Raw genomic sequence first — 55043 nt, 5'->3', positions numbered from 1 at the left:
TGCGCAACGGTAAAAACACCCGTCGAAGAGATGCAGGCCGCCAGCGTCATGTTCCATTTGGCTGGTGTGGATAAGACCAAGTTTATGGAGGGCGTCCGCAGTAATCCGCAGACCTATAAAGACTGGTCCTCGGGCGAGTGGGAAGTTGAAACGGACGGCAAAGAAGACACGATGTTTTCCCCGTTTCTGGGCAAGCCGTTTGAGCAGGCGATCCGCGACGGTGTGATCCCTGCGCATTTGAACACAATTGGTGGCACGTGGGGCGCGGTGCACGACAGTGGTGAGATGACCTACATGAACCTTATTCATCTGGCGGGCTGCGATGGCACGGACCCCGACAGCATGACACAGTTCGAAATCGAAGGCCGCAAACAGGCGATGCACGCGATTGACGCGCTTCGCCTGTATACGCCCGGCTGTGATGGCGTGCGGCTGCGGAACTTTGGAATGTCGATCGGCATCCGCGACACGCGCAAAATTGATGCGGTGTATAATATGACCGAACAAGATGTGCGCGGAGAGGCTAGATTTGAGGACAGTATCGGCATCTATCCAGAGTTCATCGATGGTTATGGCATTTTGATTTTGCCGACGACGGGGCGGTACATGCATATCCCCTATCGTTCGATGCTGCCAAAGGGCGTGAAGAACCTGATTTTGGCAGGACGGGCCACAGGCGGAGATCGTATTTCCCACGCGGCGACCCGAAACATGGCGTGCTGCGCGGTGCAGGGCCAGGGGGCGGGTGTTGCGGCTGCGTGGTCTGTGAAGAACAAAGTTGCTTTTGAGGATGTTGATATCCAAGCCATCCAGAAGGTGATTGAAGGGCAAGGGGTGCGCATCCATTGATCTGGTGTGCTTGGTTGGTTTCGATGGCTGGAAAGCTGTAAATGGCCGTTAGTGAAAATCGCGTGATTTGGGGATGACACACGCGTCACGTGGATGACCATGTGGCGGGCTAGGTAGCGCTTTTTTGATCTCGTCAGCGTGGGCAAGTGTCGTAACGATTGTGTCATCAGACAAGCGGTCTAGTGCATCGCTTCGATCTTCTAAGTGGTGGGCGACCAAGTGGATTACGCCATCTGCGCGTTGCACGATACCAGTCACATCAATCACGCGCGCGTTCATGATTACTTTGCGGAATGCCTCCATCATCTTTGGCCAAATCACTAAATTAGCGACCCCAAGTTCGTCTTCTACGGTTATGAAGCACACTCCTTTTGCACTACCCGGGCGTTGACGGATCAGAACAATGCCAGCCAGCTTTACTCGTTGGCCGTTTCGCATGTGGTCAAGTGATTTGGTCGTTGTGTACCCTTGCTTGGTCATGCTTTTGCGTAAGAAGGCCATTGGGTGCGCCTTCAGGGACAATCGGGTGGTCTGGTAATCTGCAACGACATGCTCGCAAAGGGGCATTTGAGGTAGAGTAAACTGTACTTCACCACCTTCGTCTGGCTTGTCTTGAAATAGTGGTAAATCGGGTGCGTCTTGAAGGGCGCGAGCGTCCCAGAGAGCTTGCCGCCTATCTAGTTGCATTGAGCGCAGAGCATCCGCTGCCGCTAATTTACGGATTGTCCCTGCATCAAGGTGGGCGCGTTTTTTGATATCAAGCAAATCTGTGAAAGGCATATGGCGTGCCTGCATAATTCGGTGGGCCATGTCCTGCCGCATTCCGTCAATTTGGCGTAGGCCAAGGCGCACGGCAAAAGTGCTTTTGCTTTTCCCTATGCTTAGGGGCTCTAGAGTATTGTCCCAATCGCTGTAATTTACATCGGGCGGGTGGACCGTAACGCCATGCTCGCGGGCGTCTCGGACAATCTGAGCGGGTGCATAAAAGCCCATAGGTTGTGAGTTTAGTAGAGCGGTGCAAAAAACGTCTGGATAATGACATTTGATCCAACTCGAAACATAAACAAGATGAGCAAAGCTTGCGGCGTGACTTTCTGGAAATCCGTAATCGCCGAACCCTTTGATCTGATGAAAACAGCGGTTTGCAAAGTCTGGATCATAACCGCGCCTGATCATGCGTCCGACCATTTTTTCTTCTAGTGCACCAATCGTGCCGCGTGATCTAAACGTAGCCATTGCCTTGCGTAGCTGATTTGCCTCATCTGGCGAGAATTCAGCTGCCACCATGGCCACTTTCATAGCTTGCTCCTGAAAGATCGGCACGCCTTTAGTTCGATGCAGAACTTTTTTCAGTTCATCTGGGTCATGGGGCGCGGCAGGGGACGGGTATTCCTCGGGCTCTTTGCCGCTACGCCTGCGTAAATATGGATGCACCATGTCGCCTTGGATTGGGCCAGGTCGGACAATCGCAACTTGAATGACTAGGTCGTAAAACTCGCGCGGCTTGAGCCTCGGCAGCATGTTCATTTGCGCCCTGCTTTCAACCTGAAATACTCCAAGGCTGTCGCCTTTGCACAGCATATCATAGACTGCTTCGTCGTCTTGTTTGACTGTAGCAAGGGTAACTTCGCGCCCATGATATACTTTGATCAGATCAAAGGCCTTTCGAATGCAGGTCAGCATTCCAAGCGCTAGCACATCTACCTTAAGGATGCGTAACTCCTCTATGTCGTCTTTGTCCCACTCAATAAAACTTCGGTCTGGCATTGCACCATTTCCGATGGGCACTGTGTGGCTTAGCGGGCTTTCGGTTAGAATGAAGCCGCCCACGTGCTGGCCGAGGTGGCGGGGCATTCCAATCATTTGATCTGCAATTTTAATTGTACGTGCGAGCAAAGGATCACTTAAATCAAGCCCGGCTTGTTTTGCTTCACGGGCACCCACTTCACGCCCCCATGATCCCCAAATTGTTTTGGAAAGCGCGGATGTGATGTCTTCGGACAGTCCCATGATCTTCCCCACTTCGCGCACGGCTATGCGGGGGCGGTAGTGAATTACAGTAGCACACAGGGCTGCGCGATTGCGGCCATAGGTGTCATAGATATGCTGAATGACTTCTTCGCGCCGTTCGTGCTCAAAATCTACGTCGATGTCTGGGGGCTCTTTACGCTCTTCGCTTATGAACCGTTCAAACAGCATATCATTGGTTGCCGGATCAACTGCCGTTATACCAAGGACGTAACATACCGCAGAGTTGGCGGCAGACCCACGCCCTTGGCACAAGATGGGCGGTTTGCATTTATACCGTGCGAAATTCACAATATTTTGGATGGTCAGGAAATACTGCGCAATATCCAGCTTGGCGATGAGCGCCAACTCTTTGTGTAGAGTGGCAGTAACAGTCGTGGGAACGCCTTCGGGGTAGCGCCAGCGAGCGCCGTCCCATGTCTGTTTCTCAAGGTGTTCTTGGGCTGTACGTCCGTGTGGCACAGTTTCTTTTGGGTATTCATAGGATAATTCCCGCAGATCGAAGTGGCACGCATCTGCAACCTCACGCGTGGCTCGCAATGCATGAGGCCACTGCGCAAAAAGCGTTTCCATTTGCGCAGGTGATTTCAAATGACGTTCTGCATTCGCCTGCAATAGAAAACCCACTCTATGAATGGTTGTCTTGTGTAAAATGCAGGTCATGACATCTTGCAGCGGACGTCGCTCGGGGGCGTGGTACTGAACATCGTTGGTGGCCAGAATAGATAACCCGTTGGCGCGGGCAATTTGATCAAGATGGTTGATCCGCGCGCGGTCATTACCGCGGTAAAGATAGCTGGCTGCGATATATTTCATACTTGGTAGGGCGCGTTGCAAGCGAGGCAGTCCGGCGCTGAAATGATCAATGTTTTCGTTTGGAATTACGATCAGTTGTACGTCTTGGCTGTGGCTGGCCAAATCGTCCAAAGTGATATCGCATGCGCCTTTGGCTTGCCATGCGCCGTCTGTCATTTGCATTTTGCCTTTGGAGAGTAGCGCGCACAGCCTGCCATACGCGGCACGATTGCGTGGGTAGGCGAGGAATGTTTCGCCTGTGACCAATTGTAAACGGCACCCGATGACAGGCGTGACTTGAGCTTTGCGAGCCTCCGCATGTAACCGCACAACACCAGCCATTGTATTAAGGTCTGCGCAGCCAAGTTTGTCATAACCTAATGCATTAGCGGTCACCGCAAGATCAACTGCATCCGAAGCGCCGCGTAAAAACGAAAAACAGGTGCTTATCCCAAGCTCTACAAAAGGGCTGGGAGGGTTTTTAATAAAGCCTTCTTCATCTTCAATTGTGCGCTTCTCATGCTGATGATCATTTTGGGGCATTAGGCAAACATCCCATGGATGAACCAGCGCGGATCACCGCCGCGCCCATCTTCATGCAGGCCCTCACGATAGAGCCAGATGCGGCGCCCTGTTTGATCCTCAATCTTGAAGTAATCGCGCAAACGTGTACCGGGTCGGTCCTTCCACCACTCTGGAGCAATGCGTTCAGGCCCAGCATAACGTGTGACGCGGTGGTTTTTTCTGCGCCATATAAATTGTGCGGGGGGCCCTTCGGGTACAGCGTAAAGGACATGCACTTCTTCGGGTATATCCAACAGCCTGATCGGGCGTTCTTTTATCAATTCAGCAGTTTGGGGCGGCGGAGCGCCGAAATTGCTTATACGTCGCTGAGCACGCTCGGGGACATGACTTTCATACACCACCGGATACGACACTGATCGCGGACCAAATTTGGCGGTAAGCCGGTCCAAAAGTTGTGTCAGCTGTAGATCACTGTGTGCTTCACCTCCTAATTGGGTTTGCACTATTTGGATCGCTTCAACGCCACCTGCTGTAAGTGTGATCAGGTCAAAGCCAAACCCCGGGTTTATGCGCTCAAGCTTGTCTCGAAACAGGCTGTGTAAATGGACCGGATCACGGGTACTGGCTGCGGTGGCGACATCTATGTGGCTGACATCGCCATCGGTTCTGTAAACTGTCAAATTTAGATAGCGACACCCCATTCCTGCGTTCTGCAGTGCGTCACAGAGATTGTCGCACAGTTGTGGTAAATAGGGCGCGGGGTCGAATATTGGTTCTGGGAGCCGGCTTTGTGCGGAAAAACGCGGTTTTGCTTCAACGCTTGCTACTGGTTCTGCAAGCTTACCCAAGGCCTGATCCAAGCGCACTAGTGGGTTAGCGGTTAGGGCTGCTTTGACAAATCTGCGCGCCAAAGAGAGGCGAGGCACATTCATAAGTGCCCCGATTGTTTTGAGCCCAAGACGTTGCAGAAGCAGTACTGTTTCTGCACTCAGCCGAAGACCACTTACGGACAAAGGGCTAAGTCTTTGTGCGATTTCACCTTCTGTACATATGCTGCGCACGGTGCCAAAGCGCGCCAATGCCCACGCGGCCCCTTGGGTTGGTGCAATTGCGAGACGTGATGTTAACCCAAGTAGTGAGAACTGCGTTTCCATTTCGATCAACATCGCATCTTCGTCGCCGAAAAGATGTGCGGATCCCGTTGTATCCAAGATCAGCCCATCTGCGCCATCGCTCGCGGTCCACGGACACCAACGCCGCGCCCAGAGTACAAGCCGTTCTAGGGCAGCTTTGTCCCCTTCTCGGTCGGCGTATTCTGTTTGTAACTCAGGGCAAATTGCCCTCATGTCGACGACGCGTGCACCGATTTGAACGCCCATGGTTCGTGCGGTGCGATTAGTAGCATGAATCACAGGGCCATGGGTTCCCTCAACGATTAGGGTCAATGGTATGTCATCAGCCGGTGAGTTGCCTTGCCGTTCCATCACGCGCTCCCACCTCTCTATTGCGAGGTAGGGGAAGTGGATCGACACAATCCGTCGTCCGGTCATAAGTGACCGTCCATTTGGCAGGCCGTGCGTGATGCGCGCGAAACAAGTCGAGAGACCAGCGCGGCATACCTGGTGCCTGTTGATCGTGAGGATGAAGCGCAGAGGGGGCCGAGCCAATGCGCCAGCGCGCGCGTGCAGCACTCAGGTTCGGGGTTGCTGCATGGCGGATCAGCCAGCACGGCACATTTGATGCCTCTGAGCGGAGCGCGAGCCGTTTTGTAGCCGTGAAATCTACTGCGTTTGGGTCGCCCCAAAGCTCTCCGATGACCGCTGCGAGTGTGTGGCATCGCAAGCTGTTTTCTAGGGTCCACAACACATCGACGGGGCGGGATAGATTGATGGTAATGATGGCTCGCCCCGCACCAATACCTGCAAGATAGGGCCGTCCCGTTTCGCGTGCTGACAGGTGATCTTGCACCCATAGGATAGGAGCATGGGTGCGCGGCAAACATGAAAGGACATACGCCAGCGCCGCGGCGTCTGTGGCCGTTTCTGGGAAAACTTCCGATAAAGTATGACGGACTGGCCCGGCTTGCTGCGGGTGAGAAAACTTTTTCTTTTGAAGAAATATCGGCTCCATACACGGCACTTTGATTCCCAAATGTTCTTACTTTGTTCTACACTTCAGAAAGGCATGGGTCAAATGCCCCGATGCGCAAAGTTGGGCCGGTTGAGTGTCGAGGATATGATGATTTGGCTGAACTGGTTTCAGCAAGCAAGCGGCGCCGCCGTTGGGAGTATCAAGGGGCGCTTGGCCCCCTGATTTGTTTTATTAGCCTACAACGTTGAATTCGGGGCCGTAGGGGTAGCCGGTGATGTTTTCGTTGCCGTCTTCTGTGATGACCAGGATGTCATGCTCGCGGTAACCTCCAGCACCGGGTGTGCCTTCGGGGATGGTCAGCATTGGCTCCATTGAAATCACCATTCCGGGCTCAAGCACCGTGTCGATGTCCTCACGCAGCTCTAATCCTGCTTCGCGCCCGTAGTAGTGGGACAGCACGCCGAAGGAATGCCCGTAACCGAACGTACGATATTGCAGCAAATCGCGCTCAGCGAAGAAGTCGTTGATCTGCTCGGTGACCTGCGCGCAACTCATTCCGGGTTTCAGCAGGCTCATGCCCAGCTCATGTGCCGCGACGTTTGCTTCCCAAATCTTTAAGCTGGCGGGGTCTACATTTTCAACAAATAACGTCCGCTCAAGTGCTGTGTAATAAGCGCTGATCATTGGGAAAGTGTTCAGGCTCAAGATATCACCCGATTGCAGAGCGCGGCTTGTTACGGGGTTATGTGCGCCGTCAGTGTTGATGCCCGATTGAAACCACACCCACGTATCGCGGTATTCCGCATCGGGGAACCGCTTGGCGATTTCTAACTCCATTGCATCGCGACCTGCCATTGCCACATCAATCTCACGAGTGCCCGCTTTGATCGCATCTTTTATGGCGTAGCCGCCCACATCGGCAACTTGCGCGCAGGCGCGGATAAGTTCAATTTCAGCCGCGGATTTATGCATTCGTTGGCGCATCGTGACAGGTGCCATATCAACTTTTGCTTTGGGCGATAAGAACGCATCCATCAGCTCGGACTGGCTCAACGTCAGGTGATCGGCCTCATATCCGATGGTCTTGCCCGCCCCAGTGACAGACAAAATTGCGCGCCAATAGTTGTTTCGCTGCCAGTCGGTGTAGGTGATGTTGTCGCCGCTACTTCTGCGCCAAGGTTGTGCTGCATCGATGCCCGCACTGATCGTGACATCTTCGGTTTGGGTCACGACAATCGCGTAGGGGCGGCCGAAGGCGCAGTAAAGAAACCCCGAGTAGTAGGCCACGTTATGCATTGATGTGAACACGCACGCGTCCACCCCGTTGGCCTGCATATCTGCTCGCAGGCGTTTTAGGCGGTTGGCATATTCAGAAGCATCAAAAGGCAGGGATTTTTCACCCTGATGAAAGCGGTAAAATTCTGGACGTTCCATGACAATGGTTCCTTCACAAACGTGCCGGAATGCCAATCAAGGAAGCCGATCTCCCTCAACCGCATCACGGCAAAGAAAATCCCGGCGTTCAGGAAATGGGGATAATGGGCGTGCAATACATGCTGGCGACGCCATCGCCTGCCCACTCCGCAAGATGGCCTGAGTCTGCTTTTGAAAGCAAGCAAATTTCAAATTGGTACAAGAAGTTTGGGGCTAAAGCCACCACGCGTTTTGCGCAAGGATTTGACAAGCATCACAACACATTGGCGTATTGTGTCAGTACCCAAAAAGGAAAACACCATGGATACGTTTGATGAAGATTTGTTTCTCAAAGGGCTTGAGCAGCGCAAGGCGACACTTGGTGCAGAGTACGTTGAGAAAAACCTTGCTGCGGCGGATGATTTCACCCGTCCGTTTCAAGAGGCCATGACCGCTTGGTGTTGGGGGTTTGGCTGGGGGGATGATGTTATTGACGCCAAGACGCGCTCTATGATGAACCTGTCGATGATTGGTGCGCTTGGTAAGATGTCTGAATGGGAAACCCATTGTCGTGGTGCGCTCAAGAACGGTGTTAGCCAAGACGAAATTCGCGCTATCATTCACGTCATCGCAATTTACTGCGGCGTACCCCAGGGGCTTGAGTGTTTCCGCGTGGCGCGCAAAGTGTTGAACGAACAGAGCGTTGAGTAATGGCGCCTGCTACTCGTGGATGGCTTCAATTGACACATGTGTCGAGGTAGAGCTGACGTGCGGCAGTGACGAGATTTTCTCACCCAAAACGCGGCGGTAGTCGTCTGTGCTGACGGTGCGCACTTTCAACAAATAGTCAAACGCCCCCGCGATCATGTGGCACATCTCAACTTCGGGGATTTTGCGCACCGCTTCGTTGAAGGCGCGCAGGGCGGTCTCGCGGGTGTCGGCCATCTTCACCTCAACAAAAGCTACGTTGCTGCGGCCCAATTTGCGTTGGTCGATGTTGGCGCGAAACCCCGTGATATAGCCAAGCTGTTGTAATTTCTTGAGCCGGATTTGGCAGGGCGTCTTAGATAGGCCCACGCGCTCAGCGATACTGCTGACGGAAGCACGGCCATCAACAGCCAGCACATCTAATATTGCGTAATCTATCCGGTCAATCGAACTATACATGTAATTCTCAATGTTTGATCTGGCTAAAATATTCCTAAAAATAGGTTTGATAAAACTACTTTGGATTAATTTATAGTCAATCTGACTTTTGCGTTGGTTGTAAGTTGCTCTCAGTCTTTTTGGGAGGGGCGTTTGGCCATGGATTACTCAGCAAAGCGTGCCGCTATTCGCGCACAGCACACCGCAGACGAAGCGCTGCTTATTTCGCAGCTAACTACACAGGCAGCGTTTACGCCCGAATTCCATAACGCTGCGCATCACCGCGCTGTTGGATTGGTCAACGCCATTCGCAACGACAAAAAGCCAAGCCTCATGGAGGTGTTTTTGGCAGAATATGGGTTGTCGACCGAGGAAGGTGTTTCGCTAATGTGTTTAGCCGAAGCATTGTTGCGGGTGCCAGATGCGACCACCATTGATGCGCTGATCGAAGACAAGATCGCGCCATCTGAATGGGCAAAGCACTTGGGTAATTCCAGCTCGCCTTTGGTGAACGCGTCTACTTGGGGCCTGATGCTGACGGGCAAAGTACTGACCGATGGGCAGGGCGTTGCGTCCGTGTTGCGCGGTGCGGTGCGCCGTCTGGGGGAACCTGTTATTCGCAAAGCGGTAGCCCGCGCGATGAAAGAGCTGGGCGCGCAATTCGTACTGGGTCAAACGATTGAAGCGGCCGTCAAACGCGGGCTGGCCCAAACCAAGCGCGGTTACACTTACTCATATGACATGCTGGGCGAGGCCGCGATGACCGCGGATGATGCACAGGCGTTTTATGATGCATATGCCGATGCGATTGAGCGCCTTGCGGCGTCATGCACGCAGGCAGATATTCGTGACAATCCTGGCATCTCAATCAAGCTTTCTGCCTTGCACCCAAGATACGAGTTTGGCCAAGCTGATCGTGTGATGCGTGAGTTGGTGCCGCTGACCCTTGGCCTTGCGCAGCAAGCGAAGGCTGCGGGGATGGGGCTTAATATTGACGCAGAGGAGGCGGACCGCCTTGATCTGTCACTTGATGTGATTGAGGCCGTGTTATCTGATCCGTCTTTGGCGGGATGGGACGGCTTTGGTGTGGTTGTGCAGGCATACGGCAAACGTGCTGCCGCCTCTATTGATTGGCTCTATGCGCTGGCCCAGAAACTTGACCGCAAAATCATGATCCGCTTAGTGAAAGGGGCCTATTGGGATACCGAGATTAAGCGCGCCCAAGTTGAAGGCCTGAACGACTATCCTGTCTTCACTAAAAAGCGGGCCACGGATGTGTCATATCTGTGCTGTGCGCAAAAATTGCTTGGCTACACGGATAGGATTTACCCGCAATTTGCGACGCACAACGCCCACTCTGTTGCTGCTATTCTTGAGATGGGCGCTGAGCGTGACGCGTATGAATTTCAACGGCTCCATGGCATGGGCGAGGCGCTGCATGATGTGGTGGTGCAAAGTGAAAATATCCGCTGCCGCATTTACGCGCCCGTGGGCACCCACGAAGATTTGCTGGCCTATCTGGTGCGCCGCCTTTTGGAGAACGGGGCGAATAGCTCGTTTGTAAATCAAATTGTTGATAAGGCGGTTCCTGCCGAGGTGGTCGCCGCCAGCCCGTTTAAAGATGCGTTGGCGAGTGGCGCTGTGTTACCCAAACCGGCGGATATTTATGCGCCCGAACGGCTGAACTCGCGTGGTTGGGATTTGCACAATACCCACGACGTGGATCAGTTAGAGGCTGCGCGTCTGCCGTATCAAAACCACGTTTGGGATTTACGCAGTAAGGGCGGTGAGCAGGTAGATGTATTTGACCCTGCCGCGCCACAGGTTTTGGTGGGCAAACTGACCTACATGACCGAGGCACAAACGCATGAGGCAATCGCACGTGCGGTGTCGTGGAACGTATCAGCGGCGGAACGTGGGGATGTGTTGCGCAAAGCGGCCAATCTCTATGAGGCGCATTTCGGTGAGTTGTTTGCATTACTTGCCCGCGAGGCCGGCAAAACCGCGATGGATGCAGTGGGCGAATTGCGTGAGGCTGTTGATTTTCTGCGGTACTACGCGGCCCGTAGCGTTGAACTCTCTGCGCCTGCGCGTGGTATCTTTACGTGCATTTCGCCGTGGAATTTTCCGCTGGCGATTTTCACGGGCCAAATTGCGGGGGCGCTTGCCGCTGGTAATGGCGTTTTAGCCAAACCCGCTGAGGCAACAACCTTGATCTCATTGCGGTCGACAGAACTTTTGCATGAGGCGGGTGTTCCCGCCGATGTGTTGCAGCTTTTGCCTGGCCGTGGGGATGTGGTTGGAAAAGCCTTGAGCAGTGATGCGCGGATTGATGGTATTTGCTTTACCGGCTCAACCGCAACTGCGCAGTCGATCAACCGCGCGATGGCTGCCAATGTTGCCCCCCATGCGCCACTTATTGCAGAGACAGGTGGGCTGAACGCGATGATTGTCGACAGCACCGCGCTGCCCGAACAGGCGGTGCGGGATATTGTGGCATCTGCTTTTCAGTCTGCGGGGCAACGGTGCTCGGCGCTTCGGGTGCTTTATGTGCAACAAGACGTCGCGGATAAAATGCTGACGATGCTCTACGGGGCGATGGATGAGTTGCGTGTAGGCGCACCGTGGGATTTGGCAACGGATATAGGCCCTGCAATTGATGCGGCTGCGAAAGCCAAGATTGATGCACATATCAAGATAGCGCAGCATGAAGGGCGATTGCTGCATCAGGTTTCAGTGCCAAGCGAAGGTCATTTTGTGGCGCCAAGCGTGATCCGTGTGAACGGCATTTCTGATCTGCGCGAGGAAATCTTTGGCCCTGTCTTGCACGTAGCCACTTTTGCAGCGTCGGATTTGATGCGCGTAATGGCCGACATTAATGCCACGGGTTACGGGCTAACTTTTGGGATGCACAGCCGAATTGATGATCGGATCGCGTTGGCGTCGCGCACCGTGAACGCGGGCAACATCTATATTAACCGCAATCAGATCGGTGCCGTGGTGGGGTCTCAACCGTTTGGGGGCGAGGGGATGTCGGGCACTGGGCCGAAGGCAGGTGGTCCAAATTATGTTGCGCGGTTCACCAAGCCCGAAGCCCGCGTGATTGCGCATACTGAGCAGCGCAGCGTTGCGACCGATCGGGTTCAGGCTGTAATTGATGCGGCGCAACTGTCAGGTGCGGCTTTGGACAGCCAGGTTTTTCCGGGACCAACGGGTGAATCGAACCGCATGACAACCCACGGGCGCGGAACGGTCTTGTGCCTTGGGCCGGGACCGCAAGCGGCAGCACAGCAAGCTGAGGCAGCAGAACAGGCGGGGTGTTATCCGATTATGGCAACGTCAGGCTTGCTGTTAGATGGCGCAATAAACGGTGAGGTGACAGCAGAAGCGCTGAGTACGTTGCAGGGTTTTGCGGCAGTTGTGAGTTTTGCCGCCCCCGAGCAGTTGCGTGACTACCGTGTGGCTTTGGCCGCAAGAGACGGCGCGTTGATCCCATTGTTGAGTGAGGGGGATTTTGCGCGCTGGCTTACCCATGAGCGGCACGTTTGTGTTGATACAACGGCTGCGGGCGGCAATGCGCAACTGCTTAATGCAGGCAGCTAAGCTTGGATCAAAACGCAGGCGCCGCTGTTATAGTGTGAAGCGGTGCCTGCGATGTTCTGTATGGGCTAGGCCCACTTATAATTGAAGCTAACGCTGATCCGGTCTTCTTCGGACATGTTCATGGGCACTTCGTGGCGCAGCCAGCTTTCCCAAAGCAAAACATCTCCGACGGCAGGTTTGGCGTACACGAATGTTTTTAGCTCTTCCCGTGCGTTCGCGGTGCGGGGTGGTGCCGCCATCATCATTTGTGAACGTGGGTCTTCAAGTTTCAGCGCCGAGGTGTCTTCGGGCATGGCTACATAGGTGGTTCCAGAAATAACCGAATGGGGGTGGATGTGGGATGTGTGGATGCCACCTTCTGGCAGGATGTTTATCCAGATGTCTTCCAACACCAATTCACGGTCCCCCAAGTCAAAACACAGGTCCTTGGCAAATTCAGCTACGTGTTTATCGAGCGCATCCACCACATCCTTGAAGATCGGAAAGCGCCACGGCAAATCCGTAAGGGACGCATAGCTGGTGTAGCCTGCATAGCCGTTTTGCTCGCACCACTCTTGGCCAGCCTCATCATCTTCTGCGATGACATAGCAGGATTGCTCCAGCTCGGTTGGGTCAATTTTGCCGTGCTGTGACAGAGCGGCTGAATAAAGGCGGGTTGCGAAGAGCGATTTAATCTGTGTCATGGCGCAGTCGATACCTGATCGCCTTGCGTCAAGCCAGTGTCATTGACCGTCCCGACGATGATGCGGGGTGGTTCTTCCCTTTTGGCCCATACTGCGGGCGATAAAAACAAAGGGGTTGCGTGGTTTCACTATCCCCCCTATACGGCCAGCTTCTACACCCACTCCACCAGAATCGGGGTGACCCTCGGGGGCCCGCTGGTGATGTTGAAAAAGGAATAGTCCAATGGACGCTAAAGAACTCCGCGATAAGTCGCCGGATCAGCTTCGCGAAGACCTCGCATCGCTCAAAAAAGAAAGCTTTAACCTGCGGTTTCAGCAGGCGACTGGCCAACTTGAGAACACAGCACGTATGCGCCAAGTCCGTCGTGACGCGGCACGTGTAAAAACAATTCTGAACGAAAAAGCAGCATCTGCTGCAGCGGAGGCTTAACCTATGCCCAAGCGTATCCTGCAAGGTGTTGTCACAAGCAACCAAAACGAGCAAACCGTCACTGTATCGGTTGAGCGTCGCTTCACACACCCCGTTCTGAAAAAGACCATCCGTAAGTCCAAGAAGTACCGGGCGCACGATGAGAAGAATTCTTTTAATGTTGGTGACCTCGTTCGTATCATCGAATGTGCGCCGCGTTCTAAGACAAAGCGTTGGGAAGTTCTGACAGACTAAGTCAGGCTTCACAGCTTAATCGAAACCCTGGGGATAGGGCACGCATCGCCCCCCAAAGGTCGGGAGAAACCAAATGATCCAGATGCAGACCAACCTGGATGTTGCTGACAACAGCGGCGCTCGCCGTGTTCAGTGCATTAAGGTGTTGGGTGGCTCTAAGCGTAAGTACGCTTCCGTAGGTGACATCATTGTCGTCTCGGTTAAAGAAGCCATCCCACGTGGCCGTGTGAAAAAAGGCGACGTCCGTAAGGCCGTAGTTGTTCGCACCGCTAAAGAAGTTCGTCGCGAAGACGGCACAGCAATTCGCTTTGACCGTAACGCAGCAGTTATCCTGAACACCAACGGTGAGCCAATCGGCACACGTATCTTCGGGCCAGTTGTTCGCGAATTGCGCGCCAAAAACTTCATGAAAATCATCTCGCTCGCGCCGGAGGTGCTGTGATATGGCTGCTAAGTTGAAAAAAGGTGACACTGTCATCGTGATCGCTGGCAAAGACAAAGGCAAAACAGGCACAATTCAGTCTGTTGACCCGTCCGCTGGCAAGGCTGTTGTCGAAGGCGTTAACATCGCCATCCGCCACACACGCCAATCGCAGACAAGCCAAGGTGGCCGCATTCCAAAAGCAATGCCCATCGAGCTGTCGAACCTCGCGTTTGCCGACAAGAACGGCAAAGCAACACGCGTCGGCTTCAAAATGGAAGGCGACAAGAAAGTTCGCTTCGCCAAAACCACGGGAGACGTGATTGATGCTTGATACAGCAAACTACACCCCCCGTCTGAAGTCTCTTTACAACGACACCATTCGTGCGTCGATGAAAGAAGAGTTCGGCTACAAGAACGACATGCAGATCCCGCGTTTGGACAAAATTGTTCTGAACATCGGTGCGGGCGCTGAAAGCGTTAAAGACAGCAAGAAGGTGAAAGCGGCTCAGGAAGATCTGACTGCAATCGCTGGTCAAAAAGCTGTTGTTACAATGGCCAAGAAATCAATCGCGGGCTTCCGGGTTCGTGAAGATATGCCTCTTGGTACCAAAGTAACATTGCGCGGCGAGCGTATGTACGAATTCCTTGATCGCTTTATCACCATCGCAATGCCTCGTATCCGCGACTTCCGCGGCATCTCGGGTAAGTCATTCGATGGCCGTGGCAACTACGCCATGGGTATGAAAGAGCACATCGTGTTCCCTGAAATCGACTTTGATAAAGTCGACGAAGTCTGGGGCATGGACATCATCATCTGCACTACCGCGCCAACGGATGCGGAAGCCAAGGCACTGTTGAAAGCTTTCAACATGCCCTTCAATTCGTAAGCGCGGAGAGGACTGAGATATGGCTAAAAAATCTATGATCGAACGCGAGAAAAAGCGTCAGCGCCTGGTGGAGAAATTTGCCGCTAAGCGTGTTGAGCTTAAGTCAATCGCGCGTGACGAAAGCAAGCCCATGGAAGAGCGGTTCAAAGCACAGCTTGAGCTGGCAAAATTGCCCCGCAACTCTTCGGCTACACGCCTTCACAACCGTTGCCAACTTACAGGCCGTCCCCACGCTTACTACCGTAAGCTTAAGGTCAGCCGTATTGCTCTTCGTGAGCTTGGCAGCCAGGGTCAAATCCCTGGTATGGTCAAGTCAAGCTGGTAAGGGAGGTTTAACAAATGAACGATCCTATCGGTGATATGTTGACACGCATCCGCAATGGTCAGATGCGCGGCAAATCCACGGTTGAAACCCCTGCGTCCAAGCTCCGTGCTTGGGTTCTGGATGTACTTGCCGACGAAGGCTACATCCGCGGTTATGAAGGCAAGACTGGCATTGATGGCCACCCTGCTTTCGAAATCAGCCTGAAATACTACGAAGGCACTCCTGTTATTCGCGAAGTGAAGCGGGTTTCTACACCTGGCCGCCGCGTTTACATGGGCGCTAATGATATTCCCACCGTCCGTCAGGGCTTGGGTGTGTCGATTGTCAGCACGTCTCGTGGCGTGATGTCGGATGCAAACGCACGCGCAGCCAACGTCGGCGGCGAAGTGCTCTGCACAGTCTTCTAAGGAGGAACAGATGTCTCGTATTGGTAAAAAACCAGTTGCTCTGCCCTCCGGTGTAGAAGCGAAAATCGACGGTCAGACCGTTGAAGTGAAAGGCCCTAAGGGTGTCCGTTCCTTCACCGCGACTGACGATGTCACACTCGCCGTTGAAGATGGTGCTTTGTCTGTGACGCCACGCGGCAAGTCCAAGCGTGCACGTCAACAGTGGGGCATGACCCGGACAATGGTTGCCAACCTGGTGACTGGTGTGACTGACGGCTTCAAAAAAGAGCTAGAGATCAACGGCGTTGGTTATCGTGCTGCCATGGAAGGCAAGAACATCAAACTGTCATTGGGTCTGTCCCATGACGTTGTGTTCCAAGTTCCAGATGGCGTTACAGTAACTGCCCCGAAGAACACACAGCTCATTGTGGAAGGTATCGACGAACAACAGGTCGGTCAGGTTGCGGCAAACATCCGCGCTTGGCGTAAGCCCGAGCCTTATAAAGGCAAGGGGATCAAGTATGTCGACGAATATATCTTCCGCAAAGAAGGTAAGAAGAAGTAAGGAACCGCAGCTATGGCTAACAGTAAAAGAACTCTGTTCCTTAAGCGCCGCCTGCGCGTTCGGAACAAACTTCGCAAGGTGAATGCAGGACGTATGCGTTTGTCCGTTCACCGTTCAAACAAAAACATCAGCGTACAGCTGATCGACGATGTAGCTGGTAAAACAGTTGCCTCAGCTTCCTCTATGGAGAAAGACTTGGGTGTCGTAGGTCAGAACAACATCGCAGCAGCAACGAAAGTTGGTGCAGTGATCGCGGAACGTGCGAAAAAAGCCGGTGTCGAAGAAGCATACTTCGATCGTGGCGGTTTCCTCTTTCACGGGAAAGTAAAGGCTTTGGCCGATGCTGCTCGTGAAGGTGGTCTGAAGATCTAAGGAGACGGAAAATGGCAGAACGTGAAAACCGTCGGGGTAAAGGTCGCGATCGCGAAGAGACCCCTGAATTCGCCGACCGTCTGGTGGCGATCAACCGTGTGTCGAAAACTGTAAAGGGTGGTAAGCGCTTTGGCTTCGCCGCACTCGTAGTTGTCGGCGATCAGAAAGGCCGTGTTGGCTTCGGTAAAGGTAAAGCGAAAGAGGTCCCCGAGGCCATTCGCAAAGCCACTGAGCAAGCAAAGCGTCAGATGATCCGTGTGCCTCTTCGCGAAGGCCGCACATTGCACCACGATATGGCTGGCCGTCACGGCGCAGGCAAAGTTGTAATGCGTACCGCCCCAACGGGTACTGGTATCATTGCTGGTGGTCCAATGCGTGCTGTGTTCGAGATGTTGGGTGTTCAGGACGTGGTTGCTAAGTCAATCGGTTCGCAGAACCCTTACAACATGATCCGCGCTACGTTGGATGGCCTCACCAAGGAAAGCAGCCCCCGTCAGGTGGCACAGCGCCGTGGTAAGAAAGTGGCTGACATCCTGCCCAAAACTGACGCTCCAGCGCCTGCCGCTGAAGCCGAAGCTTAAGGAGACTGACCAATGGCTAAAACCATCGTTGTTAAGCAAATCGGTTCACCCATTCGCCGCCCTGAAAAGCAGCGTAAGACTTTGATCGGTCTGGGCTTGAACAAAATGCACAAAACCCGTGAGCTAGAAGACACACCATCCGTTCGTGGCATGGTTAATTCTATCTCTCACATGGTTGAGATCATCGAAGAAAAAGGCTGAGCTTCGGCTTAGTTGACAGATTTGCGCCTCGCATCCGTGCGGGGCGCTTTTCGTTTGGCGTAATTGATGCGTGGAGCACCTTGATCCAAAGGCGTTGCGGGTCTATACGCCGCCAGTGGGCATCCGTTGGGCGCCCCGAATCATTTTAACGCCGTGTCCCTCCCGTTCGCTTCGGGGAGACCGTCCGGCAAAGGAGAAGCGATATGAAACTCAACGAACTACACGACAATCCCGGTGCAACCAAAAAACGCAAGCGCGTTGGTCGTGGTCCGGGTTCTGGCACTGGTAAGACTGGTGGCCGTGGTATCAAGGGTCAAAAGTCCCGTTCAGGTGTTGCGATTAAAGGTTTTGAAGGCGGGCAGATGCCCCTCTACCAACGCCTTCCAAAGCGTGGCTTCAATAAGCCGAACCGCAAGAAATTTGCAGTCATCAATCTTGGTTTGATCCAGAAGTTCATCGACGCAGGTGTTCTGGAAGCTGGCAAAATCACCGAAGATACACTGGTATCTACAGGTGTTGTGCGCCGCAAGCTTGACGGTATTCGCATTCTCGCCAAAGGCGAAGTAACAGCGAAAATTACTGCTGAAGTAACTGGCGCATCAGCTGGCGCGATCGCCGCTGTTGAAAAAGCCGGCGGTAAATTGACCGTTACTGGCCCAGCAAAAGAAGCGGCCGCTGAATAAGAGGTTGTTAGGGGCGCTTACGCCCCTTACATAACGCTTTAAGTTTTCCAAGCGCCGCCAACGGGAAGCCGTCTGGCGGCGCATTTGATTAAAAGAGACGATTGATATGGCATCAGCTGCGGAACAAATGGCCTCCAACATGTCGTGGGGGGCTTTCGGCAAAGCGACCGAATTGCGCCAGCGCATTTTATTTACGATTGGTTTGTTAATCGTCTATCGGATCGGGACCTATATCCCTGTACCCGGCATCGATGCAGACAGTCTGCGTACGTTTATGGATCAAGCGGCCAGCGGTATTGCAGGCGTCTTGGGCATGTTTACGGGTGGTGCGCTGTCGCGGATGGGTATCTTTGCCCTCGGCATTATGCCTTACATCTCAGCTTCGATTATCATTCAGCTTTTGACAGCGATGGTTCCCTATTTCGAGCAGCTGAAAAAAGAAGGCGAGCCTGGCCGTAAGAAAATCAACCAGTTCACGCGTTACGGCACAGTGGTGCTGGCGACGTTCCAAGCGTATGGGTTGGCTGTTTCGCTTGAGGCTGGCGATCTTGTGACTGATCCCGGTTGGTTCTTCCGCATTTCGTGTGTTGTGACCCTTGTGGGTGGCACGATGTTCCTGATGTGGCTTGGTGAGCAGATTACAGCACGCGGCATCGGTAATGGGATATCTCTGATTATCTTCGTTGGTATTATTGCAGAATTGCCGTTGGCCTTTGCTCAGTTCTTTAGCCAAGGCCGTTCTGGTGCACTGAACTCTGCTACGATCGTTGGTGTTCTCTTTATGATTGGGGCGACGCTTACATTTGTCGTCTTCATGGAGCGCGCTTTACGGAAAATCACCATCCAGTATCCGCGCCGCCAAGTCGGTATGAAGGTGTATGATGGCGGTTCAAGCCATTTGCCCGTCAAAGTGAACCCGGCTGGCGTTATCCCGGCGATTTTTGCATCGTCTCTGTTACTGTTGCCAACCACCCTCGCAACATTTAGCGGGAATCAAACAAGTCCGTTCATGTCGACTGTTCTTGCCTATTTCGGACCGGGTCAGCCACTTTACCTCGTGTTCTTTGCGGCAATGATCATTTTCTTCACGTTCTTTTACACTTTCAACGTCGCCTTTAAGACCGAAGAAGTTGCGGACAACCTGAAGAACCAGAACGGTTTTGTTCCCGGCATTCGCCCCGGCAAGAAAACAGCTGAGTATCTTGATTATGTCGTAACGCGTCTACTGGTGCTTGGTGCTGGCTATCTTGCGCTGGTGTGTTTGCTGCCTGAGATGATCCGCTCAAACTTGCAAATTACGGCGTATTTTGGCGGCACATCTATTCTGATTATCGTCAGCGTCGGTATGGATACGGTTCAACAAATCCAGTCGCATTTGCTCGCTCACCAGTACGAGGGCTTGATTGAAAAGTCCCAGCTAAGTGGCAAAGGCAAGGGTCGCCGGAAAAAACGCAGCCCAGTTCGCCGTTAAGATTTGATAAATTACTAAGCGCCTCTGCAAATTTATAGGGGCGTTTTGGTATCCAATAGTATACAAGCTCGGTGAATCGCCAAGAAAGACCTAAAAATATGACGAACATCATTCTCCTCGGACCTCCTGGTGCTGGTAAAGGCACCCAAGCACGCAAGCTCGTTGAGCAACGCTATATGATCCAACTCTCAACCGGTGACATGCTTCGCGAAGCAAAGACATCCGGAACCGAGATGGGCAAAAAAGTCGCGGCAGTGATGGATGCGGGGAACTTGGTGACCGATGAGATCGTTATTGGTTTGATCGAAGAAAAGCTGACCGGTGATGCAAAGGGCGGTTTCATCTTTGATGGCTTCCCGCGCACGTTGCCTCAGGCGGATGCTCTGACAAAGTTAATGGATAAGATCGGAGCATCACTTGATGCAGTGATTGAAATGCGTGTTGATGACGAGGCTCTTGTGGCTCGGATTACGGCCCGCTCAACCTGTGGTGACTGTGGTGAAGTCTATAATGATGCGACCAAGCCACAGCCAGCAGATGGTAAGTGCTCGAACTGCGGCAGTAGCAATTTCCAGCGACGCGCAGATGACAACGAAGACAGCCTGAAGACGCGTCTGATGGCTTATTATAAACAGACCAGCCCGCTGATTGGTTATTATTACGCCAAGGATCAGCTGTCTTCGGTGAACGGTCTTGGTGAAATCGGTGACGTTGCTGGCGAAATCAACGCTATTCTGGATTGATTGATCAACCTCATATTGACGCTTGAGCCAAAAGGCCCTAGCTAGCCCTATCTGCCCCGCTCATCTGAGTCGGGGTAGTTGCGCTTTTTGAGTGCAAAATATCTCGATATGACAAAGGACTTTCCGTCCGATGTTGTGAAAAAAGGGTCTGGAACTACGGATCCGCAACTGAAAAAGGAAGAGAACATTGGCTCGTATTGCCGGCGTTAACGTCCCGACGAATAAGCGCGTCGTGATTGCCCTCACTTATGTTACTGGCATTGGGAACACCTCTGCTTATGCGATTTGCGAAGCGTTGGGGATCGACCTCACGCGCCGCGTGAATGAACTTTCCGATGCGGAAATTTTGTCACTGCGTGAGCACATCGACGAAAACTACACCGTTGAAGGCGACCTGCGTCGTGAAACAACGATGAACATCAAGCGTCTGATGGATCTTGGTTGCTACCGTGGCCTGCGTCACCGTCGTAACCTGCCTGTCCGTGGTCAGCGCACACACACTAACGCTCGTACTCGCAAAGGCCCCGCAAAGGCCATTGCTGGTAAGAAGAAATAAGGGGGACTGATCCATGGCTCGTGATAAGACCCGCACTAAGAAAAAAGAACGTAAGAATATCGCCGCCGGCGTTGCTCACGTAAACTCTTCTTTCAACAACACAAAAATCCTCATCTCAGATGTGCAAGGCAACGCGATTTCTTGGTCGTCAGCTGGCACAATGGGCTTCAAAGGCTCACGTAAGTCTACGCCATATGCGGCGCAGATGGCGGCTGAAGATGCTGGTAAAAAAGCGCAAGAGCACGGCGTGAAAACGCTTGAAGTCGAAGTGCAAGGTCCCGGTTCAGGCCGTGAATCTGCACTGCGTGCTTTGGCTGCAGTTGGTTTCAACATCACATCTATCCGTGACGTGACACCAATGGCGCACAACGGTTGCCGCCCACCAAAGCGTCGCCGCGTATAATATCTGAATACCCTTGGGGCCGCGTCTCGCACACGGCCCCATTTCGTCATTTTTAACCTCGAGAGCGCTCCTTTTAGGACATGGAAGGAACGCAAGAATGGAGGGACGCATGATCCATAAGAATTGGCAAGAACTGATCAAGCCACAGCAATTGGCTGTAAAGCCCGGCAACGATCCTGCACGTCAGGCAACTGTTGTAGCTGAACCGCTTGAGCGTGGTTTCGGTTTGACGTTGGGCAACGCCCTGCGCCGTATTTTGATGTCATCACTTCAGGGTGCTGCCATTACTGCGGTCCAAATCGACAATGTTCTGCACGAGTTTTCAAGCGTTGCCGGTGTACGTGAAGACGTAACCGACATCATCTTGAACCTTAAAGGCGTTGCGATCCGCATGGACGTAGAAGGCCCCAAGCGGGTTTCTATCCAAGCTAAGGGTCCAGGCGTTGTGACTGCTGCCGACATTTCCGAGTCTGCTGGCGTTGAAGTTTTGAACAAAGACCACGTGATCTGTCACCTTGACGATGGCGCGGACGTGTTCATGGAACTGACCGTCAACACGGGCAAAGGCTACGTTGCTGCGGACAAGAACAAACCAGAAGATGCGCCTATCGGCATGATGGCAATTGATGCGATCTACTCACCTGTCAAAAAGGTAAGCTATGACGTTCAGCCAACACGTGAAGGTCAGGTTCTGGATTATGACAAGCTGACACTTAAGCTTGAAACAGATGGTTCAATCACGCCAGACGATGCTGTTGCTTACGCAGCGCGCATTCTGCAGGACCAGTTGTCTATCTTTGTGAACTTTGATGAGCCTGAAAGCGCATCCGCTGCACAAGAAGATGATGGGCTTGAATTTAACCCGCTGCTTCTCAAGAAAGTGGACGAGTTGGAATTGTCTGTTCGTTCAGCAAACTGCCTGAAGAACGACAACATTGTCTACATTGGTGATCTTATCCAGAAAACCGAAGCTGAAATGCTCCGCACGCCTAACTTTGGCCGTAAGTCTTTGAATGAAATCAAAGAAGTATTGTCAGGCATGGGCTTGCACCTCGGCATGGATGTTGAGGACTGGCCACCGGACAACATTGAAGATCTGGCTAAGAAGTTCGAAGACAACTTCTAAGTTGATATTACGCGGAGCGGGCCGATATGTGATCCGCTCTGCATACAGACTGGGCAATCCCGCCCCAATTTGGAGGGCTGACACGCATCAGACCCTCGCTACAAAGCATAATTAGGAGATAAGAAATGCGTCACGCAAAAGGTTACCGCCGCCTAAACCGCACACACGAGCACCGTAAGGCGCTGTTTGCAAACATGGCTGGCTCGCTCATCGAGCATGAGCAAATCAAAACAACACTGCCAAAGGCGAAAGAACTTCGTCGCGTTATCGAAAAATTGGTAACATTGGGTAAAAAAGGCGACCTGCACTCACGTCGTCAGGCTGCAAGCCGTTTGAAGCAAGACGCATATGTTGCAAAATTGTTTGAAGTTCTCGGACCACGCTACAAAGACCGCCAAGGTGGTTACGTGCGCGTTCTGAAAGCGGGCTTCCGTTACGGTGACATGGCGCCGATGGCGATCATCGAGTTTGTTGATCGTGACCGCGATGCAAAAGGTGCAGCAGACCGTGCGCGTACCGAAGCGGCAGAGGCTGCTGCTGAGTAAGGCGTCACGCTCTACATTTGAATTCGGGCCCCGTCGCAGAGATGCGGTGGGGCTTTTTCTATTTCGGCTAAGTCTGTTGAACTTGTCGATAGATAATCAGCAGCTTCCCCTCGGCTCTTCATGGGCGTAGTTTCGACGTATGACTGATCTCTTCGCCACGTCTGAGCCTGAAGCCTCTGCCGGCCCGCGTCCGCTGGCGGACCGATTGCGTCCACAGTCGCTCGCAGACGTTATTGGTCAGCAGCACGTCCTTGGCGCTGAGTCGCCGCTTGGTGTAATGCTCGCGTCGGGTAGTTTGTCATCTTTAATTTTTTGGGGCCCTCCGGGTGTTGGCAAGACCACAATCGCACGCCTGCTGGCCCATGAGACTGACCTCCACTTTGTGCAGATCAGCGCCATTTTCACGGGTGTGCCTGAGCTACGAAAAGTATTTGAAGCGGCCAAAATGCGCAGGGCCAACGGGCAGGGTACGCTTCTGTTCGTGGATGAGATTCACAGGTTTAACAAAGCGCAGCAGGACGGGTTCTTGCCGCATATGGAAGACGGTACGATCTTACTGGTGGGGGCGACGACGGAGAACCCTAGCTTTGAATTGAATGCAGCCGTTATGTCGCGCGCGTCCGTGATGGTTCTTGAACGTTTGTCGACCGACGACTTAGAGCGACTTGCGCAGCGCGCGGAGGCCGAGTTGGGGCGTGACTTGCCGCTTGATGGCGATGCGCGCCGCGCGCTTTTGGAAATGGCGGACGGGGATGGTCGCGCCGCCCTTAACTTGATCGAACAAGTAGCAGCTTGGAAAGTTACGTCGCCACTTGATGCAGCCCAGCTGAGTACCCGCTTGATGCGGCGTGCAGCGCAGTACGACAAAAGTGGCGACGCGCATTACAACCTAATCAGTGCGTTGCATAAATCTGTGCGCGGCTCGGACCCTGATGCGGCGCTTTATTGGTTCGCCCGTATGTTGGATGGCGGGGAAGACCCACGCTTTTTGGCGCGCCGCATAACACGGATGGCGGTGGAAGATATTGGCCTTGCAGATCCCCAAGCCCAAGCAGTGTGTTTACAGGCGTGGGAAACGTACGAGCGGCTTGGTAGTCCGGAGGGGGAGTTGGCACTTGCGCAGGCTCTGACCTATATCGCGCTGGCCCCTAAATCGAACGGTGTTTACGTGGCCTACAAAGCCGCGCGTGCTGCCGCCAAGGCAACCGGTTCAGCGCCTCCGCCTAAACATATTCTGAATGGCGCGACCAGTTTCATGAAGGACCAAGGCTACGGCAAGGGCTACGCCTATGACCATGATGCAGAAGATGGGTTTTCGGGGCAGAACTATTTCCCCGATGGCATGGAGCGCCCACAATTTTATCAGCCAGTTGAGCGCGGCTTTGAGCGGGATCTGAACCGCCGATTGGAATATTTCGCTAAGTTACGGGCAAAGCGCGGCAGTTGACAAAAGCTTCGTTGGCGCGCAAACGCCCCCAATGTTTTCGACACTTATCTCTGTAGCGCTTGGCGGTGCTGTTGGCGCGTGTTTGCGCTTTGCGGTGGGGCTCTGGGTTGCGTTCCCAATGGGGACCTTGGCCGTGAACGTTGCAGGATCATTTGCAATCGGGGTTATTTGGCTTGCACTTGATAAAGCGTGGCTTCCCTTTGTAATGACCGGTGTGTTGGGTGGGTTTACCACCTTTAGTGCGTTCTCCCTGGACACGCTAAGATTGATGGAAGAGGGCCGTATATTGTATGCCGGCGCTTACGTGGGAGCTTCGGTGCTTCTGTCCCTTTTGGCCTGTGGGGTTGGCCTTACACTTGCAAGGAGCCTGTCATGAGCGGCGTCCAACTATTGACCATTGAAGCGGATGAAGCGGACCAACGCATTGACCGGTGGCTACGCCGCAGGTACCCGCATTTGGCTCAAGGCCGTATTGAGCGGATGTGCCGCAAAGGTGAGCTACGTCTTGATGGGGGTCGTGTAAAGTCTTCGAGCCGTGTGATGGCTGGTCAGACCGTGCGTGTACCGCCGATCCCTGATGAGGCTGAGCCGGTCGCTTATGTGCCCAAAGCCAAGATCAGTGCGGATGATGTGAAGATGATCCAGTCCTGTGTGATCTACCGCGATGATCACATTGTGGTTTTGAACAAACCTGCGGGCCTGCCTTCACAGGGGGGCAGCAAGCAAACCCGTCACGTGGATATGCTATCTGAAGCGTTGAAATTCGGTTTCGAAGAGAAGCCACGTTTGGTGCACCGTTTGGACAAAGACACTTCTGGTGTGCTGTTGTTGGCCCGTACCCGCGCTGCGGCGCAGGCCTTTACCGCCGCATTTCGTCACCGCGAAACCCGCAAGATCTATTGGGCCATTGTCGCTGGTGTTCCGCACCCCGGTATGGCGTCGGTCAAATACGGGCTGAAGAAGGCCACTGGTCACGGCGCCCGCGGCGAAGGTGAGCGGATGATTTGCGTTCACCCTGACGAAGTGCGCTTTGATGATGATGCAAAACGTGCGCACACTGATTATGCGGTTCTGTCGCGGCTGGCGTCTCGTGCTGCTTGGATGGCCCTGACGCCTGTGACGGGTCGGACCCACCAGTTGCGCGCGCACATGGCCGAGATCGGGCACCCGATCGTTGGTGATGGAAAATACGGCGGCAGTAGTCAGGAAAACTTTGGGGATGGCTGGGGCGCACAGCTTGGTGGTGACATCAGTAAGAAGTTGCACCTTCATGCGCGGTCCTTGAACTTGCTGCATCCGATGACGGGTGCACAGCTGACGCTGACGGCGCCGCTGCCCGATCATATGGAACGGACTTGGCGAACTTTCGGTTGGTCGGCTTCTGATGTGCCAGCCAACCCGTTTGATGGGGATGAATTTTGAGCGAGTGGAAGAACAAACGTTTTTGGACGGACGTCGATGTAGCACCTGTTGATGCGGGGTTTGAGGTTCATCTTGATGGTAGGCAGGTCAAAACACCGCTGAAGAATGTGCTCTGTGTACCGTCTCGGCCGTTGGCAGATGCCATTGCAGGTGAGTGGCGTGCGCAAAGCGATGAGATTGATCCGCTTTCCATGCCCGCGACCCGCTATGCGAATGCGGCCATTGAGAAGGTTACACCACAAAAGTCGAATGTTGCGGACATGCTGGCCAGCTATGGTGAGACTGATCTGCTTTGTTACCGCGCGCTACAGCCCGATGAGTTGATTGCCCGTCAAGCAGCGGCATGGGATCCGATGCTCGATTGGGCGGATCAGACATTTGCGGCGCGGCTTAACACTGGCAATGGTGTCATGTTCGTAGAACAAGACCCGACTTCTTTGGCCAACCTGTCTGCTGCAGTGCACGCACTGAGCGTGTTTGAGGTGGCGGCTTTGCATGATCTTGTGTGTATCAGCGGCTCCTTGGTTTTGGGACTTGCAGCGGCGCGCGGCAGTCACCCGTTGGACACGCTTTGGGCGTGGTCGAGAATCGATGAGGAGTGGCAGATTGAGCAGTGGGGCCGCGATGAAGAGGCCGACGCACTCATGGAATCAAAGCGCCTTGCCTTTGAAAACGCGGCACAATTCTTTGCGTGGGTGAAAAATTAACCTGCACTGCTTGCTTCTTAGGCGTGACGCAGCGGCAACTTGGTTATTTTTACATGAATAGGGCCAGTTCGGGCATTATTTCTCTTGACCTTACCCCCCTATTTTGGCCAACTTTGTCCACTGCGGATGGGCGTTGTCCCGTTCTATCGGTAACCAAGCAGATATTGACTTGGATAAGCCGTCTCAACAGGGGCGGAGAATCAGGAAGAGGTAATTATGAAAAAAACCGTATTTCTTGGCGCACTGACACTCTCAGGCTTGGCTGCAGTTGCAGCATCTGCCGGTACGTTGGATGACGTCAAAGCACGTGGCATTTTGAACTGTGGTGTAACCACTGGCGTTCCAGGCTTTGCGGCTCCAAACGCAAGCGGAGAATGGGAAGGCTTCGACGTTGACGTATGTCGCGCGGTCGCAGCTGGTGTTTTGGGCGACCCGACTGCTGTTGAGTTCGTTCCAACAACAGGCAAAACACGCTTCACAGCGCTTGCTTCTGGCGAAATCGACATGTTGGCACGTAACACAACATGGACATTCAGCCGTGACGTAGACCTGAAGTTCGAATTCATTGGCGTAAACTACTATGACGGCCAAGGCTTCATGGTTCCAAAAGAGCTCGGTGTTTCCTCGGCTCTTGAACTTGATGGTGCGACTGTCTGTATCCAAACTGGTACGACGACAGAGCTGAACCTTGCTGACTACTTCCGCTCAAACAACATCAGCTATGAGCCCGTGCCAATCGAAACAGGCGCAGAAGCTGTACAACAGTACAACGCGGGCGCATGCGACGTGTACACAACTGACGCATCTGCGTTGGCGGCTCAGCGCGCTAACTTCCCAGATCCATCAGCGCACGTTGTTCTTCCTGAAATCGTATCCAAAGAGCCACTTGGCCCATTGGTACGTCACGGCGACAACGAGTGGGGCGATATCGTTCGCTGGACACTCAACGCACTGATTTCAGCTGAAGAACTGGGTGTAACATCTGTAAATGCCGCTGGCCTTGCAGCTGATGGTTCAAACAACCCAGAGATCAACCGTTTGCTCGGCACCGAAAGCAATTTGGGTGAACAACTTGGTTTGGATGCGGATTGGGCGAAGCGCGCAATTGAAGCGGTGGGTAACTACGGCGAATCATTTGCACGTAACATCGGTGAAAGCACACCAATCGGCTTGGCACGTGGTTTGAACGCTTCTTACCTCGACGGTGGTCTGATCTACTCACCACCATTCCGCTAAACACATCTGGAAAAGGGCGTGGCTTTTGCCACGCCCTTTTTCTATACGCCGACCACCTGACGTGCGGCGCTGGTCCTTTTTCAGTGGTAAGTGCGTGATCAGGAAAAGCAGGGAAATTATCTTATGAGCTCGACACCCGATACGCCGCAAGGCGGGTTCCGTTTGTCCATGTTGCTGAACGATACCCGGTATCGCTCGTATACCTTCCAATTTATTGCGCTTGTCGCGATCATCGCCGCAATGGCTTTCATCGGTGGCAACTTGGTGCGCAACCTTGCGGCCGCTGGCCTGAATATCTCCTATGACTTCTTGGGTCAGCAGTCGGGATATGACATCAACCAGCGCCCTATCGAATATACATCTCAGTCCACCCACGGGCGTGCTGCGCTTGTCGGTCTGCTTAACACGCTCATTGTGGCCTTCCTCGCGTGTGTGACCGCAACTATAATCGGAGTTGTGGCGGGTGTGCTGCGGCTATCTCCGAACTGGCTCGTGCGTAAGATCATGAGTTTTTACGTTGAGATTTTTCGCAATGTGCCTGTTTTGATTTGGATCCTGATTATTTTCTCAATCCTGATTAACGCAACTCCCGCACCCCGCGCGTTTAAGGGCGCTGATCCGCAAGCATCTATGTGGCTGTGGGACAGTGTTGCCGTCACTAACCGTGGTGTGTTCATGCCAAGCCCCGTGTGGAACGAAGGTTCCATGATGGTCATTGGCGTGTTTCTTGCGTCCATAGTGGGCATCTTTATGTTCCGCCGTTATGCCAAGGCGCAGCTTTTCAACCATGGGCGTTTGATCTCTACTTTCTGGCCATCCTTTGGCCTGTTCTTTGTCCCTGCGATCCTGGCGCAGATTGTTTTGGGCAACCCCATTGGTCTTGAGTACCCAGAGTTGAAGGGCTTCAACTTCAAAGGGGGCTTTACTATCCGCGGTTCACTAATTGCGTTGTGGCTGGCCCTTGCGGTTTATACCGGCGCGTTTATCGCCGAGAACGTGCGCGCAGGCATTCTTGCAATCTCCAAGGGGCAAACCGAAGCGGCTGCTGCTTTGGGTTTACGGCCGAAGCGGATCATGAGCCTTGTTGTGCTGCCCCAAGCGCTGCGCGTGATTATTCCGCCGCTGATTTCGCAGTACCTCAACATCACCAAAAACTCGTCATTGGCGATCGCTGTTGGTTACATGGATTTGACCGGCACACTGGGTGGGATCACCCTTTTGCAAACAGGACGCGCCATTGAGGCCGTGTTGCTGCTAATGCTGTTCTATCTTGTGATCTCGCTGTCGATCTCTTTCCTGATGAACATTTATAACAACTCTATGACGTTGAAGGAGCGCTAAGATGAGCGATACAAACGCCCAATCTGTTGCCTTCGTTCGCAACTCTGAAATCCCCGCTTCTCCGCCGCCTCTGGGCGAAACTGGACCTGTAAAGTGGATGCGTGAAAACCTGTTCTCTGGCTGGGTTAACTCAGTCATGACGGTCATCGCCTTTCTGCTTATCGCCCGTTTTATTATGGGTGTGTTCCCTTGGTTCTGGAATGGCGTGTGGGACGCCTCAAGCATCAAAGATTGCCGTAATATCATGGCCGATGCCGGCACTGCAGGTTCTGCTTGCTTTGCTGTATTGGTTGATCGTTGGGATCACCTACTCTTTGGGTTCAAATACCCTGCCACTGAATATTGGCGTCCGACTTTGGCGTTTGTTCTTTTGGTGGTTTGCGCAATGCCAGCGCTTTTCGCGATGTATTTGCCGCGTAAGCTTTTGATTGCGACGGCGCTTTATCCTTTCGTTGCGTATTGGTTGATCTGGGGCGGTTCGCTTTGGGTGCCTGTGGTGATCCTTGGTCTATTGGCCGTAACCGCAGCGATTTATTTGTTCATTGAGGGCCTAAGTGTTTCGCTGCGCCAAGCCGTTGCAGGCATTGTTGGGGCGCTGTCGGGCATCGGTCTTGGCTATCTGCTATACCTTGGTGCGCAAGAGCTTTGGTTTATCTCTGGCAACGTAAGTGCAGGGGAAGGCATCGTCTCCACAGTGGCTGGCTTTGTCTTTATGATCGCTGCGATTTTCACCTACGCGTTCTTTATCCCGATGGGCATCTTTGTGGGTTATGCGATTTACAACAGCTATGAAGATGGTGGCTTGGTCACAATCGTTACCACATTGTTCAGTCTCTATGCGTTGATGGTTTACGGGCTGGGACCGATCTCAGCCGCGATCAATAGCGTTGTCCCGATCGAGCTTGAAGCAGTCGCGTCCCGTGATATGGGCGGCTACATGCTCTGCATGATCCTCGGTACTGTGTGCGTGTCCTTGTCCATTCCGCTGGGTGTTGTGCTGGCGCTTGGGCGTCAGTCGAACATGCCCCTTATCAAAGGCGTTTGCGTAGTATTCATTGAGTTCATTCGCGGCGTACCTCTGATCACGTTGCTGTTTGTGGCAAACGTTATGCTGGCGTATTTCTTCCCACCTGAAAGCTCGATCGACCTGATCCTGCGCGTGATCATCATGATCACAGCCTTCTCTGCGGCGTATATCGCCGAGGTGATCCGTGGCGGCTTGGCGGCGTTGCCTAAAGGCCAATATGAGGCGGCAGATAGTCTTGGTTTGAACTATACCCAAGCGACACGTCTCATCATCTTGCCGCAGGCGTTGAAAATCTCAATCCCGGGTATCGTGAACGTGGCCGTTGGTTTGTTCAAAGACACGACACTTGTCTCGGTCATTTCGATGTTCGACATCGTCGGCATGATCCGTGGTCCGATCCAACAGTCAACAGACTGGATTTCGATCTACTGGGAAGTCTACCTCTTTGCTGCGGCAGTTTTCTTCGTCGTTTGCTACTCAATTTCTCAATACTCACAATGGCTGGAACGTCAGCTTCAAACTGGCCATCGTTAAGGAGCGCCTGATATGTCTCAAATTTCACAAATGAAGGTCTCTGACGAGGTCGCCATCGAAATCAATCAGATGAACAAGTGGTACGGCTCGTTTCACGTACTGCGCGACATTGATCTGACTGTAAACCGCGGCGAACGTATCGTCATTTGCGGGCCGTCCGGTTCTGGTAAATCGACGCTGATCCGCTGCATCAACGCGCTTGAAGAGCACCAGAAAGGCACCATCACTGTTGATGGTACGTTGTTGTCTTCTGACTTGAAAAACATCGACACTATTCGCTCGGAAGTGGGCATGTGCTTTCAGCACTTCAACTTGTTCCCACACCTGACAATTCTTGAGAACTGCACGCTGGCACCGATTTGGGTTCGTAAGACCCCAAAGAAGGAGGCCGAAGAGATTGCGATGCACTTCCTTGAAAAAGTGAAGATCCCAGAGCAAGCGGATAAATATCCCGGTCAGCTTTCCGGTGGTCAGCAGCAACGTGTGGCAATCGCGCGCTCACTTTGCATGAAGCCCCGCATCATGCTGTTTGATGAGCCGACCTCTGCGCTTGACCCGGAGATGATTGCGGAGGTTCTCGACACTATGATCGAGCTTGCGGAAGAAGGCATGACAATGCTCTGTGTGACCCACGAGATGGGTTTTGCGCGCAAAGTTGCAAACCGTGTGATTTTTATGGATGCAGGTCAGATCGTTGAGCAAAACGAGCCAGAGCAGTTCTTTGAGAACCCACAATCAGACCGTACCAAGTTGTTCCTCAGCCAAATTCTGGGCCACTAAACTATCAGCACCATTGCGGTAAACGGATTAGAAAAGGGCGCTTAGAGGCGCCCTTTTTTGTGCCTAAACGAAGACGCTCATATGATAGGCGGACTGGGCCGCGGGTCGGTCAAAGCGCTGGCTGACCGGACATGCCCGTCTTACGGCGCACCCTTGTGTCATACAGTCGGTGCCTTCAGCGCTGTTCAGATAGGCCTTACATGCGGGCACATCGTAAGCGGTGTCCTGTCCCAACGCACCGACTGGACAGGCGGTCAGACAGGGTTTCTTGACGCAGGTGACGCAAGGAGACGCGGCGGATGGCGTAGGCGCCAAGTAAGGCTGGGATAGCTTAATCGCACCGCGAATAGAGATCATCAATCCGGCTTTTTGGTGGACCATCATCCCAACAGGGCTTTGGAAGAATTGGTCACTCCCAAGCGCCCATTGGATGAATGGTGCGTATGGCGGACCATCAGATGGGTAAACCGTTGGCTGGCCATCAGCTAGGCGAGTAATGATGCGCTTGGACCATGTATCGACAGGGTCTGGGACGTTGTTTTTGTATTCTCGTGAAATGGTGAAAACATCCCAGAACGTTGCATCCGCCCCAATCAGAACGATCGTGCCATTGCCTTCGGGATCAGGGCATTCTGCCATAATGAAAAGGCCATGCGTCGCGGCCTCAGCACTTAGATGCGTAAGGTTCATCGACGGCGAAATGGTAGAGCAAGGCTCCAACCCAGCTGTGATGGCCGGTCGTCCTGCCATTCCAAGCCAATGCTCATATCGCTGTGCCCGTCTTTGGGTTGCGCGATGTAGGTTCCGAACAGCTGATCCCAGATCGACAGCGAAAACCCGTAATTACTGTCGTGTTCCGCACGGTCGGTCGAGTGATGAACGCGGTGCATGTCCGGTGTGACCAAAATTCTGCGCAGTATGCGGTCAACGGGCTGGGGGATGTTGATATTCGCATGGTTGAACATGGCACAGCCGTTCAGAATAATCTCGAAAATCACGATGGCCACGCCAGCAGGCCCCAACGCATAGACCAGCCCAACTTTCAGCAGCATTGAGAAGGCGATCTCAATTGGGTGAAATCTAATAGCTGTCGTTACATCAAGGTCGCGGTCGGCATGATGAACCCTGTGAATACGCCACAAAAACGGGACCTTGTGTGTGATCAAATGCTGGGCCCAAATTGCAAAATCGAAGATCAACAAGACGAGGACTAACTCAATGGCAAAGGGCAAGCTCACCTGATTGAAAAGCCCCCAGCCCAAGCGCTCTGCATCGAACGCGGCGCCCACGGCAAGCAGGGGCAGGACGACAGAAAGCGCACGTAGCGTCAGCGTATCCAGCAGGGTGATGCCCCAATTCGTCAGCCAGCGTTTTGGCTGTGATTGGACACGCTTACGGCGAGGAGCCCATGCCTCGAGACTCGCGAAAATCGCGAACAGCCCGATAAAGATCGTTAGACGAATGAGTGCTTCACTTTCCATGCCGCAAAGGTGCCTCAGTGAATGGCGCGTGACAAGCCACGACTGTGTGAAGCGCTAGCGGCGGATGATTGAACCGGCGCCATGGTCTGTGAACAGTTCGAGCAAGCACGCATTTGGCGCACGTCCGTCCAAGATTACCACCGCGCGCACGCCGCCTTCGATGGCCGCAAGGGCGGTCTCGGTTTTCGGGATCATACCGCCGGCAATCACGCCTTCTTTGGTAAGTTCCCGGATTTGATCGGCGGTGATGTCAGTGACGACCTCGCCGCTTGCGTCTTTCACGCCCGCCACATCCGTGAGCAATAACAAGCGGTCCGCCTTAAGCGCCGCGGCGATTGCACCTGCGGCTGTGTCACCGTTGATATTGAATGTTTCACCGTTGGCGCCGGCTCCAAGCGGAGCGATCACGGGAATTGTACCTGCCTCAAAAAGGGTGTGCAGCACGCTTGTATCAATCTCTGACGGCGTTCCGACAAAGCCCAGATCAGGGTTTGTTTGCGTGCATGTGATCAGCCCCGCGTCTTTACCTGACAGGCCGACTGCTTTGCCGCCTTGGGCGTTAATCGCTTGGACAATTTTCTTGTTTACACGGCCCGACAATACCATTTCGACCACTTCAACTGTGGCTTCGTCCGTAACGCGTTTGCCGTTCACAAAGTCCGACTGAATGCTCAGCTTATCGAGCATTTCGTTGATCATCGGTCCGCCACCATGAACGATCACAGGGTTTACACCGACTTGCCGCAACAAAACGATATCGCGCGCAAAGCTTTCCATGGCCTCATCGCTGCCCATAGCGTGGCCACCAAATTTGATCACTACAATCGCATCATCATAGCGTTGCAAGTAGGGCAGTGCTTTGCTGAGGGTGCTGGCGGTGGCGATCCAATCGCTTTTCATGGCGTTCTGCTTTTTCATGTCGGTGTCCTCTTGGCGCTTGTTCGTACTGGGGAACGTGATGCATGCCAAGGTAAGATTAGGTGAGGGTGTGAATGATGTGCCGCAGAGTGGCGATGCCGTCACCTTTTTCCGAGCTGGTCATGATGATCTCTGGGTAGGACGCGGGATGCTTTGCCAGTTTCGATTTGACCTGTTCCAGCATCTTGTCCTTTGCGCCGCCTTTTACCTTGTCGGTTTTGGTCAGAACGCATTGAAAAGTTACTGCCGATTTATCGAGTAGGGTCATGATTTCTTCATCGACGGGCTTCACCCCGTGGCGCGCATCAATCAAAACGAACGCCCTTCGCAGACTTGCACGGCCTGAAAGGTAAGCCTTGAGCAAGCGTTGCCACTTTTCAACGATCGGGATCGGTGCGTTTGCAAAGCCGTAGCCCGGTAAATCCACAAGGTAGTGGCTTTCGGTTAGCGTAAAGAAGTTAATCTCTTGGGTGCGGCCCGGAGTGTTCGATGCGCGTGCTAAACCTTTGCGTCCGGTAAGCGCGTTGATCAAGCTGGATTTACCAACATTCGATCGGCCTGCGAAACAGACTTCCATGCGATCGGCCATTGGCATGCCATCCATCGCGACGACACCTTTCAAAAAGTCAGTCTCACCGGCGAAAAATACCCGTGCGGCTTCGACTTCTTGTGGAGTTGGCTCTTCGGCCAGTGTGAATTGCATGTCCATTTCAGAGAAACTCAATTTTGTTTTGCACTGACGCATGGCCAGATTTGGTTGCGCGCAAATAGACGCCAAAATCTTTGTGACCCCAATGCTGCGTTAAGGTGTTGAGCACATCTGCATCGCGCTCGCCTGTTTGCGGGTTGGCGTGCGTGGCCAAGCATCTGGTGATTGGTTCAACCACTTCGAATTCGGCGGTGCCGATACGGATTTCTTTGCCAATCCAATTAAACTCGTCCCATGGTTCTGCACCGTCGACCCAGATGTTACCACGAAAGCGGGTTTGGGTCATGTCTGCGCCGATTTTGCCGCTTAGATCTGCCAGGCTGGCTGTGTTCAGAAGTGAGATCGATGTGTAGGGTGTGTCAGTCATGCCGACGTCTGCACGTACGACCTTCACCGATTGGGCGCGGTCTTGCGGCATCAAGTTTTTACACCATGCCAAAAAATCCGCCGTGTCGCCATCCGGATCAAAGCTAAGTGTTCCAGCATCCGGGTGCGATAGGGTGACGATGCCAGTGTCTGTGTCACTAACCGCACGCACGGCCATCAGCTGTGGTGCTTTGCCACCGCGGCTGAAGTTTGCGCAACTTGCCCATGTACTGCCATCAGTCTTGGCCGCTTCATGGGCGACTGCCCACTTACGGTCCCACGGCATCGTCTGGCCTGCGATGAAATCAGACGTGCTGAGCGCTTCGTGACCGTGGCCCTTGATGGGGTGCCGCCAAAGGGCCGCGATCCGAAGCATTAGGTTTCTTCCGTTTTGGACTTACGGCTAAAGCCTTTTTTGATGTTTCCGAAGACATCCGGCTTGATGCCCTGACTGCGCATGATCAGGTACTGTTGGCTGAATGTGATCGTGTTGTTCGCAATCCAGTAGATGACCAAACCGCTGGCAAAGCTGCCAAGCATGAACATGAAGACCCATGGCATCCATGCGAAAATCATCGCCTGGGTCGCGTCTGTTGGCGCCGGGTTTAGCTTCTGTTGTAGCCACATTGAGATGCCCAAAATGATGGGCAATACGCCAAGCGACAGGATGTAAAAGATGCTTGTTGGCTCAGGTGTTGCGTATGGCAGCAGGCCGAACAAGTTCAAGATGGAGGAGGGGTCTGGTGCTGACAGGTCGCGAATCCAACCGATCCATTCTGCGTGACGCAATTCGATCGTGACGAAAATCACTTTGTAGAGTGAGAAAAAGATCGGGATTTGCATCAAGATGGGCAAACAACCCGAGGCTGGGTTTACCTTGTTCTTCTTGTAGAGCTCGATCATGCCCTTTTGCATTTTCTCGCGGTCATCACCGGCCGCTTCTTTCAGCTTCTCCATCTCTGGTTGAAGCTCTTTCATGCGGGCCATGGATACGTATGATTTATAGGCGAGTGGTAGCAAAATTGCTTTGATCAAAAGCGTCAGGGCGATGATGGACCAGCCCATGTTTCCGATCACGGCGTTGAGCCAGTGCAGTACTGCAAAAATCGGCTTGGTCAGGAAGAAGAACCAACCCCAATCAATGCTGTCGAGGAAATTGTAGATGCCGCCGTCATTTTCGTAGTTGCGGATGGTCTCCCATTCTTTCGCACCGGCAAAAAGTTGTGTGCTGACGGAAATGGTTTCTCCCGCTGCAAGGTCTACAGTTGGTAGGCGTGCTTCGGACCGGAACGTGTTGCGCGCTTCGTTATATTGCAAAACGCCCGTAAACGGCTGCGCGCTTGCGGGGATAAGCATCGACATCCAGTAGTGGTCGGTGAAGCCAAGCCAGCCGTTTTGTTGGATTTGCGCAACATCGGCGGTTGCGCCCCAGCGGTCATCGCGGTCAAAGTCGGAGATGTCGTCGTAGTCATACTCGGACAGTTCCTCACCCGTCTGGCGCATGGCGCCTTCGTGGATAATGAAGAAGTTCTTAAGCGTTGTGGGAATTCCATGCCGCATGAGCGCGCTGTAAGGGGCTAGGCGCGCGGAGACATCTGCTGTGTTTGTCGCGGACTGTTCGACGTTGAACATAAAGTTTTCGTCGATTGAAATGACGCGGGTAAAGACAAGGCCCTTGCCGTTATCCCAACTAAGAGTCACGGGAGTGTTCTCCGTGAGTGTCGCGCTTGCGTCTGCGTTCCAGATTGTTGTTGCCGTGGGGACATCCTCAAAACCCAACGCGCCGCCGGGAGCCCAGCCAAAATCTGCGTAGAAGGCTTCGGGTTCATCGGTGCCGCGGAACAGCCGCACGATGCTGGCACCTTCGTCGAGAGACGTCTGGTATGATTTCAGAGCTAGGTCGTCGATACGGCCACCTTGCAATGAAATACTGCCGGACAATTCTTTGGTATCGATCGCGATGCGTGGAGCGTCAGTGCGCCCTTCGGCTAATTCCTCTGGGGCTGTTCGCTGTTGCGCAGTAACGGGGGCTGCTGCAGGTGCGATAGTGCTGGTCTCTTGGGTTGCCACTGCGGGCTGCGGTGCCTCGGCGGGTGGCGGCACGAGAAACGGCCAAATGATGATAACCGCAAGGCACAGAACACTTGCCAAGATCAGATTTCTATTTTGCTCGTCCATTGTCGCCCGCCAGTCTCTAAATCTAGTGGGGCGGTTGAACCTTTATGAGGGCCAAACGTCAAGGGGAAAGGGCTTTTTCGAACCTGTGAGCGACAATAAGACAAGTTTGATGCGCACCGTTTCAGGCAAACCGCTGTGTCAGCGACTGTACGTTTGTTACTTTGGTCTTGTGTGCGCGAATCCATGCATGGGTTTCCTCCAAAGGCATTGGCTTTGCTAGCCCGAAGCCCTGAACGTGATGGCAGCCTATCTGGGCCAGTTTGGCATGCTCGCTAAGGGTTTCGACACCTTCAGCCAGTGCTTCAATCCCGAGCTCATTCGCCATGGATATAATTGCCCGAACCATTTTACTTTGTGCTGCCTCGCTATCAACTTTGGTAATGAACGATCGGTCGATTTTTAGTCGGTCAATTCCAAATCTGCGAATAGCAGCGATTGAAGCGTGGCCTGTGCCGAAATCATCTAAATCAAGCAAACAGCCAATATCTGATAGGCGCGCAAGGTTGCGGTGGATGATGTCATCGCCGCTACCAGCCATGACTGTCTCAAGCACCTCAACACAAAGCCGATCAGCGCTTAGGTCTTGGCGATCAAGCTCCCATTCGATCCGTTCGACAAGCTTTGGGTTGCGTAAATCATCACTCGCGAAGTTCACCGAGACATGCGGGATATTGAACCCTTGTTGGTCCCAATCCTTGAGTGCGCAAAAGCTCGCGCGCAGCATTCGTTCGTTCAGTCGCTCCATTAACCCCGCATTTTCGAGTGTTGGCAGAAAATCCGACGGCGGGATGAGGCCACTGTTTGGGTGATGCCATCGTGCGAGCGCTTCGAACCCAGATATTTCGCCTGTTGCGATGCGCACTTGCGGTTGAAACCACGCAGTAATTGCACCGCTTTCAAGAGCATCAAAAACCTGCGCATTTCGCGACATTTGATGTTTGGTTGGTATCGTAAGTTCTGGAGAATACGCGCGTACTGCGCCGGGGCCTTGGCGTTTGGCATCCATAAGCGCGGCAAGGGCGGCGGATTGATATGCCTGTGGGGTTTGCGTTGAAACGCGCGACAATAAAGCGAAGCCGATTGAGGCCGAACATAAAACAGTAGCGTTATCGACCAAATAGGGCTGCGCGATTGCGGTCTGAATGCGGTTGGCGATTTGCAACGCCGCTTCAAGATCAAGCCTTGGGTCTGAGCCAATTACGACAATGATGGGGCCGTCGTCAGACGCTTGCGCAGTATCAACATCGCGAAGAACACCTGCAATGTTGGCCATTGCTTGCGCACAGACAGTTTCTGCGCCTGCAACACCGTGGATATCTTTAATGGTAGTGAGATCATCAAGTTGCAGGGCCAAACATAGGCTGTTTTTGTGGGTTAGTGCGCGTTCGGAAATCGCATGTTCAAGTGCTGAATTAAGGCTCTGCGCTGTTTGAGGGGGAGGTGAGAGAGCTAGGCGCTGTTTACGAAGCAATGCTGCAATAATCACAGCACAAGCAAGCGCAGTTCCGATCCACAGGCCTTTGGCTTCCCCAAGAAGTTGACCCATCAATGGCAGAAGTGGGCTGAGCGCAACGTAGCTATGCCGCAAAACCTCGCGTATGTTTGCCCAATAGCCCATTCTGTCGCCGCTCCACCATTACTTTCGTGATTGGATACGACACAGAATCTTCGTGATTGCTTAACGTGAGGCTTAATTATCTGAAGAGTTTGATGAAAATTGGGGCTGATTGCTACTTAGCCCCAAGAAATCAAAGAGATTTGTGTCCAGCATATGAGCAGGATTTATGTTGGCTAGTGCTCGGAACATGGTTTGGCGTCGCCCGGGGCTGTTGGCCTCCCAAGTGTCGAGCATTTGTTTGATCTGTTGGCGTTGAAGGCCGTCTTGGCTTCCGCATAAATCACACGGAATGATCGGGTAGTTGAGGGCTTTGGCAAAAGCCTCGCAATCCGCTTCAGCGACATGAGCAAGAGGGCGATAAACGAACAAATCCCTGTCTTCATTGAGTAACTTCGGTGGCATCGCGGAAAGTCTGCCGCCGTGAAACAGGTTCATCAGGAAGGTTTCAAGAATGTCATCGCGGTGGTGTCCCAAAATGACGGCCGAGCATCCTTCTTCACGGGCAATGCGGTAAAGATTTCCACGCCTTAGGCGTGAACAGAGCGAGCAAAACGTCCGGCCCTGCGGAATTTTATCCATAACGATTGAATAGGTGTCTTTGTACTCGATGCGGTGGGGAACCTGCATTTCATGCAGGAATTTTGGCAACACTGTCGCGGGGAAGTTGGGTTGGCCTTGGTCTAGGTTGCACGCGAGTAGATCGACGGGAAGCAACCCGCGCCAACGCAACTCATAAAGTGCAGCAAGCAGAGTGTAGCTGTCTTTGCCACCCGACAAACATACCAGCCATTTCTGTTTAGGTTCACGCGGATCAAGCATGCCGTATTGATCAATTGCCTCGTGGGTTTGCCGGATGATCCGCTTGCGAAGTTTTTTGAATTCGGTCGTTTTGGGGGCAGCGTTGAAAAGCGGGTGAATGTCGTTGGGCACATCGAGGGCTGGCGAAGCGTCAGTCATTGCTGATCCGTTTCATCTTTTTGGTTGGCTGGCTTGGGGACGGGATCGTAACCGTCACGTCCAAGCGGGTGGCAGCGTCCGATCCGGCGAATGGTAAGCCAGCCGCCTTTTAATCCGCCGTGTGTTTGCAGTGCCTCAAGGGCGTAAGCGCTACAGGTGGGTTGATAGCGGCAGTTGAACCCGACCCAAGGGCTAAAAATAAGACGGTATGCACGGATTGGCAGGGCTAGTACGAAGGCGAGGGGGCTCATTGGCCATGAACCCGCTTTAGCGCGTATTGAAGGTCAGCGCCTAGGTCGTTGAAGTCGCGGGTCGCCGTGATCTCGGCGCGCCCAACCAGCACATAGTCCCAGCCTGCGCGCCCCTCATTAGTTAGAATTAGTCGCGCAATTTCGCGCAATCGGCGTTTGGCGCGGTTGCGGGCCACGGCATTGCCGACTTTTTTGGAGCAGGTGAAGCCAACGCGCACTGGGCCGTCGTCACCGCGCGGGCGGGCCTGTAGGTGCACGCCGGTTGTGCCTTGTCGTTTGGCGCGTGCCGCCGCTAAAAAATCAGCCCGTTTGCGCAGAACCTCTAACGGCTTACCTGAACGAGAAAAAGTCGCCTGCAGAACGTCCGAGGCGACTTTGTCAAATGTAGTATGCGATGCCATTTGGCGCCGCGCGTACTTTACGCGCTCAGCGACTTGCGGCCACGCGCACGACGTGCGTTCAGGATCTTACGGCCAGCTTTGGTGGCCATGCGCGAACGGAAGCCGTGGCGGCGTTTGCGAACAAGGTTCGATGGTTGGTAGGTGCGTTTCATATCGCGGTCCTCAGAGTCTGGCCCAAACCTATTGCATAGATTCGAAGGCCGTTTGAATTAGAAGCCTGTCTCTAGAGCGGGTCAGCCGAGCTGTCAATTCAGATCAGGCGTGTTTTGTTGCAATTATTCGCGGAACCTCACACAAGATCACGCAAAACTGTAACATTTGTCCGTTTCCCATCAATGGCGCGTGACAATCATGCTTTGCGCCTAGGGTATTTGGCCAATACCCGCCATTCAGGGCTCAACGCAACAAATTATGCAAAGAAGCCCTGACACATGACTGATACTACTGAAACTGACAAAACCGGCATTGGCCGCATGCTTCCCATTCTATTGATCGGCACCGTTGCCGTTGCGGGGGCATTCACTTTGAAAGATTACCTGACGTTCCAAGCGTTGGCTGACAACCGCGAGGCGTTGCTGGCATTTCGTGATAGCAATTACGTGGGCACGGTGCTTGGCTTCATAGTCATCTACACCTTGATCGTCGCGTTTAGTCTTCCGGGGGCGATGATCGCCACCCTGACCGGAGGCTTCTTATTTGCTACTTTCCCGGGCGCGCTTTTCAACATGACCGCCGCCACGCTGGGTGCGACGGCAATCTTTATGGCCGCCAGATGGGGCTTCGGGGAAAAGCTGGGTGCAAAGCTTGAGGCAAGTGACGGGATGGTCAAGAAAATCAAAGATGGCATCGATGAAAACCAGTGGTCGATGCTTTTTCTGATACGCCTTGTGCCGGCGGTGCCGTTTTTCGTGGCTAACCTTGTGCCCTCGTTTTTGGAAGTGCCGCTACGGCGCTTCATGATTTCTACGTTCTTCGGGATCATTCCAGGCTCTGTTGTTTATACTTCTGTTGGGGCTGGCTTGGGCGCTGTTTTTGAACGCGGCGAAACACCTAATCTTGGCATTATCTTTGAGCCGCAAATCATTGGCCCCATTATTGGCCTTTGTGTTCTGGCGGCATTGCCAATTCTGATCAAAGCCGTTCGCGGCAAGCAAGGACTGTGACTATGAGTACGCGATTAAAGACGGATATTTTGATTATTGGTGGCGGCTCTGGTGGGCTCTCACTTGCTTACGGCGCCAGTCAAATGGGCGCGGATGTTACGCTGCTTGAGGGTCATCTGATGGGGGGCGATTGCCTGAACTTTGGCTGTGTGCCGTCCAAGGCTTTGATTGCGGCCGGCAAACATGCCCACGCTATGGGGACAGGTGCGGCTTTTGGGGTGACGCCTGTTTTGCCTGAAGTGGACTATGCCGCTGCAAAGCATCATGTGCGTAGCGTAATTGACACTATAGCACCCGTTGATAGCCAAGAGCGGTTCGAAGGTGTTGGTGTGCGCGTTATTCGTGAGTACGGCAAATTCATTTCGCCAACCGAAGTGCAGGCTGGTGATACGGTTATAACGGCGCGGCGTGTTGTGGTTGCAACTGGATCAGGCCCGTTTGTGCCACCAATCCCCGGCATTGATGATGTGCCCTATTTTACCAATGAGACAATCTTTGATCTGCAAGATCAGCCAGAGCATCTGATTGTTATCGGTGGCGGGCCGATCGGGATGGAAATGGCGCAGGCACACCGCCGACTGGGCTGTAAAGTTACAGTTATCGAAGGTTCCAAAGCCATGGGAAAAGATGATCCTGAAATGGCTGCAGTCGTTCTTGATAATTTACGTTCAGAAGGCGTGGAGATTATTGAGCAAGCCCAAGCCGAAAAGATCAGCGGCAGTAATGGCAACATTACGGTACACACGCCTAAGGGTGATTTTACCGGCTCTCATCTTCTTGTGGCTGTTGGTCGCAAAGTGAATATCGACAAACTTAATCTGGATGCCGCAGGTGTTGAGCATGATCGCACGGGGATCAAGGTGGATGCCAATCTCAAAAGCACAAACCGCCGCGTTTATGCTGCTGGTGATGTCGCTGGGGGGCTACAATTTACACATATGGCTGGCTACCACGCTGGCGTTTTGGTGCGCAGTCTGGTTCTTGGCTTGCCTGCAAAGGCAAGTACGCACCACATTCCGTGGGCCACCTACACAGACCCGGAACTTGCGCAAGTTGGCCAAACCGAGGCGCACGCCCGTGATGTACACGGCGATAAGCTGACAGTTGTGCGCTTTCCGTATCACGAGAATGACCGCGCCATTGCTGAGGGGAAAACAAAAGGTCTCATCAAAGTGATGGTCGTCAAAGGCAAGCCTGTCGGTGCCTCTATTGCGGGTGCTCATGCGGGTGAATTGATTGGCATGTGGGCCATGGCAATTGCCAATGGTCTCAAGATGTCCGCCATTGCCAACACGGTTTTGCCTTATCCCACGATTGCCGAAATCAACAAACGCGCGGCTGGCCAATACTTCAGCCCCAAGTTGTTCGACAGCGCCATGGTGAAACGTGTGGTGCGGTTCGTGCAGCGTGTGATACCCTAGGCCAATATCGGCCCGTGTGGCGGAGGATGTATGATTAAATCTCTCTCGGGACGCTTTTTGCTCCTGACCATAATTTTTGTGATGCTGGCGGAAGTGCTGATCTTTGTCCCGTCGATTGCGCGGTTCAGAGAGGACTATCTATTGGCGCGTCTTGAGCGTGCGCAGATTGCGTCGCTTGCCACCCTTGAAAATGATATGATCAGCGTCGAGACCGAAGAAGAATTGCTGCGCAACGCGGGCATTTATAATGTTGTGCTGCGCCGTGACCAAGTGCGCCGTCTTGCGCTTTCGACAACCATTCCCAGCCCTATTCATGAGACGTTTGACCTGCGTGGCCCGTCTGCATGGGTGTTGATTGGTGATGCGCTGCACCGTTTTGTGGACCCAGAGCCACGCGTGATCCGGATCATCGGTAATCCAGTTAATGATGCAGGCACGCTGATTGAGGTAACCCTTGGCACAGCGAGCTTACGCGACGCGATGGTGTCTTACGGGTTGAATATTTTGCGCCTGTCGCTGCTTATTTCCGTTGTTACTGCGGGGCTTTTGTTTGTTGCGGTTCAGTGGGGGCTTGTTCGCCCAATCAATAACTTCGTCTCCGCAATGAAAGACTATCAAAGTGCGCCAGAGGATGCGCGCAAAGTGATCAAGCCGACGGCCTCAATAACCGAGCTTCGCGAAGCTGAAGAGGCGTTGGCTACCCTTGAAGAACAGCTAACGCATCTTTTGAAGCAAAAAGACCGCCTTGCCCAACTTGGTGGCGCGGTGAGTAAAATCAGCCATGACCTGCGTAACATTTTGACTTCGGCGCAGCTGTTTACGGACCGCATTGAAATGTCAGAGGACCCCACTGTTGCGCGTCTTGCCCCGAAGCTGGTCAACTCAATCACGCGCGCGGTTAATTTATGCGAAGCGACCCTTGCGTTTGGACGGGCAGAGGAAGCAGCCCCCAGCCTGAATCGCTTTGCATTGGCCGATGTTGTGGGAGACGTCATCGCCAGCGAGCAACTTGCCGTAGGGGATTTTGCGCTTGATTTGGTTGATGATACGCCCGCTGGCATGATGATCCGTGCGGATGCAGAACAGCTTTACCGCGTCGTTGGAAACTTGGTGCGCAATGCGCGGCAGGCGATTGTCGCAACAGGCAAACCCGCTCAGATTATGATCTGTGCCGATGAAACCCCCAACGAATGGACGATCCGCATTAAAGATACGGGGCCTGGTCTGCCGCCCAAAGCGCAAGAGAATCTCTTTAAGGCGTTTGAGGGGAACGCGCGCAAAGGCGGTACTGGATTGGGCTTAATCATAAGTCTTGAACTTATTCGGGGGCACGGAGGGGATCTGTCGCTTGAGGCTTCTGGACCAGAAGGCACGTGTTTTCTGATCCAATTGCCAAAATCTGATCTCACTTTGGCAGCGGCAGCAGAGTAATTTAGAAAACCTCATTTTTAGGGCTTGCAACGCGCGCTGAGCAACGGTAGTTCGGCGCCAGTGGACCGATAGCTCAGCTGGATAGAGTACTTGACTACGAATCAAGGGGTCGGGGGTTCGAATCCTCCTCGGTCCGCCACTTTTTCCTAATAAGTTCCTGTTTTTAAACGTTTATTCGAGTGCTTTGATTGCAGCGCCCCCACATTAGCCCCCACAAATCTTGATCGAGTTGGCCGCTTGTGTTACGCGCGCCCGCACACGCGCAAATGTGTTCTGGTGGGCTTGGTGGCCATTAGAGGCTAACCTTGAGGCCTGCAGGCTAGGCTCACGCCGACATACCCGCACCCTGCTGCCGAGTGGTCGGTAGGGGGCCGGTAGCGTTTTCTGCCTTGCCTTCGTTGGTCTTGGCTGTAAGTGTATATAAGTCCCAACTCGGGACTTGATAGAGGAAATCCATCCAATGCGTATCTTTTTACCTGCTGCTGCCATTTTGGCTGCAGTCCCCGTTTCGCTGAACGCTGAAAGTCGCTTTCTGAGCTACGAGCTGCCCTCAATAGTAAAGAATATCGCACAAGGGGCTAACAACAGTGAACGCGGTAAAGCCGCAAAGCAGGAGCTGGGTGACTTCGCACTAGGTGTTGTGAACAACCAAGTAAATTTGCTCGAAGAAGCTGTCATTGGTGGGTCGCGATTTACATATCTGGATTTCAGTATCGGCTCTGACATCTTCGGGCTTGATACCGGCAGTGATACTAAGACTGAGCTTATGGCCGTCTATGGCCTTTACGAAGATGAGAACCTCTTCCTGTTCAACCAAGGTTCGGTCGTAAACTTCGATGGCCGCAATACTTATAACCTCGGCATTGGTGCGCGCCGTATATCTGATGATGAGACTGTCATCGTTGGGGCTAACGCGTTCTATGACTACGAGGCCAGTTCTGGTCACAAACGCTCCAGCTTGGGCGTAGAGCTTATGACCTCAATGCTCGAGTTCCGTGCGAACAAGTATAACGCCATCACCGGCACTATTAATTACAATGGTATTGATGAGACGGCTCTAGACGGGCAGGACTTCAAACTTACTGCCAACCTTCCATACTTCTACTCATCGAACATTCACTTCACATCTAGTGAGTGGAAAGATGGAGCGGGCTACAAAACGGAAACCGAACAGCTGGGCATCAGCGCAGAGGTCTTCCCGAACGTTGTGGTCGATGTGTCCCGTCAAAAGAGAGACAACACCACATCAGATACGGTAGCCTCAATCAGCTACTCAATTCCGCTTGGCACAACGCCTCGGGTTGAGAAGAAGATGCAGGACGGCAAATGGTCCACGAAGATGAAGCCCATCCGCGAGAAGCTTTACCAGCCCGTCCAACGTGAAAACCGCATTATGAAAAAAGCCATCAAACTCGGCGTTACAGTGAGTGGATACTAAAATGAAGAACCTATTGAAACTCAGTGTAATCATATTGGGACTGGCGCTGTATTTGATGCCTGTAAGTCAAGTAAATGCCGCAGCTTGTGTACTGAACAGCGACAATGAAATAACGAATACCATTACGGCAACTGAAAGCTCTTGGTGTACTGTTACCCCAGATTATGCGTCTTTCCCGCTGTATAAACTTGGGCTTTGTAGCGCCATTCCGACTTACGAGAACTATCAGACTGTTTGCTCGTTTATCGTTGATAATGCTGTCGCGCAGGATTTAGAAATATCAGAAGGTAGTAGCCTGAGCATCGTGGACGAAATTTCTCTCGCGGAAGGTGTTTATCCAGCGGCGGTTATTTTATTGGGAAATGAAATTAGCCTGAAACATACTGCAGCTTTTTCGGCTGACCAAGATGGCTGGGAAATTGGTGTCGGGTTGGCTGATGGAGACCGTTGCGCCACAAGCACCGCATCTGGGTCGCAAGATGATATTGATTCAACTTTTGGCGGCTTTTTCAATTGTATTCCGGAAGCAGATGAAGATGAGCTGACAGCCGGTTGGTTCACGGAAACGCAGGGAGCTTATCTGACTGATGGAGATACTTGTACTATTTCAAGCGGTGCAATCGTGGCGTCATCTTCTGACTTAGAGTTCACCACATCGTCAGGCAGCTCGGTTATCTGTGGCATGGAAGATGCTTCGACTCTCGAGGAATATGATAGCGGTGGGGAGACTAACGCTACTAGGCAGCTGATAGTGCAGACTTTCACGACTCCGGTTGTAATTACAGCAAACAGCACATCTTTTGATTTTGGTATAAAATTAACTAATATGCTTTCTCTAGAGGGTTACGTTGGCCCTTCTAGTGATACATTTCTGAATGGTTTTATTGACGGCGTAGAGTTTAAGGCTGTCGTAAATTAAGTAGCGACCCCAAAAAATGAGTGAGCGGAAAAAGGGCAGCTATTGAGTTGCCCTTTTGAATGAAAACAGACTGTCCTTGATTGCGCCTCGTTAGCTTTTATCCAATTCAGTCCCCCACCGGACAACTGGACACCCCTTTAGGGGGATGTCCGTGTCTGTCCGTCTAGATGGGGGGCGGACAAGGGTCGGACATGTCCGCTATTTGTCCTGTCTGTCCGTTTCATCGATGAACCAGACTTTGCCATCATATTCGCGAGTATAGTCTTGGTCCTGTAGCCAGTTGCGGGAGCGGTTGAATGCCTTGCGATTGCTGTCTTCTTGTACGCCATCTTTAGCCCGCCTCATTTGGAACTCGCGATACCACTCATCAGTGCTGACTATCCTGCGGTTTGATGGGTAATGCTCTGAATTGGTTATCTTGATGCCCTTGTTCTTGAGCGCATCGTGTAGCGCCTGTTCTGCAACTTGGTTGTTCCCTTTGAGCATTCGAGCTTTGCTGCGCTTCAGATCATCAGTGTTCTGCGGTTGCACTGTACAGCTAGTGATCGGCTCACCATCCTGATCATCGCCCAAGTTGACCACGTTTAACGTGAAGGCAGCTACCTTACCTCCTTCAAGATCACGCTGTTTCTTGGTGGTAGCCAAACGCATCGAGCCGTCCATGCTGACTTCGATCTCAGTATCAACTGCGGCACGCAAGCTGCTATGCCCACGCGCGCCTTTGCCTTGGTCTTTACCGCTATGGTGGACAAGCATGACATGGCAGCTCAGCTTTTGGCGTATCTCTGCGATGTGGCTTAGGAACTGCGTGACATCTTTCCCGTCGTTCTCATTGCCCGCTCCAAACGACATGGCCAGTGTATCAATGATCAACAGATCAACAGGGCGTTCGCCTATTGCGGTTAACAGCGCTGCCACGTCATCAGACCCGTGCAGGTCGAGCTGTAGTGGCAGATGGTGAAAGTGCTCTCTGGCTGCATTGTACAAGTCGGGCTTGCTCTCAGCAATTGCTCTGATCCGCTTCGTGAAGCCAGTACCTCCCTCTGCGGCGACATAGATCGCATTACTTTGTGTCACCCTACAGCTGTTCCACCACCAGCCAGCCGCAACATGGAGGGCTATATCAAGGGTTAAGAAGGATTTGCCCGTGTTGGACTGTCCATAAACAAGTGATGTCGCATCAAGATCGAGCCATGATTTTACGAGGTATGGGCGGTGCTCAATATGATGAATGTCAGTCGCGGCAGTTAGGGCTGCCCGTATCTGTTCCACCCTTGGGTTGCTTATCTTTACGCCCTGTGAGGGATCAAAGTTAGTCATTGCGCTGCTCCATCAAGATGTCGTTCCAGTCTTTGCCGTCCGGCGCTTGCATGAGAGTGACGTCCCATCCAAGACGCGCAGCACGTTGGCCAAGCTCTTCAGCAGCTGCGAGGCCGACTGGATCACCGTCAGCCGCTATCACCAACTGATCTGCGGTCTGTGGCAGTTCGAGCGATTTGACCCCGCTTGCTGAAAGAGCCGACCAATACCGTCCCTCATCAGATTGATGCAGTGCAGGCAGGGAGAGCGCAGTCTCAATGCCTTCAGCCACAATGAGTGGCCCAGCGGTTCCAATCAGGTGAGCCGCGCCGCCCTTGCACTTGCCTAGCATGAGCTTGTCACGCTTTGTGCCATCTGGGTTCAGAAAGGTTCGATGCAGCCCAACGAGCTGACTGCTGCGCTGTATGGCCGTCAGAAGAACAGACAGGCGTTCACCTGTATTGGGATAAATCAGGCCTGAGTGGTGCCGCTGCGAACTGCTCCAGTGGTCTATACCCCGCGATGCAAGGTAGGATTGCGATAACGTGCCTTCGAGTGGCTGGCCCTGCTGCCATAATTGCTTGCAGTAGGCTGTTTTGCGTTTAGCTGCCTCTAGTTGTTGCTGCTTGATCTGCTCAAGATCACTGCGCGTAACAGATCGAACCGCTTGAGAGCTACTCAGACCTGCCGCTGCGACAATGTTCTCAAACGTACAGCCAACGAAGCAGTGAAGCAGCAGCTTGCCATCGGCAGCGATGTTGATGCTGAGCGATGGGGACTGGTCGTCATGTGCTGGGCACAGATCAACCCAACCGCTGCCACATTTGCGGGCTTTTGGTGAAAGTGGATATTCAATTTGCATGAAACAATCTCCAAGATTGAGACACACCCAAAAACATGCTATTGTTTAGCCAGACAAAGCTCTCTAAAAAATTTGTCGGACTGAACTAACCGCGTGCTTTCAGGAGTGCGCGGTTTTTCTATGAGCAGGTGCGCTCTTTTGCATATTCACTGAAAGAAGCGGGAAGGGCGTTGAGGAGCTGGTCCTCTACTGTCGCTGAGAGCAGATTTAAGCTCCCACACGCCCGCATCAGGCTGTCACGACACGTATGATAGCCGACGCCTCGCCAAGGGCCTGCATGGGACGCCTCTTTCTTTTGGATTATCCACTGGGCCAAATCGCGGCACGTGATCACGCGGTAGCGAGGGCTGAGGTGAAGGATCACATCGTCGTAGTAGTCCGCGCTCTCCATGCGTGAAGAGGGCTGTGGTGAAGTACTCCCGTCTTTTAGCGACAGGGTGGGGGGTATTTTAGTCATCTGCTGACACCTCCCTGCATGGCCTCAAACCATTTTTCGATGTCTTCGGCCAGCCAACCGACAGCGCGTCGACCTATTCTGACTGGGCGAGGAAATTCGCCTTCATCCATCATTTTGTAGATAGAGCTGCGAGATAAACCGAGCCTTTGTTCCAGCTCAGTTCGGCGTAATATTGTGGGAACCATTGGGTTTTCCTTCGATCCAGTTAGCCACTGCTGGAAAGGGTATCTTCTGGCTCTTACTCAGTCGTTTGCGGATAACTTTCGATTAGTTTTTCGCAAACTTCACTTTCCCAATTCTCGTCAATCTTTAACTCCTTGCGGCCGCGGGACAGTGACGTCTCTATTGTAGCGGATGCTTTAGGGAACAGTTCAGAACTATTCCGCACGCCACCTAGAGAGTATGCTGCCTCGCCGTCTTGCATGATTTTGATCAGCGCACGATTAGTAATACCAGAGCGTAGTTCTTTAGGAATGTACCTTTGAACATGCTCCCAAATAACGAGTGCTCTCAGACAGTCGTAGCTTTGATATGCTTCTTTACGCGGTCGACCGCTATTCTTGGCCGCAATTTTTCTGATGGACTGGCCTACTTCCAAGCAAAAGCCTTTGTATGCCCAGCGAGTTGCGTCTTCTGTTGCCCCCATCCCCATACCGAATACAAAGTCCTCGCTATTTGGCTCAAGCTCCCACTCTTCGCCATCAGCCAAGCCGACAATATCAAAAAGACCTCGGACACGTTTTTTACTCATCCCGTTCCCTCCAAAAATGCATGCCATTTGTTCATCAGCTCTGCGCGTTGTTCGAGTAAATCTGTTCGGTAGTATGCGTGTTCGGTAGCCCCGCCAAATTTATGAGCAAGTTGCAACTCCGCTGCCTCGCGAGAGTGACCGTGTTCAGCTACCCAGTCTCTGTAAGTCGAACGTAAGCCGTGGGGTACCGCTGGGCGTTTACTGACTTTGTCAACAAATCCAATTTCGTCTGCAGTGTGCATGCGTTTCATCAAGGCAGACATTGTCATGTCGGAGATAGGACTGCCCGAACGCGACCTAAAAACAAGCCCACTACTTGTTTTGCTTGCATGCAGCGCCTCAAGAATAGGGCCGGTTATGGGGATGCGATGCTCGACGCGGGCCTTCATGCGATCAAACGGCCTTGTCCACTCACCGTAGAAGCCAGACCCCTTAGCCTTATCTTCTGAATAAAGCTCAAACTCAGACCAATCCGTGCCTCGTACTTCGTTGGATCGTGATCCTGTCAGCGTAACAAGCATAAGTGCTTTTGCGCCGATACCATCTCTTCGTTTCAGTTCATGCCACCACCGCTGTGCATCTTTAAGTTGAAGTGCTGGGTGATGATTGTTGCTCTTGGGTTTTGCGGGGAGAAGTATGGATAGGTTCCCGCCCCAAATTGCAGGGTTTGGTCCTAAGCGATGTCCCTTAACGGTGGCATAGTCGAGGACCGATTGTATCCTGCCGCGAACTCTTCCTGCAGTTTCGGGTTTTTTGGACCAAATCGGCTCCAAGGCGAGATGAACGTCATTCACAGTAATTTCGTCAACAGCCATGTGCCCGAGTAACGGAAATGCATAGGTTTCTAGCGTGGAGCGCCATTGTGCTTTGTGTTTTGGGTTTGAGAGTTCCGATTGCTTGAGGCGTATTACGATTTCAGCGACCTCGGCAAACGTCGGTATCGTAGTAGGTACGCGCCGTGCAACTCGTGGGTTTTCACCGCTTGCTGCCAGCTTCTTGTTCTTCGCAGCTAACTCACGGGCTTCTGCAAGAGAGACGCTGGGGTAGCTGCCAAGCCCAAGCTCGATTTGCTTGCCACGGAAGCGCAGCTTTTGCGACCAGCTCTTCGAACCACTTGATCTTACATGAATATGCAGACCCGTTCCTGAACTGTCATAATACCGCCCAGCTTCAAGTCGTGAATTTAAATATTGGATTGTAAGTTTCTTAGCCATTCGCCCCCACATTCGCCCCCACAAAAATCTTGGAACACATGGGTATTGTAAGGAATGTTAGAGATGATAGGAATGGCAATATGCATTAAAATAAGCATATTATGCGTTAACTGTGGAAGATGTTGGAATATAAGTTATGCGGATCCTCGGTCCGCCACTAAAATCCCTTAAGTAGATGTTAATAATACGATATATTTTATACGGTATATTTCTGTCCCTAATTGTGTCCCCTAAAAATAATTAAGAGATCCGCTCCCGCGCGCGTAGCTGGGGCCTTTGGATGTGCTGGATATATGAATAATTCGACAACCGCGCGTTGCTAGCAGTCAGTAGGTCCGCGGTTCGAGTCCGTGTGGGGCACCATTTCATCATAAAATATATATTATTATCAATAATTTAACGGATTTATGGATATTTTTATACACTCAATTATCCACCCTTTGAGTTCTACTTTTGTTTAATCATTGATCGAGTTGGCCACTTGTGCCACGCGCGCCCGCACACGCGCAGATGTGTTCTGGTGGGCTGGCTGGCTGTTAGAGACCGACCTTGAGGTCTACAGGCTAGGCTCACGCCGATACCACGCACTTTGCCGTCCAGTATCACATGTGTATCATCACGCAGCTGCTGCACGTCCCGCTCCTCACAGCAACACTATGGCAGGGCGTACCAACAAGTCTATGGAAGTGTGTGTTTGAGAGTGCGCCTTTGTCATTAAATTAACGCAAACGTGGTGCTGTGATTATCTGCGGATTACCCAGTGCTACACCCACTGAGTTGGAGTGGAAGCTCAGCAACACTTCAGTATCTACTCCGCTTATTAATTGACCATCAGCAATTTTACCGACAACAAATAGAAGATGGTGAATATCAAAAGGAGTGCTACAGGTGATTGATTTGAGTGTTTCAGGCGCATTAATCGCCGGTTTTCTTTCATTCTTGTCTCCTTGCATACTTCCAATCGTACCATTTTATCTGAGCTATCTAGCTGGTGTTGGTATCAATCAGATTTCAGAAGATGCTACCATTTCAGCAAGCGTCCGCCTACGTGCTGTTGTCGCCGCAATCATATTTTCGTTGGGAATTATAACAGTCTTCGTTGGTTTAGGAGCTAGTGCTACTTTTGTTGGCGGTTTGGTTCGTGACTATTTTGATATTTTACGATGGGCAGCAGCAGCAGTTATCGGTGCTATGGGGCTCCACTTCTTAGGCTTAATAAAGATAAGCATTTTGTATCGGCAACTTCGTGTAGATCAGGCAGGCTCCTCGAAAGTCAGTTTGGGTGGAGCCTACCTATTTGGCTTAGCTTTTGCCTTTGGCTGGACGCCGTGCGTAGGACCAGTTTTGGCTGCAATTTTATTTACGGCTGCAGGGCAAGAAAGTACTGGGCAGGGGGCATTGCTGCTATTTATTTATGGGACTGGTATGACACTGCCCTTTGTTTTAGCGGCTTTTTTTATTGGACCCTTCATGAAGTGGCTAGTAAAATTTAGACGCCATCTAGGGGTAGTCGAGAAGGTCATGGGCATCATGCTAATTATGTTTGGCCTGCTGATCGCAACTAACTCAATGAATTTTGTTGCTCAATTAATGCTCGATTTCATTCCATGGTTTCAGACATTAGGCTAAGAAAAAGGTGCGAAATGAAGAAGATTATAGTATGTATTTTGATGGCGGCTTCACTGGTAGGAACCCTTGATGCTGCGACAGTTGGGGATGACGGTTTACATAAAGCGCCATGGATTCAAGACACTTTCAAAGACTTGAACGAGGATTTGGCTGAGGCGAACGTCGAAGGTAAGCGTTTAATGGTGATAGTTGAGCAGCAGGGCTGTATTTACTGCCGTAAGATGCATGAAGAGGTTTTCATAATCCCAGAAATTGAAAAAATTCTTCAAGATAGTTTTTATGTTGTTCAAATTAATATGTTCGGCGACGTCGAGGTCACTGATTTTGATGGGGATGTTTTGCCAGAAAAAAAGATGGTGAAAAAATGGGGCGCGCTCTTTACCCCGAGTATATACTTCTTCCCAGAAGAGGTATTGCCGGGGACTTCTGCTTCTCAAGCTGCTGTTGCAAGTATGCCGGGTGCGTTTGGCCGTTGGACAACACAAAATATGCTCATGTGGGTTCTTGAGAAAGGGTACAGTTTAGACGAGCCCTTCCAAAAATATCATGCTCGCAAATTTACCGAACAACAGTAAATTGTAAAAAATTCATATATTTGAATTTTATGTTTGCTATAATATCAGTATCCAATAAGCTCTCCTAGGAAAATTAGATTCCATCTAGGAGGCGTCATGAGAACTATTTTTACAATTGGCTTTGCAGCCACAATGGTTGCAACGGTTGCTACCGCTGAAGATGTTCTGCCTTCAAGCGTGATGTATGAGGATGGTGCGGTGCGTGCGGCCCTTACGGATACTGCTGGAAGTGCTGAGAATGGTAGGAAAGTCTTCGCAAGTCGCAAGTTAGGTAATTGTCTTGCTTGTCATGCAAATGAGGATCTTGCAGAGCAAAGTTTTCATGGGCAGGTTGGTCCACCATTAAATGGTGTAGCTGAGCGTTGGTCTGAAGCTGAGCTTCGAGGTATAGTAAGTAACTCTAAAATGATGTTTGAAGGTACTATTATGCCAGCGTTTTATAAAGATACTGGCTACACGCGGCCACTTAAAAAGTTTGATGGTAAAAGCATATTGAGTGCGCAACAGGTTGAGGATGTTGTAGCCTACCTTATGACTCTCAATGAAATCTAATGATGATTAAAACTACCAGAAAGTGGAGCTAGCATGAGCTATACTCGCAGACAATTCCTCGCAGCAAGCACGTTTAGCAGCATTAGTCTTTTAGGAGTTCCCGCCCTTGCAAGCCTGACAGATGATGCAATTGCAGCTCTTACAGGCGGCGCAGGTGCTGTCGAAGGCGGCATTTCCATAACGGCCCCTGAAATTGCTGAGAATGGCAACACTGTTCCCGTAGAAATAGATGCTCCGGGTGCTGTTGCGATCACTTTGTTCGCTGATGGGAACCCAACTCCAAGCGTTGCCACCTTCAAATTTGGTGCGCTGAGTGCGTCGCGCACAGCGTCTACACGAATCCGACTATCCAAAACGCAGAACGTCGTGGCTGTTGCAGAGATGAAAGACGGATCATTCCAGATGGCTAAGGCAAATGTCAAAGTGACCATCGGTGGTTGTGGCGGCTAATTGGCTGCACTTCAAATATTCATACTGTCAGCGGTGCTGACAATATACCTAGGAGATACAATATGGCATCTGGTGTGAAACCACGGGTGAAAGTACCCAAAACAGCTGAAGCTGGTGAGGCAATTACAATCAAGACACTGATCAGCCACAAAATGGAAAGCGGTCAGCGTAAGGATGGTGACGGTAACCTTATTCCGAGGTCGATTATCAACCGCTTTACGGCCGAATTTAACGGCGAAAATGTGATCGATGTCGCACTTGAGCCGGCCATTTCTACGAACCCGTATTTTCAGTTTGAAGCGATTGTCCCAGAGAGTGGTGAGTTCACCTTCACTTGGTATGACGACGATGGCGATGTTTATAATGCGACAAAAAAAATCAGCGTAGCATAGATCAGAAAAGTGAAGTTGGAGGGAAGAGAATGAGACTTAGAATATGTGTTTT

Annotated in this window: 62 protein-coding genes and 1 tRNA gene (1 of these 63 running past the window's edge); 41 read left to right on the top strand and 22 right to left on the bottom strand. The window is 52.5% G+C overall.

Annotation, left to right across the window (positions count from 1 at the left end):
* On the top strand, positions 1-849 hold the 3' portion of the coding sequence (locus NIG5292_RS08225; RefSeq protein ID WP_048599052.1) for an FAD-dependent oxidoreductase. It extends 519 nt beyond the left edge of the window; the window shows 849 of its 1368 coding nt (coding positions 520-1368); the start codon falls outside the window, past its left edge; the stop codon is at positions 847-849.
* Positions 850-897: 48 nt separating this feature from the next.
* On the opposite strand, the gene NIG5292_RS08220 is transcribed toward NIG5292_RS08225, so the two are convergent.
* The 4 genes from NIG5292_RS08220 to NIG5292_RS08205 all read right to left on the bottom strand — a co-directional run bounded on the left by NIG5292_RS08220 (position 898) and on the right by NIG5292_RS08205 (position 7722).
* On the bottom strand, positions 898-4215 hold the full coding sequence (locus tag NIG5292_RS08220; protein WP_048599051.1) for an error-prone DNA polymerase: 3318 nt from the start codon (positions 4213-4215) through the stop codon (positions 898-900).
* A complete protein-coding gene (locus tag NIG5292_RS08215) occupies positions 4215-5747 on the bottom strand; it encodes a Y-family DNA polymerase (RefSeq protein ID WP_048599050.1) in 1533 nt (510 codons plus the stop codon). Before NIG5292_RS08215 ends, NIG5292_RS08220 begins: the two co-directional genes overlap by 1 nt.
* The gene (locus NIG5292_RS08210) at positions 5653-6327 is read right to left on the bottom strand and encodes an ImuA family protein (protein ID WP_048599049.1); all 675 of its coding nucleotides are present in this window, start codon (positions 6325-6327) and stop codon (positions 5653-5655) included. Before NIG5292_RS08210 ends, NIG5292_RS08215 begins: the two co-directional genes overlap by 95 nt.
* 192 nt (positions 6328-6519) lie before the next feature.
* Positions 6520-7722 carry an aminopeptidase P family protein gene (locus NIG5292_RS08205; protein WP_048599048.1) on the bottom strand — a complete coding sequence of 401 codons (1203 nt, stop codon included), beginning with the start codon at positions 7720-7722 and terminating at the stop codon, positions 6520-6522.
* 29 nt (positions 7723-7751) lie between these two features.
* On the opposite strand from NIG5292_RS08205, the gene NIG5292_RS08200 reads away from it, so the two are divergent.
* Both NIG5292_RS08200 and NIG5292_RS08195 read left to right on the top strand, forming a co-directional pair.
* Entirely contained in the window at positions 7752-8036 is a 285-nt protein-coding gene (locus NIG5292_RS08200) for a hypothetical protein (RefSeq protein ID WP_048599047.1), read from the top strand.
* On the top strand, positions 8023-8412 hold the full coding sequence (locus tag NIG5292_RS08195; RefSeq protein WP_048599046.1) for a carboxymuconolactone decarboxylase family protein: 390 nt from the start codon (positions 8023-8025) through the stop codon (positions 8410-8412). The genes NIG5292_RS08200 and NIG5292_RS08195 overlap by 14 nt, the downstream gene beginning before the upstream one ends.
* Positions 8413-8421: 9 nt before the next feature.
* Here the strand turns inward: NIG5292_RS08195 and NIG5292_RS08190 are convergent, their stop codons facing one another.
* Positions 8422-8868, bottom strand: a complete 447-nt coding sequence (locus NIG5292_RS08190) for an Lrp/AsnC family transcriptional regulator (protein ID WP_048599045.1) — start codon at positions 8866-8868, stop codon at positions 8422-8424.
* Between the two features lie 138 nt (positions 8869-9006).
* Between NIG5292_RS08190 and putA the strand changes: the two genes are divergently transcribed.
* Positions 9007-12450 (top strand): bifunctional proline dehydrogenase/L-glutamate gamma-semialdehyde dehydrogenase PutA, encoded by a 3444-nt coding sequence (gene putA, locus NIG5292_RS08185; protein WP_048599044.1) that lies wholly within the window; start codon positions 9007-9009, stop codon positions 12448-12450.
* Positions 12451-12515: 65 nt separating this feature from the next.
* On the opposite strand, the gene NIG5292_RS08180 is transcribed toward putA, so the two are convergent.
* Positions 12516-13133 (bottom strand): 2OG-Fe(II) oxygenase family protein, encoded by a 618-nt coding sequence (locus NIG5292_RS08180; RefSeq protein WP_048599043.1) that lies wholly within the window; start codon positions 13131-13133, stop codon positions 12516-12518.
* 223 nt (positions 13134-13356) lie between these two features.
* Here NIG5292_RS08180 and rpmC point away from each other — a divergent pair, with 223 nt between their 5' ends.
* The 26 genes from rpmC (at position 13357) to NIG5292_RS08050 (ending at position 31559) form a co-directional block, all read left to right on the top strand.
* Positions 13357-13563 (top strand): 50S ribosomal protein L29, encoded by a 207-nt coding sequence (rpmC, locus tag NIG5292_RS08175; RefSeq protein ID WP_048599042.1) that lies wholly within the window; start codon positions 13357-13359, stop codon positions 13561-13563.
* Positions 13564-13566: 3 nt separating this feature from the next.
* A complete protein-coding gene (gene rpsQ / locus NIG5292_RS08170) occupies positions 13567-13797 on the top strand; it encodes a 30S ribosomal protein S17 (protein ID WP_048599041.1) in 231 nt (76 codons plus the stop codon).
* Positions 13798-13870: 73 nt separating this feature from the next.
* Positions 13871-14239, top strand: coding sequence for a 50S ribosomal protein L14 (gene rplN, locus NIG5292_RS08165; protein WP_048599040.1), 369 nt, complete (start codon positions 13871-13873; stop codon positions 14237-14239).
* Between the two features lies 1 nt (position 14240).
* Positions 14241-14552: a 50S ribosomal protein L24 gene (gene rplX / locus NIG5292_RS08160; protein ID WP_048599039.1), complete on the top strand. Its 312-nt coding sequence runs from the start codon at positions 14241-14243 to the stop codon at positions 14550-14552.
* Positions 14545-15108 carry a 50S ribosomal protein L5 gene (gene rplE / locus NIG5292_RS08155; RefSeq protein ID WP_048599038.1) on the top strand — a complete coding sequence of 188 codons (564 nt, stop codon included), beginning with the start codon at positions 14545-14547 and terminating at the stop codon, positions 15106-15108. Before rplX ends, rplE begins: the two co-directional genes overlap by 8 nt.
* Before the next feature lie 19 nt (positions 15109-15127).
* Positions 15128-15433 carry a 30S ribosomal protein S14 gene (rpsN, locus tag NIG5292_RS08150; RefSeq protein WP_048599037.1) on the top strand — a complete coding sequence of 102 codons (306 nt, stop codon included), beginning with the start codon at positions 15128-15130 and terminating at the stop codon, positions 15431-15433.
* 14 nt (positions 15434-15447) lie between these two features.
* Positions 15448-15840 (top strand): 30S ribosomal protein S8, encoded by a 393-nt coding sequence (rpsH, locus tag NIG5292_RS08145; protein ID WP_048599036.1) that lies wholly within the window; start codon positions 15448-15450, stop codon positions 15838-15840.
* Positions 15841-15850: 10 nt separating this feature from the next.
* Entirely contained in the window at positions 15851-16384 is a 534-nt protein-coding gene (rplF, locus tag NIG5292_RS08140) for a 50S ribosomal protein L6 (protein ID WP_048599035.1), read from the top strand.
* A 12-nt stretch (positions 16385-16396) separates the two neighbouring features.
* Positions 16397-16756 (top strand): 50S ribosomal protein L18, encoded by a 360-nt coding sequence (gene rplR, locus NIG5292_RS08135; RefSeq protein ID WP_048599034.1) that lies wholly within the window; start codon positions 16397-16399, stop codon positions 16754-16756.
* A gap of 11 nt (positions 16757-16767) precedes the next feature.
* Positions 16768-17337 (top strand): 30S ribosomal protein S5, encoded by a 570-nt coding sequence (gene rpsE, locus NIG5292_RS08130; protein ID WP_048599033.1) that lies wholly within the window; start codon positions 16768-16770, stop codon positions 17335-17337.
* A gap of 12 nt (positions 17338-17349) precedes the next feature.
* A complete protein-coding gene (rpmD, locus tag NIG5292_RS08125; protein WP_048599032.1) occupies positions 17350-17538 on the top strand; it encodes a 50S ribosomal protein L30 in 189 nt (62 codons plus the stop codon).
* A 203-nt stretch (positions 17539-17741) separates the two neighbouring features.
* Complete coding sequence (gene rplO / locus NIG5292_RS08120) at positions 17742-18221, top strand: 50S ribosomal protein L15 (protein WP_048599031.1); 480 nt, start codon at positions 17742-17744, stop codon at positions 18219-18221.
* A 106-nt stretch (positions 18222-18327) separates the two neighbouring features.
* The gene (gene secY / locus NIG5292_RS08115) at positions 18328-19692 is read left to right on the top strand and encodes a preprotein translocase subunit SecY (protein WP_048599030.1); all 1365 of its coding nucleotides are present in this window, start codon (positions 18328-18330) and stop codon (positions 19690-19692) included.
* Positions 19693-19790: 98 nt separating this feature from the next.
* Positions 19791-20435 carry an adenylate kinase gene (locus tag NIG5292_RS08110; RefSeq protein ID WP_048599029.1) on the top strand — a complete coding sequence of 215 codons (645 nt, stop codon included), beginning with the start codon at positions 19791-19793 and terminating at the stop codon, positions 20433-20435.
* 187 nt (positions 20436-20622) lie between these two features.
* Complete coding sequence (rpsM, locus tag NIG5292_RS08105; protein WP_048599028.1) at positions 20623-20991, top strand: 30S ribosomal protein S13; 369 nt, start codon at positions 20623-20625, stop codon at positions 20989-20991.
* 13 nt (positions 20992-21004) lie between these two features.
* Positions 21005-21394 (top strand): 30S ribosomal protein S11, encoded by a 390-nt coding sequence (gene rpsK, locus NIG5292_RS08100; protein ID WP_048599027.1) that lies wholly within the window; start codon positions 21005-21007, stop codon positions 21392-21394.
* 109 nt (positions 21395-21503) lie between these two features.
* Positions 21504-22520, top strand: a complete 1017-nt coding sequence (locus tag NIG5292_RS08095; protein ID WP_048599061.1) for a DNA-directed RNA polymerase subunit alpha — start codon at positions 21504-21506, stop codon at positions 22518-22520.
* 125 nt (positions 22521-22645) lie between these two features.
* Positions 22646-23065, top strand: a complete 420-nt coding sequence (rplQ, locus tag NIG5292_RS08090) for a 50S ribosomal protein L17 (protein WP_048599026.1) — start codon at positions 22646-22648, stop codon at positions 23063-23065.
* Between the two features lie 139 nt (positions 23066-23204).
* Positions 23205-24512, top strand: coding sequence for a replication-associated recombination protein A (locus NIG5292_RS08085; protein ID WP_048599025.1), 1308 nt, complete (start codon positions 23205-23207; stop codon positions 24510-24512).
* A gap of 31 nt (positions 24513-24543) precedes the next feature.
* Positions 24544-24888, top strand: coding sequence for a fluoride efflux transporter FluC (locus NIG5292_RS08080; RefSeq protein ID WP_048599024.1), 345 nt, complete (start codon positions 24544-24546; stop codon positions 24886-24888).
* Positions 24885-25934 (top strand): RluA family pseudouridine synthase, encoded by a 1050-nt coding sequence (locus tag NIG5292_RS08075; RefSeq protein ID WP_048599023.1) that lies wholly within the window; start codon positions 24885-24887, stop codon positions 25932-25934. The genes NIG5292_RS08080 and NIG5292_RS08075 overlap by 4 nt, the downstream gene beginning before the upstream one ends.
* Entirely contained in the window at positions 25931-26641 is a 711-nt protein-coding gene (locus tag NIG5292_RS08070; protein WP_048599022.1) for an ATP12 family chaperone protein, read from the top strand. Before NIG5292_RS08075 ends, NIG5292_RS08070 begins: the two co-directional genes overlap by 4 nt.
* 216 nt (positions 26642-26857) lie before the next feature.
* Positions 26858-27877, top strand: coding sequence for an amino acid ABC transporter substrate-binding protein (locus NIG5292_RS08065; RefSeq protein ID WP_048599021.1), 1020 nt, complete (start codon positions 26858-26860; stop codon positions 27875-27877).
* A 123-nt stretch (positions 27878-28000) separates the two neighbouring features.
* Positions 28001-29218, top strand: a complete 1218-nt coding sequence (locus NIG5292_RS08060) for an amino acid ABC transporter permease (RefSeq protein ID WP_048599020.1) — start codon at positions 28001-28003, stop codon at positions 29216-29218.
* Position 29219: 1 nt separating this feature from the next.
* Positions 29220-30779 carry an amino acid ABC transporter permease gene (locus tag NIG5292_RS15125; protein WP_048599019.1) on the top strand — a complete coding sequence of 520 codons (1560 nt, stop codon included), beginning with the start codon at positions 29220-29222 and terminating at the stop codon, positions 30777-30779.
* Between the two features lie 12 nt (positions 30780-30791).
* Positions 30792-31559, top strand: a complete 768-nt coding sequence (locus tag NIG5292_RS08050; RefSeq protein ID WP_048599018.1) for an amino acid ABC transporter ATP-binding protein — start codon at positions 30792-30794, stop codon at positions 31557-31559.
* 63 nt (positions 31560-31622) lie between these two features.
* Here NIG5292_RS08050 and NIG5292_RS08045 read toward each other — a convergent pair whose 3' ends face one another.
* The 11 genes from NIG5292_RS08045 to rpmH all read right to left on the bottom strand — a co-directional run bounded on the left by NIG5292_RS08045 (position 31623) and on the right by rpmH (position 40590).
* Positions 31623-32249, bottom strand: coding sequence for a hypothetical protein (locus tag NIG5292_RS08045; protein ID WP_048599017.1), 627 nt, complete (start codon positions 32247-32249; stop codon positions 31623-31625).
* Positions 32246-33040 (bottom strand): sterol desaturase family protein, encoded by a 795-nt coding sequence (locus NIG5292_RS08040; protein WP_048599016.1) that lies wholly within the window; start codon positions 33038-33040, stop codon positions 32246-32248. The genes NIG5292_RS08045 and NIG5292_RS08040 overlap by 4 nt, the downstream gene beginning before the upstream one ends.
* A 54-nt stretch (positions 33041-33094) precedes the next feature.
* Positions 33095-33958 (bottom strand): acetylglutamate kinase, encoded by an 864-nt coding sequence (gene argB, locus NIG5292_RS08035; protein ID WP_048599015.1) that lies wholly within the window; start codon positions 33956-33958, stop codon positions 33095-33097.
* A gap of 58 nt (positions 33959-34016) precedes the next feature.
* A complete protein-coding gene (yihA, locus tag NIG5292_RS08030) occupies positions 34017-34667 on the bottom strand; it encodes a ribosome biogenesis GTP-binding protein YihA/YsxC (RefSeq protein ID WP_048599014.1) in 651 nt (216 codons plus the stop codon).
* Between the two features lies 1 nt (position 34668).
* The gene (locus NIG5292_RS08025; protein ID WP_048599013.1) at positions 34669-35409 is read right to left on the bottom strand and encodes an MOSC domain-containing protein; all 741 of its coding nucleotides are present in this window, start codon (positions 35407-35409) and stop codon (positions 34669-34671) included.
* Positions 35409-37211 carry a membrane protein insertase YidC gene (yidC, locus tag NIG5292_RS08020; RefSeq protein ID WP_048599012.1) on the bottom strand — a complete coding sequence of 601 codons (1803 nt, stop codon included), beginning with the start codon at positions 37209-37211 and terminating at the stop codon, positions 35409-35411. Before yidC ends, NIG5292_RS08025 begins: the two co-directional genes overlap by 1 nt.
* Before the next feature lie 121 nt (positions 37212-37332).
* Positions 37333-38829, bottom strand: a complete 1497-nt coding sequence (locus NIG5292_RS08015; RefSeq protein ID WP_053084852.1) for a putative bifunctional diguanylate cyclase/phosphodiesterase — start codon at positions 38827-38829, stop codon at positions 37333-37335.
* A 72-nt stretch (positions 38830-38901) separates the two neighbouring features.
* Complete coding sequence (gene ttcA, locus NIG5292_RS08010; RefSeq protein ID WP_048599011.1) at positions 38902-39786, bottom strand: tRNA 2-thiocytidine(32) synthetase TtcA; 885 nt, start codon at positions 39784-39786, stop codon at positions 38902-38904.
* Entirely contained in the window at positions 39783-40037 is a 255-nt protein-coding gene (gene yidD, locus NIG5292_RS08005) for a membrane protein insertion efficiency factor YidD (RefSeq protein WP_048599010.1), read from the bottom strand. Before yidD ends, ttcA begins: the two co-directional genes overlap by 4 nt.
* Positions 40034-40438 carry a ribonuclease P protein component gene (gene rnpA, locus NIG5292_RS08000; RefSeq protein WP_082136665.1) on the bottom strand — a complete coding sequence of 135 codons (405 nt, stop codon included), beginning with the start codon at positions 40436-40438 and terminating at the stop codon, positions 40034-40036. Before rnpA ends, yidD begins: the two co-directional genes overlap by 4 nt.
* Before the next feature lie 17 nt (positions 40439-40455).
* Positions 40456-40590 (bottom strand): 50S ribosomal protein L34, encoded by a 135-nt coding sequence (gene rpmH, locus NIG5292_RS07995; RefSeq protein WP_048599009.1) that lies wholly within the window; start codon positions 40588-40590, stop codon positions 40456-40458.
* A 279-nt stretch (positions 40591-40869) separates the two neighbouring features.
* Here rpmH and NIG5292_RS07990 point away from each other — a divergent pair, with 279 nt between their 5' ends.
* The 6 genes from NIG5292_RS07990 to NIG5292_RS07965 all read left to right on the top strand — a co-directional run bounded on the left by NIG5292_RS07990 (position 40870) and on the right by NIG5292_RS07965 (position 46810).
* Positions 40870-41601 (top strand): TVP38/TMEM64 family protein, encoded by a 732-nt coding sequence (locus NIG5292_RS07990; RefSeq protein ID WP_048599008.1) that lies wholly within the window; start codon positions 40870-40872, stop codon positions 41599-41601.
* Between the two features lie 2 nt (positions 41602-41603).
* Entirely contained in the window at positions 41604-43022 is a 1419-nt protein-coding gene (locus tag NIG5292_RS07985; protein WP_048599007.1) for a dihydrolipoyl dehydrogenase family protein, read from the top strand.
* Between the two features lie 30 nt (positions 43023-43052).
* Entirely contained in the window at positions 43053-44453 is a 1401-nt protein-coding gene (locus tag NIG5292_RS07980; RefSeq protein ID WP_048599006.1) for a sensor histidine kinase, read from the top strand.
* Between the two features lie 62 nt (positions 44454-44515).
* A tRNA-Arg gene (locus NIG5292_RS07975) sits at positions 44516-44592 on the top strand.
* A gap of 321 nt (positions 44593-44913) precedes the next feature.
* A complete protein-coding gene (locus NIG5292_RS07970; RefSeq protein ID WP_048599005.1) occupies positions 44914-45891 on the top strand; it encodes an inverse autotransporter beta domain-containing protein in 978 nt (325 codons plus the stop codon).
* Between the two features lies 1 nt (position 45892).
* Positions 45893-46810, top strand: coding sequence for a hypothetical protein (locus NIG5292_RS07965; protein WP_048599004.1), 918 nt, complete (start codon positions 45893-45895; stop codon positions 46808-46810).
* 198 nt (positions 46811-47008) lie between these two features.
* Here NIG5292_RS07965 and NIG5292_RS07960 read toward each other — a convergent pair whose 3' ends face one another.
* The 5 genes from NIG5292_RS07960 to NIG5292_RS07935 all read right to left on the bottom strand — a co-directional run bounded on the left by NIG5292_RS07960 (position 47009) and on the right by NIG5292_RS07935 (position 51393).
* A complete protein-coding gene (locus tag NIG5292_RS07960; RefSeq protein WP_048599003.1) occupies positions 47009-48130 on the bottom strand; it encodes a helicase RepA family protein in 1122 nt (373 codons plus the stop codon).
* The gene (locus tag NIG5292_RS07955) at positions 48123-48971 is read right to left on the bottom strand and encodes a toprim domain-containing protein (RefSeq protein WP_048599002.1); all 849 of its coding nucleotides are present in this window, start codon (positions 48969-48971) and stop codon (positions 48123-48125) included. The genes NIG5292_RS07960 and NIG5292_RS07955 overlap by 8 nt, the downstream gene beginning before the upstream one ends.
* Positions 48972-49424: 453 nt before the next feature.
* Positions 49425-49613: a helix-turn-helix transcriptional regulator gene (locus NIG5292_RS07945; protein WP_048599000.1), complete on the bottom strand. Its 189-nt coding sequence runs from the start codon at positions 49611-49613 to the stop codon at positions 49425-49427.
* 53 nt (positions 49614-49666) lie between these two features.
* Positions 49667-50179: a hypothetical protein gene (locus NIG5292_RS07940; RefSeq protein WP_048598999.1), complete on the bottom strand. Its 513-nt coding sequence runs from the start codon at positions 50177-50179 to the stop codon at positions 49667-49669.
* On the bottom strand, positions 50176-51393 hold the full coding sequence (locus NIG5292_RS07935; RefSeq protein ID WP_082136664.1) for a tyrosine-type recombinase/integrase: 1218 nt from the start codon (positions 51391-51393) through the stop codon (positions 50176-50178). The genes NIG5292_RS07940 and NIG5292_RS07935 overlap by 4 nt, the downstream gene beginning before the upstream one ends.
* Positions 51394-52281: 888 nt before the next feature.
* On the opposite strand from NIG5292_RS07935, the gene NIG5292_RS07930 reads away from it, so the two are divergent.
* The 5 genes from NIG5292_RS07930 to soxZ all read left to right on the top strand — a co-directional run bounded on the left by NIG5292_RS07930 (position 52282) and on the right by soxZ (position 54991).
* Positions 52282-53022, top strand: coding sequence for a cytochrome c biogenesis CcdA family protein (locus tag NIG5292_RS07930; protein ID WP_048598997.1), 741 nt, complete (start codon positions 52282-52284; stop codon positions 53020-53022).
* A 14-nt stretch (positions 53023-53036) separates the two neighbouring features.
* Positions 53037-53597 (top strand): thioredoxin family protein, encoded by a 561-nt coding sequence (locus tag NIG5292_RS07925; RefSeq protein ID WP_048598996.1) that lies wholly within the window; start codon positions 53037-53039, stop codon positions 53595-53597.
* Positions 53598-53693: 96 nt separating this feature from the next.
* Positions 53694-54149, top strand: coding sequence for a sulfur oxidation c-type cytochrome SoxX (gene soxX, locus NIG5292_RS07920; protein ID WP_048598995.1), 456 nt, complete (start codon positions 53694-53696; stop codon positions 54147-54149).
* A gap of 33 nt (positions 54150-54182) precedes the next feature.
* A complete protein-coding gene (gene soxY, locus NIG5292_RS07915) occupies positions 54183-54599 on the top strand; it encodes a thiosulfate oxidation carrier protein SoxY (protein WP_048598994.1) in 417 nt (138 codons plus the stop codon).
* A 62-nt stretch (positions 54600-54661) separates the two neighbouring features.
* Positions 54662-54991 (top strand): thiosulfate oxidation carrier complex protein SoxZ, encoded by a 330-nt coding sequence (gene soxZ / locus NIG5292_RS07910; protein ID WP_048598993.1) that lies wholly within the window; start codon positions 54662-54664, stop codon positions 54989-54991.
* The last annotated feature ends 52 nt before the right edge of the window (positions 54992-55043 follow it).

Origin of the sequence: Nereida ignava, assembly GCF_001049735.1 — a bacterium.
GTDB classification, from domain to species: Bacteria; Pseudomonadota; Alphaproteobacteria; order Rhodobacterales; family Rhodobacteraceae; genus Nereida; species Nereida ignava.
The sequence above is the reverse complement of the archived record's forward strand: the minus strand, read 5'-3'. Positions and strand labels throughout refer to the sequence as shown.

Excerpts from the sequence above, each read along its gene's own strand:
- NIG5292_RS08220 (WP_048599051.1), bottom strand. The coding sequence starts at position 4,215 with ATGCCCCAAAATGATCATCAGCATGAGAAGCGCACAATTGAAGATGAA.
- NIG5292_RS08215 (WP_048599050.1), bottom strand. The coding sequence starts at position 5,747 with ATGACCGGACGACGGATTGTGTCGATCCACTTCCCCTACCTCGCAATA.
- NIG5292_RS08210 (WP_048599049.1), bottom strand. The coding sequence starts at position 6,327 with ATGGAGCCGATATTTCTTCAAAAGAAAAAGTTTTCTCACCCGCAGCAA.
- NIG5292_RS08205 (WP_048599048.1), bottom strand. The coding sequence starts at position 7,722 with ATGGAACGTCCAGAATTTTACCGCTTTCATCAGGGTGAAAAATCCCTG.
- NIG5292_RS08200 (WP_048599047.1), top strand. The coding sequence starts at position 7,752 with ATGCCAATCAAGGAAGCCGATCTCCCTCAACCGCATCACGGCAAAGAA.
- NIG5292_RS08195 (WP_048599046.1), top strand. The coding sequence starts at position 8,023 with ATGGATACGTTTGATGAAGATTTGTTTCTCAAAGGGCTTGAGCAGCGC.
- NIG5292_RS08190 (WP_048599045.1), bottom strand. The coding sequence starts at position 8,868 with ATGTATAGTTCGATTGACCGGATAGATTACGCAATATTAGATGTGCTG.
- putA (WP_048599044.1), top strand. The coding sequence starts at position 9,007 with ATGGATTACTCAGCAAAGCGTGCCGCTATTCGCGCACAGCACACCGCA.
- NIG5292_RS08180 (WP_048599043.1), bottom strand. The coding sequence starts at position 13,133 with ATGACACAGATTAAATCGCTCTTCGCAACCCGCCTTTATTCAGCCGCT.
- rpmC (WP_048599042.1), top strand. The coding sequence starts at position 13,357 with ATGGACGCTAAAGAACTCCGCGATAAGTCGCCGGATCAGCTTCGCGAA.
- rpsQ (WP_048599041.1), top strand. The coding sequence starts at position 13,567 with ATGCCCAAGCGTATCCTGCAAGGTGTTGTCACAAGCAACCAAAACGAG.
- rplN (WP_048599040.1), top strand. The coding sequence starts at position 13,871 with ATGATCCAGATGCAGACCAACCTGGATGTTGCTGACAACAGCGGCGCT.
- rplX (WP_048599039.1), top strand. The coding sequence starts at position 14,241 with ATGGCTGCTAAGTTGAAAAAAGGTGACACTGTCATCGTGATCGCTGGC.
- rplE (WP_048599038.1), top strand. The coding sequence starts at position 14,545 with ATGCTTGATACAGCAAACTACACCCCCCGTCTGAAGTCTCTTTACAAC.
- rpsN (WP_048599037.1), top strand. The coding sequence starts at position 15,128 with ATGGCTAAAAAATCTATGATCGAACGCGAGAAAAAGCGTCAGCGCCTG.
- rpsH (WP_048599036.1), top strand. The coding sequence starts at position 15,448 with ATGAACGATCCTATCGGTGATATGTTGACACGCATCCGCAATGGTCAG.
- rplF (WP_048599035.1), top strand. The coding sequence starts at position 15,851 with ATGTCTCGTATTGGTAAAAAACCAGTTGCTCTGCCCTCCGGTGTAGAA.
- rplR (WP_048599034.1), top strand. The coding sequence starts at position 16,397 with ATGGCTAACAGTAAAAGAACTCTGTTCCTTAAGCGCCGCCTGCGCGTT.
- rpsE (WP_048599033.1), top strand. The coding sequence starts at position 16,768 with ATGGCAGAACGTGAAAACCGTCGGGGTAAAGGTCGCGATCGCGAAGAG.
- rpmD (WP_048599032.1), top strand. The coding sequence starts at position 17,350 with ATGGCTAAAACCATCGTTGTTAAGCAAATCGGTTCACCCATTCGCCGC.
- rplO (WP_048599031.1), top strand. The coding sequence starts at position 17,742 with ATGAAACTCAACGAACTACACGACAATCCCGGTGCAACCAAAAAACGC.
- secY (WP_048599030.1), top strand. The coding sequence starts at position 18,328 with ATGGCATCAGCTGCGGAACAAATGGCCTCCAACATGTCGTGGGGGGCT.
- NIG5292_RS08110 (WP_048599029.1), top strand. The coding sequence starts at position 19,791 with ATGACGAACATCATTCTCCTCGGACCTCCTGGTGCTGGTAAAGGCACC.
- rpsK (WP_048599027.1), top strand. The coding sequence starts at position 21,005 with ATGGCTCGTGATAAGACCCGCACTAAGAAAAAAGAACGTAAGAATATC.
- NIG5292_RS08095 (WP_048599061.1), top strand. The coding sequence starts at position 21,504 with ATGATCCATAAGAATTGGCAAGAACTGATCAAGCCACAGCAATTGGCT.
- rplQ (WP_048599026.1), top strand. The coding sequence starts at position 22,646 with ATGCGTCACGCAAAAGGTTACCGCCGCCTAAACCGCACACACGAGCAC.
- NIG5292_RS08085 (WP_048599025.1), top strand. The coding sequence starts at position 23,205 with ATGACTGATCTCTTCGCCACGTCTGAGCCTGAAGCCTCTGCCGGCCCG.
- NIG5292_RS08080 (WP_048599024.1), top strand. The coding sequence starts at position 24,544 with ATGTTTTCGACACTTATCTCTGTAGCGCTTGGCGGTGCTGTTGGCGCG.
- NIG5292_RS08075 (WP_048599023.1), top strand. The coding sequence starts at position 24,885 with ATGAGCGGCGTCCAACTATTGACCATTGAAGCGGATGAAGCGGACCAA.
- NIG5292_RS08065 (WP_048599021.1), top strand. The coding sequence starts at position 26,858 with ATGAAAAAAACCGTATTTCTTGGCGCACTGACACTCTCAGGCTTGGCT.
- NIG5292_RS08060 (WP_048599020.1), top strand. The coding sequence starts at position 28,001 with ATGAGCTCGACACCCGATACGCCGCAAGGCGGGTTCCGTTTGTCCATG.
- NIG5292_RS15125 (WP_048599019.1), top strand. The coding sequence starts at position 29,220 with ATGAGCGATACAAACGCCCAATCTGTTGCCTTCGTTCGCAACTCTGAA.
- NIG5292_RS08050 (WP_048599018.1), top strand. The coding sequence starts at position 30,792 with ATGTCTCAAATTTCACAAATGAAGGTCTCTGACGAGGTCGCCATCGAA.
- NIG5292_RS08045 (WP_048599017.1), bottom strand. The coding sequence starts at position 32,249 with ATGAACCTTACGCATCTAAGTGCTGAGGCCGCGACGCATGGCCTTTTC.
- NIG5292_RS08040 (WP_048599016.1), bottom strand. The coding sequence starts at position 33,040 with ATGGAAAGTGAAGCACTCATTCGTCTAACGATCTTTATCGGGCTGTTC.
- argB (WP_048599015.1), bottom strand. The coding sequence starts at position 33,958 with ATGAAAAAGCAGAACGCCATGAAAAGCGATTGGATCGCCACCGCCAGC.
- yihA (WP_048599014.1), bottom strand. The coding sequence starts at position 34,667 with ATGGACATGCAATTCACACTGGCCGAAGAGCCAACTCCACAAGAAGTC.
- NIG5292_RS08025 (WP_048599013.1), bottom strand. The coding sequence starts at position 35,409 with ATGCTTCGGATCGCGGCCCTTTGGCGGCACCCCATCAAGGGCCACGGT.
- yidC (WP_048599012.1), bottom strand. The coding sequence starts at position 37,211 with ATGGACGAGCAAAATAGAAATCTGATCTTGGCAAGTGTTCTGTGCCTT.
- NIG5292_RS08015 (WP_053084852.1), bottom strand. The coding sequence starts at position 38,829 with ATGGGCTATTGGGCAAACATACGCGAGGTTTTGCGGCATAGCTACGTT.
- ttcA (WP_048599011.1), bottom strand. The coding sequence starts at position 39,786 with ATGACTGACGCTTCGCCAGCCCTCGATGTGCCCAACGACATTCACCCG.
- yidD (WP_048599010.1), bottom strand. The coding sequence starts at position 40,037 with ATGAGCCCCCTCGCCTTCGTACTAGCCCTGCCAATCCGTGCATACCGT.
- rnpA (WP_082136665.1), bottom strand. The coding sequence starts at position 40,438 with ATGGCATCGCATACTACATTTGACAAAGTCGCCTCGGACGTTCTGCAG.
- rpmH (WP_048599009.1), bottom strand. The coding sequence starts at position 40,590 with ATGAAACGCACCTACCAACCATCGAACCTTGTTCGCAAACGCCGCCAC.
- NIG5292_RS07990 (WP_048599008.1), top strand. The coding sequence starts at position 40,870 with ATGACTGATACTACTGAAACTGACAAAACCGGCATTGGCCGCATGCTT.
- NIG5292_RS07985 (WP_048599007.1), top strand. The coding sequence starts at position 41,604 with ATGAGTACGCGATTAAAGACGGATATTTTGATTATTGGTGGCGGCTCT.
- NIG5292_RS07980 (WP_048599006.1), top strand. The coding sequence starts at position 43,053 with ATGATTAAATCTCTCTCGGGACGCTTTTTGCTCCTGACCATAATTTTT.
- NIG5292_RS07970 (WP_048599005.1), top strand. The coding sequence starts at position 44,914 with ATGCGTATCTTTTTACCTGCTGCTGCCATTTTGGCTGCAGTCCCCGTT.
- NIG5292_RS07965 (WP_048599004.1), top strand. The coding sequence starts at position 45,893 with ATGAAGAACCTATTGAAACTCAGTGTAATCATATTGGGACTGGCGCTG.
- NIG5292_RS07960 (WP_048599003.1), bottom strand. The coding sequence starts at position 48,130 with ATGACTAACTTTGATCCCTCACAGGGCGTAAAGATAAGCAACCCAAGG.
- NIG5292_RS07955 (WP_048599002.1), bottom strand. The coding sequence starts at position 48,971 with ATGCAAATTGAATATCCACTTTCACCAAAAGCCCGCAAATGTGGCAGC.
- NIG5292_RS07945 (WP_048599000.1), bottom strand. The coding sequence starts at position 49,613 with ATGGTTCCCACAATATTACGCCGAACTGAGCTGGAACAAAGGCTCGGT.
- NIG5292_RS07940 (WP_048598999.1), bottom strand. The coding sequence starts at position 50,179 with ATGAGTAAAAAACGTGTCCGAGGTCTTTTTGATATTGTCGGCTTGGCT.
- NIG5292_RS07935 (WP_082136664.1), bottom strand. The coding sequence starts at position 51,393 with ATGGCTAAGAAACTTACAATCCAATATTTAAATTCACGACTTGAAGCT.
- NIG5292_RS07925 (WP_048598996.1), top strand. The coding sequence starts at position 53,037 with ATGAAGAAGATTATAGTATGTATTTTGATGGCGGCTTCACTGGTAGGA.
- soxX (WP_048598995.1), top strand. The coding sequence starts at position 53,694 with ATGAGAACTATTTTTACAATTGGCTTTGCAGCCACAATGGTTGCAACG.
- soxY (WP_048598994.1), top strand. The coding sequence starts at position 54,183 with ATGAGCTATACTCGCAGACAATTCCTCGCAGCAAGCACGTTTAGCAGC.
- soxZ (WP_048598993.1), top strand. The coding sequence starts at position 54,662 with ATGGCATCTGGTGTGAAACCACGGGTGAAAGTACCCAAAACAGCTGAA.